General features: G+C 69.6%; 43 protein-coding genes and 2 tRNA genes. 29 read left to right on the top strand and 16 right to left on the bottom strand.

All coding sequences use genetic code 11. The features are described from left to right. The coding region (locus OKJ99_RS36360) for a serine hydrolase domain-containing protein (RefSeq protein WP_326022590.1) at positions 1-982 on the top strand (982 nt) is incomplete at its 5' end. Positions 983-991: 9 nt separating this feature from the next. Here OKJ99_RS36360 and OKJ99_RS36355 read toward each other — a convergent pair. Continuing rightward, positions 992-2041, bottom strand: coding sequence for a hypothetical protein (locus OKJ99_RS36355; protein ID WP_326022588.1), 1050 nt, complete (start codon positions 2039-2041; stop codon positions 992-994). Positions 2042-2293: 252 nt separating this feature from the next. Then, a complete protein-coding gene (gene pepN, locus OKJ99_RS36350; RefSeq protein WP_326022586.1) occupies positions 2294-4879 on the bottom strand; it encodes an aminopeptidase N in 2586 nt (861 codons plus the stop codon). Between the two features lie 143 nt (positions 4880-5022). Between pepN and OKJ99_RS36345 the strand changes: the two genes are divergently transcribed. Beyond that, positions 5023-5664, top strand: a complete 642-nt coding sequence (locus tag OKJ99_RS36345; RefSeq protein ID WP_326022585.1) for a mycothiol-dependent nitroreductase Rv2466c family protein — start codon at positions 5023-5025, stop codon at positions 5662-5664. On the opposite strand, the gene OKJ99_RS36340 is transcribed toward OKJ99_RS36345, so the two are convergent. The 4 genes from OKJ99_RS36340 to OKJ99_RS36325 form a co-directional block, all read right to left on the bottom strand. After that, positions 5661-5879: a hypothetical protein gene (locus OKJ99_RS36340; protein ID WP_326022584.1), complete on the bottom strand. Its 219-nt coding sequence runs from the start codon at positions 5877-5879 to the stop codon at positions 5661-5663. The two genes, OKJ99_RS36345 and OKJ99_RS36340, sit on opposite strands and share 4 nt — an antisense overlap. A 137-nt stretch (positions 5880-6016) precedes the next feature. Next, positions 6017-6658: a superoxide dismutase gene (locus tag OKJ99_RS36335; protein WP_326022583.1), complete on the bottom strand. Its 642-nt coding sequence runs from the start codon at positions 6656-6658 to the stop codon at positions 6017-6019. Positions 6659-6789: 131 nt separating this feature from the next. Continuing rightward, entirely contained in the window at positions 6790-8208 is a 1419-nt protein-coding gene (locus tag OKJ99_RS36330; RefSeq protein WP_326022582.1) for an amino acid permease, read from the bottom strand. Positions 8209-8375: 167 nt separating this feature from the next. Then, positions 8376-9731 carry an amino acid permease gene (locus tag OKJ99_RS36325; protein WP_326022581.1) on the bottom strand — a complete coding sequence of 452 codons (1356 nt, stop codon included), beginning with the start codon at positions 9729-9731 and terminating at the stop codon, positions 8376-8378. A 290-nt stretch (positions 9732-10021) separates the two neighbouring features. On the opposite strand from OKJ99_RS36325, the gene OKJ99_RS36320 reads away from it, so the two are divergent. Then, positions 10022-10621 carry a biotin transporter BioY gene (locus OKJ99_RS36320; protein WP_326022580.1) on the top strand — a complete coding sequence of 200 codons (600 nt, stop codon included), beginning with the start codon at positions 10022-10024 and terminating at the stop codon, positions 10619-10621. Between the two features lie 15 nt (positions 10622-10636). Here OKJ99_RS36320 and OKJ99_RS36315 read toward each other — a convergent pair whose 3' ends face one another. Continuing rightward, positions 10637-11401 carry an LPXTG cell wall anchor domain-containing protein gene (locus OKJ99_RS36315; protein WP_326022578.1) on the bottom strand — a complete coding sequence of 255 codons (765 nt, stop codon included), beginning with the start codon at positions 11399-11401 and terminating at the stop codon, positions 10637-10639. 184 nt (positions 11402-11585) lie between these two features. Between OKJ99_RS36315 and OKJ99_RS36310 the strand changes: the two genes are divergently transcribed. Then, positions 11586-13103: a serine/threonine-protein kinase gene (locus OKJ99_RS36310; RefSeq protein WP_326022576.1), complete on the top strand. Its 1518-nt coding sequence runs from the start codon at positions 11586-11588 to the stop codon at positions 13101-13103. A 54-nt stretch (positions 13104-13157) separates the two neighbouring features. On the opposite strand, the gene OKJ99_RS36305 is transcribed toward OKJ99_RS36310, so the two are convergent. Next, positions 13158-14579: an amino acid permease gene (locus tag OKJ99_RS36305; RefSeq protein ID WP_326022575.1), complete on the bottom strand. Its 1422-nt coding sequence runs from the start codon at positions 14577-14579 to the stop codon at positions 13158-13160. Positions 14580-14739: 160 nt separating this feature from the next. Here OKJ99_RS36305 and OKJ99_RS36300 point away from each other — a divergent pair, with 160 nt between their 5' ends. Together OKJ99_RS36300 and OKJ99_RS36295 are read left to right on the top strand one after the other, a co-directional pair. After that, complete coding sequence (locus OKJ99_RS36300) at positions 14740-15228, top strand: ribose-5-phosphate isomerase (protein WP_326022574.1); 489 nt, start codon at positions 14740-14742, stop codon at positions 15226-15228. A gap of 156 nt (positions 15229-15384) precedes the next feature. Further along, positions 15385-16197, top strand: coding sequence for an Fpg/Nei family DNA glycosylase (locus OKJ99_RS36295; protein ID WP_326022573.1), 813 nt, complete (start codon positions 15385-15387; stop codon positions 16195-16197). A gap of 171 nt (positions 16198-16368) precedes the next feature. Here OKJ99_RS36295 and OKJ99_RS36290 read toward each other — a convergent pair whose 3' ends face one another. Next, positions 16369-17601, bottom strand: a complete 1233-nt coding sequence (locus OKJ99_RS36290) for a GNAT family N-acetyltransferase (RefSeq protein ID WP_326022570.1) — start codon at positions 17599-17601, stop codon at positions 16369-16371. A gap of 139 nt (positions 17602-17740) precedes the next feature. Here OKJ99_RS36290 and OKJ99_RS36285 point away from each other — a divergent pair, with 139 nt between their 5' ends. Then, positions 17741-18913 carry a PP2C family protein-serine/threonine phosphatase gene (locus OKJ99_RS36285; protein ID WP_326022569.1) on the top strand — a complete coding sequence of 391 codons (1173 nt, stop codon included), beginning with the start codon at positions 17741-17743 and terminating at the stop codon, positions 18911-18913. A 6-nt stretch (positions 18914-18919) separates the two neighbouring features. Here the strand turns inward: OKJ99_RS36285 and OKJ99_RS36280 are convergent, their stop codons facing one another. Then, positions 18920-20101, bottom strand: coding sequence for a cation:proton antiporter (locus tag OKJ99_RS36280; RefSeq protein ID WP_326022568.1), 1182 nt, complete (start codon positions 20099-20101; stop codon positions 18920-18922). A 170-nt stretch (positions 20102-20271) separates the two neighbouring features. On the opposite strand from OKJ99_RS36280, the gene OKJ99_RS36275 reads away from it, so the two are divergent. Beyond that, positions 20272-20709, top strand: a complete 438-nt coding sequence (locus OKJ99_RS36275) for an HD domain-containing protein (RefSeq protein WP_326022566.1) — start codon at positions 20272-20274, stop codon at positions 20707-20709. A 34-nt stretch (positions 20710-20743) separates the two neighbouring features. Here OKJ99_RS36275 and OKJ99_RS36270 read toward each other — a convergent pair whose 3' ends face one another. Then, positions 20744-21538 carry an SDR family NAD(P)-dependent oxidoreductase gene (locus OKJ99_RS36270; protein WP_326022565.1) on the bottom strand — a complete coding sequence of 265 codons (795 nt, stop codon included), beginning with the start codon at positions 21536-21538 and terminating at the stop codon, positions 20744-20746. A 67-nt stretch (positions 21539-21605) separates the two neighbouring features. Beyond that, on the bottom strand, positions 21606-22760 hold the full coding sequence (locus OKJ99_RS36265) for an acyltransferase family protein (RefSeq protein ID WP_326022564.1): 1155 nt from the start codon (positions 22758-22760) through the stop codon (positions 21606-21608). A gap of 510 nt (positions 22761-23270) precedes the next feature. Between OKJ99_RS36265 and OKJ99_RS36260 the strand changes: the two genes are divergently transcribed. After that, entirely contained in the window at positions 23271-23465 is a 195-nt protein-coding gene (locus tag OKJ99_RS36260; protein WP_326022563.1) for a hypothetical protein, read from the top strand. Between the two features lie 89 nt (positions 23466-23554). Here OKJ99_RS36260 and OKJ99_RS36255 read toward each other — a convergent pair. Further along, a tRNA-Gly gene (locus OKJ99_RS36255) sits at positions 23555-23625 on the bottom strand. A gap of 139 nt (positions 23626-23764) precedes the next feature. On the opposite strand from OKJ99_RS36255, the gene OKJ99_RS36250 reads away from it, so the two are divergent. From OKJ99_RS36250 to clpX, 5 genes are all read left to right on the top strand, one after another. Continuing rightward, positions 23765-23841, top strand: a tRNA-Pro gene (locus OKJ99_RS36250). 161 nt (positions 23842-24002) lie between these two features. Beyond that, positions 24003-25388, top strand: a complete 1386-nt coding sequence (gene tig, locus OKJ99_RS36245) for a trigger factor (protein WP_326022562.1) — start codon at positions 24003-24005, stop codon at positions 25386-25388. Positions 25389-25678: 290 nt separating this feature from the next. Further along, positions 25679-26284 (top strand): ATP-dependent Clp protease proteolytic subunit, encoded by a 606-nt coding sequence (locus OKJ99_RS36240; protein ID WP_326022592.1) that lies wholly within the window; start codon positions 25679-25681, stop codon positions 26282-26284. Positions 26285-26344: 60 nt separating this feature from the next. After that, positions 26345-27004, top strand: a complete 660-nt coding sequence (locus OKJ99_RS36235; RefSeq protein WP_326022560.1) for an ATP-dependent Clp protease proteolytic subunit — start codon at positions 26345-26347, stop codon at positions 27002-27004. A 155-nt stretch (positions 27005-27159) separates the two neighbouring features. Further along, a complete protein-coding gene (clpX, locus tag OKJ99_RS36230; RefSeq protein ID WP_326022559.1) occupies positions 27160-28446 on the top strand; it encodes an ATP-dependent Clp protease ATP-binding subunit ClpX in 1287 nt (428 codons plus the stop codon). Between the two features lie 74 nt (positions 28447-28520). On the opposite strand, the gene OKJ99_RS36225 is transcribed toward clpX, so the two are convergent. Beyond that, positions 28521-29567 carry a hypothetical protein gene (locus OKJ99_RS36225; protein WP_326022557.1) on the bottom strand — a complete coding sequence of 349 codons (1047 nt, stop codon included), beginning with the start codon at positions 29565-29567 and terminating at the stop codon, positions 28521-28523. 115 nt (positions 29568-29682) lie between these two features. On the opposite strand from OKJ99_RS36225, the gene OKJ99_RS36220 reads away from it, so the two are divergent. After that, positions 29683-32307 carry a valine--tRNA ligase gene (locus OKJ99_RS36220; RefSeq protein ID WP_326022556.1) on the top strand — a complete coding sequence of 875 codons (2625 nt, stop codon included), beginning with the start codon at positions 29683-29685 and terminating at the stop codon, positions 32305-32307. Positions 32308-32428: 121 nt separating this feature from the next. After that, on the top strand, positions 32429-33625 hold the full coding sequence (locus tag OKJ99_RS36215; RefSeq protein ID WP_326022555.1) for a sensor histidine kinase: 1197 nt from the start codon (positions 32429-32431) through the stop codon (positions 33623-33625). Positions 33626-33700: 75 nt separating this feature from the next. Here the strand turns inward: OKJ99_RS36215 and OKJ99_RS36210 are convergent, their stop codons facing one another. Continuing rightward, entirely contained in the window at positions 33701-34720 is a 1020-nt protein-coding gene (locus tag OKJ99_RS36210) for a rod shape-determining protein (RefSeq protein ID WP_326022554.1), read from the bottom strand. Between the two features lie 133 nt (positions 34721-34853). On the opposite strand from OKJ99_RS36210, the gene folC reads away from it, so the two are divergent. From folC to OKJ99_RS36160, 10 genes are all read left to right on the top strand, one after another. Further along, positions 34854-36392 (top strand): bifunctional tetrahydrofolate synthase/dihydrofolate synthase, encoded by a 1539-nt coding sequence (gene folC, locus OKJ99_RS36205; RefSeq protein ID WP_326022553.1) that lies wholly within the window; start codon positions 34854-34856, stop codon positions 36390-36392. A 5-nt stretch (positions 36393-36397) separates the two neighbouring features. Then, positions 36398-36742 (top strand): DUF4233 domain-containing protein, encoded by a 345-nt coding sequence (locus tag OKJ99_RS36200; RefSeq protein ID WP_326022551.1) that lies wholly within the window; start codon positions 36398-36400, stop codon positions 36740-36742. 96 nt (positions 36743-36838) lie between these two features. Continuing rightward, complete coding sequence (ndk, locus tag OKJ99_RS36195; protein WP_326022550.1) at positions 36839-37252, top strand: nucleoside-diphosphate kinase; 414 nt, start codon at positions 36839-36841, stop codon at positions 37250-37252. 388 nt (positions 37253-37640) lie between these two features. Further along, complete coding sequence (locus OKJ99_RS36190; protein WP_266719674.1) at positions 37641-38660, top strand: rod shape-determining protein; 1020 nt, start codon at positions 37641-37643, stop codon at positions 38658-38660. 153 nt (positions 38661-38813) lie between these two features. Then, a complete protein-coding gene (gene mreC, locus OKJ99_RS36185; RefSeq protein ID WP_326022547.1) occupies positions 38814-39806 on the top strand; it encodes a rod shape-determining protein MreC in 993 nt (330 codons plus the stop codon). An 18-nt stretch (positions 39807-39824) separates the two neighbouring features. Continuing rightward, on the top strand, positions 39825-40505 hold the full coding sequence (gene mreD / locus OKJ99_RS36180; protein WP_326022546.1) for a rod shape-determining protein MreD: 681 nt from the start codon (positions 39825-39827) through the stop codon (positions 40503-40505). 104 nt (positions 40506-40609) lie between these two features. Continuing rightward, positions 40610-42796 (top strand): penicillin-binding protein 2, encoded by a 2187-nt coding sequence (mrdA, locus tag OKJ99_RS36175; RefSeq protein ID WP_326022544.1) that lies wholly within the window; start codon positions 40610-40612, stop codon positions 42794-42796. A 3-nt stretch (positions 42797-42799) separates the two neighbouring features. Beyond that, on the top strand, positions 42800-43996 hold the full coding sequence (gene rodA / locus OKJ99_RS36170) for a rod shape-determining protein RodA (RefSeq protein ID WP_326022542.1): 1197 nt from the start codon (positions 42800-42802) through the stop codon (positions 43994-43996). A 97-nt stretch (positions 43997-44093) separates the two neighbouring features. After that, positions 44094-45614: a CYTH and CHAD domain-containing protein gene (locus OKJ99_RS36165; protein ID WP_326022541.1), complete on the top strand. Its 1521-nt coding sequence runs from the start codon at positions 44094-44096 to the stop codon at positions 45612-45614. Between the two features lie 40 nt (positions 45615-45654). Then, positions 45655-47598, top strand: coding sequence for a TIGR03960 family B12-binding radical SAM protein (locus OKJ99_RS36160; RefSeq protein WP_326022540.1), 1944 nt, complete (start codon positions 45655-45657; stop codon positions 47596-47598). 63 nt (positions 47599-47661) lie between these two features. Here OKJ99_RS36160 and OKJ99_RS36155 read toward each other — a convergent pair whose 3' ends face one another. After that, positions 47662-48246: a TerD family protein gene (locus OKJ99_RS36155; protein ID WP_326022538.1), complete on the bottom strand. Its 585-nt coding sequence runs from the start codon at positions 48244-48246 to the stop codon at positions 47662-47664. Positions 48247-48369: 123 nt separating this feature from the next. Between OKJ99_RS36155 and OKJ99_RS36150 the strand changes: the two genes are divergently transcribed. The 3 genes from OKJ99_RS36150 to OKJ99_RS36140 all read left to right on the top strand — a co-directional run. Beyond that, the gene (locus tag OKJ99_RS36150; protein ID WP_326022536.1) at positions 48370-49182 is read left to right on the top strand and encodes a hypothetical protein; all 813 of its coding nucleotides are present in this window, start codon (positions 48370-48372) and stop codon (positions 49180-49182) included. A 46-nt stretch (positions 49183-49228) separates the two neighbouring features. Next, positions 49229-50032 carry a TIGR03936 family radical SAM-associated protein gene (locus tag OKJ99_RS36145; protein ID WP_326022535.1) on the top strand — a complete coding sequence of 268 codons (804 nt, stop codon included), beginning with the start codon at positions 49229-49231 and terminating at the stop codon, positions 50030-50032. A gap of 249 nt (positions 50033-50281) precedes the next feature. Continuing rightward, the coding region (locus OKJ99_RS36140; RefSeq protein ID WP_407700832.1) for a hypothetical protein at positions 50282-50519 on the top strand (238 nt) is incomplete at its 3' end.

The following is a 50519-nucleotide window of genomic DNA, read 5'->3' as shown; positions in this document are numbered from 1 at the left end:
CGGAGTCCCCGGCGCCACCGCGCGGGCCGTGGACGGCGGCCGGGCGTGGAACGGGACGGCGGGCCGCCGCGGCGCCCACGACCACTACCGCGCGGGCTCGCTCACCAAGACCTTCGTCGCCACGGTCCTGCTCCAGCTGGAGGCCGAGGGCAGACTCGGACTCGACGACACCGTGGACCACTGGCTGCCCGGCCTGGTCGAGGGCAACGGCAACGACGGCACGAAGATCACCCTCCGACAGCTCCTCAACCACACCAGCGGAATCTTCAACATCACGGCGGACAAGGACTTCCAGCGGAAGGTCTTCGCGAAGGACGGCTTCCTGAAGCACCGCTACGACACCTGGACCCCGACCGAGCTGGTCCGCGTCGCCACCCGCCACAAGCCCGACTTCGCCCCCGGCGCGAAGTGGGCCTACTCCAACACCAACTTCGTCCTGGCGGGCATGGTCGTCGAACGCGTCACGGGCCGCCCGTACGCCGAGGAGATCCGCGACCGCATCATCAACCCCCTCCATCTGAAGGCGACTTCACTGCCCGGCACCGACCCCGCGGTCCCGCGCCCCGCCTCTCGCGCGTACTCCAAGCTCACCGCGGACGGGAGCGGCACCCCGGTCGACGTCACCGAGCTCAACCCGTCGATCGCGGGCGCGGCAGGCGAGATCATCTCCGACTCGAAGGACCTGAACACCTTCTACACGGCGCTCCTGCGCGGCGAACTGCTCCCGGCGCGCCAGCTGAAGGAGATGAAGACGACGGTCCCCACGGACCCGGACTCTCCCGGCACGCGCTACGGCCTCGCCCTGATGCGGGAGGACCTGCCCTGCGGAAGGACGGTCTGGGGCCACAGCGGCGGCATCCACGGCTCCTCGACGCTGGCCCTGACCACGGCGGACGGCGAGCACGCACTCGCGTTCAACTTCAACGGCGACTGGACGGGCGACATGACGAAGGTGGCCCTGGCGGAGTTCTGCCCGAAGTAGTCCGACGGCTCACCGGGGCAGGACCACGACGTACGCCGCCGGGTCCCGGTCGCCGGAGGCCATCAGCGCGGTCCGCACGATGGCCGCCTGCTGCTCGATCGACTCGCGCAGCTTCTTCGGGGAGACGTGCACGACGGTGATCCCGAGCCGCTCCAGGTGCTCGCGCTTACGGGCGTACTCGCTCCACAGCGCGTCCTCGTCCTGGCGCGGCGCCCGGGTGTCCAGCTCAAGCGCGACGGCGTGGTCGGGCCAGAAGGCGTCGACGCCGCCGAGGTGCGGGCCGCCGGGCAGCCGCAGATCCACGTTCCATACGGGGTCGGGCAGCCCGTGCTCGCGCACCATCGCGTACAGCCGGTCCTCGGCGATGGTCCGCCCCTCGGCGAGCAGCGAGTCGACGGCGTCGATGACGTGCGGCCTGGTCAGCAGCCGGGCCTGCGACAACTCCCGTACGACGGCCGCCGGTTCACAGTGTCCGCCCCGGACGGCCTCGGTGAGCAGCCGTCGTACGGCGCCCGCGTCGGACAGCCGCCCCACCGCGTCGGCGAGGGCCCGCGGCACGGGAGTGACAGGAACTCCCTTCAGCTGTACGGGAGTCGGCAGGCCGGTGGTCCTGATCAGCCGGGCGAAGGCGGTGGAGCGCAGTCGCCTGGTGCGCGGGATCAGCACGTCGATGTGGTCGAGCGAGGACAGCGGGGGAGCGGCGGAGAAGCCGTGCAGCGCGAGGGCGGCGAGCCCGGTGACCATGGTGTCGGAGTACGGCGCGCGGCCGGGGGCGTGCTGCGTGGGCACGCCGTCCGGCCGGCCGCGCCGCTCGGGGGCCCGCCCCGAGTACAGCAGCACGGCGTGCAGCCGCTCCTCGTCACTGGGCGGGCCGGGGTGCAGCAGATACACACCTGGCAGCAACTGTTGCCAGGACCCACCGGCCCGGCACTGCTCCTGGACGGCGGCGGCGCCCACGCCGTGCGCCTTCAACTGCGCGGCGCTCATCAGCTGCCGCTGGTTCTGGCTGAGGTGGCGCAGGGGGCGGGGCGACAGGGGAGCGGGGGTGTTCTGGTTCATGACCCGCCCATTCCCGCCCGCAACACCCCCTCTAACCCCTGTTACACCCCCGTAGGAAACTCCGGACATCGTCGCCCTAAAGCCAACACACCAAACTGCCGAAAGACCCTGGCGAACGCCGGGTTACGGCCCCGAATGCCAGCATTCAGTAACACCGCCACGATTAAGCCCCTGCGGCGATTGAGCAGCGGGGTCCGGGGCAGAGCCCCGAAGCCCCGGTGCGGCGCGAGGTGACGGGCGGCCGAACCCCGGCTACCCGACCGCAACCCGGTCACAGGTCTGCCCCCGCAGGGCCCGCGCCAAATCATCCCTCGCCTCAAGAACAAGCCGCCGCAACGCAGGCGCGGCCTGCCCATGCTCGGAGAGCCACGCATCCGTCGCGTCCAGCGTCGCCCGCGAGTCCTGCAGCCCGGGGAACAGCCCCCGCACCACATCCATCCCGATCTGGATCGACCGCTCTCCCCACACCCGCTCGATCACCGCGAAGTACTTCTCCGCGTACCCCGCGGTGAGCGCCCGCTGCGACGGCTGCTGGAACCCCGAAATCGTGGCCTCCACCAGCGCGTTGCTCAACGCGTCCGACTCCACGACCTGCGCCCAGGCCTGCGCCTTCACGGCCTCGGAAGGACGCGCCGCGAGGCACCGCACCTGGTGCCGCTTGCCGGAGGCGGTGTCGTCCCGCGCCAGCTCCGCCGCCAGCACGTTCTCGTCCGCGGCCCCGTACGTCGCGAGCGTCTCCAGGAACGCCCACCGCAGCTCCTGGTCGATGTCGAGCCCGTCGATCTTCGCGCCGCCGGAAACCTCCAACAGCCCCTGAAGCAACTGAAGATCGGCCTCGCTGGAGGCGACCGCGCCGAAGAACCGCGCCCACGTCAACTGGTGCTGGCTCCCCGGCTCCGCGATCCGGAGCTCCTTGAGCGCCCCCTCGGCGAGCAGCCGCCCGCCGGTCTCGCGCCACTCGGGCGCCGCGTAGTGCGTGAGCGCGGAACGCGCCCACGCGTGCAGCATCTGGAGCACCCCGATGTCGGACTCGCGCCCCGCGAACCGCAGTACGAGGTCGATGAAGTCCCGCGCGGGCATCAACGCGTCCCGCGTCGCGTTCCACAGCGCCGACCAGCACAGGGCCCGCGCCAGGGGGTCGGAGATGTCACCAAGGCGCTCCCGCAGCGTCGCCAGCGAGCCCTCGTCGAAGCGGATCTTGCAGTACGTGAGGTCGTCGTCGTTGACCAGTACCAGCTCGGGAGCCTCGGCCCCGGCCAGCTCGCCCACGACCGTCCGCGGCCCGTCCACGTCCACCTCGGCGCGCGCGTACCGCTCGACCGCGCCGCCGGCCGTACGCCGGTAAAGGCCCACGGCCACCCGGTGCGGCCGCAGCTCCGGGTGCGATGCGACGGCCTCCTGCACCACCGCGAGCTCGGTGATCCGTCCCTCGGCGTTCAACGTGACCTGTGGCGTAAGGGAGTTGACGCCCGCCGTCTGCAACCAGGACCGCGACCAGGAGGCCAGGTCGCGCCCGCTCGTCTCCTCAAGCGCGGAGAGCAGGTCACCCAGTTCGGTGTTCCCGTACGCGTGCCGCTTGAAGTACCGCCGCGCGCCTTCGAGGAACGCGTCCCGCCCGACGTACGCGACGAGTTGCTTCAGTACGGAGGCGCCCTTCGCGTACGTGATCCCGTCGAAGTTGAGCTTCGCGTCCTCCAGGTCCCGGATGTCGGCCGTGATCGGATGCGTGCTCGGCAGCTGGTCCGCCCGGTACGCCCACGACTTCCGGTTGTTGGCGAAGGTGATCCAGCCGTCCGTGAACCGCGTCGCCTCCACCATCGAGAACGCGCCCATGAAGTCGGCGAAGGACTCCTTCAGCCACAGGTCGTCCCACCAGCGCATGGTGACGAGGTCGCCGAACCACATGTGGGCCATCTCGTGCAGGATCACGTTCGCGCGCCGCTCGTAGGACGCCTGCGTGACCTTCCCGCGGAAGATGAACTCCTCGCGGAAGGTCACCATCCCCGGGTTCTCCATGGCGCCGAGGTTGTACTCGGGCACGAAGGCCTGGTCGTACTTCCCGAAGGGGTACGGGTAGTCGAAGTGGTCGTGGAAGAAGTCGAGGCCCTGCTTGGTCACCGTGAAGACGTCGTCGGCGTCGAAGTACGGAGCGAGTCCCTTGCGGCACATCGCGCCGAGCGGGACGACGAGCTTCGAGCCGTCGTCGAAGGTCCGCTCGTAGAGTTCCGTCACGTAGTGGTACGGCCCGGCGACGACCGCCGTGATGTACGTCGAGATCGGCTTGGTCTCCGCGAACTGCCAGGCGCCGTCGACGAGTTCGCCCACGCCGTTCGACCACGCGGTCCACCCCTCGGGGGTCTGCACGCTGAACCGGTAGGGCGCCTTCAGGTCGGGCTGCTCGAAGTTCGCGAACACACGGCGCGCGTCGGCCGGCTCGTACTGCGTGTAGAGGTAGACCTCGCCGTCCTCGGGGTCGACGAAGCGGTGCATGCCCTCGCCGGTGCGCGAGTAGGCGCACTGGGCGTCGACGACCAGCTCGTTCTCCTCGGCCAGGCTCTCCAGCTGGATACGGCTGCCGTCGAACACGGCCGCCGGGTCGAGGTCCTCGCCGTTCAGCGACACGGACGTCACGGACGGCGCGATCAGGTCGACGAAGGTGCCCGCCCCCGCGTCGTTCGACCGAAACCGGATCGTGGTCACGGAACGGAAGGTGCGCGGCCCCTCGCCGGCGAAGTCGCCGACCGCGGAGCGCAGGTCGAGCGCCACCTCGTACCCGTCGACGGACAGCAGTCCCGCCCGCTCGCGGGCCTCGTCGCGGGACAGATTCTCACCGGGCACGGCGGCACTCCTTCGTGACGTTCTCGACTGGTCGAACGTCTACGATCCTCGCACGCGGCTCCGACACCGGACATCGGGGAATGGACCGGGCACGGGCCGCGTTGCCGCAGCCGAGACCACCCGGTGACTTCTTGAGGAGAGCCATGTCAGCAACGGACGAGAAGACCCCCGTCGACTTCTGGTTCGACCCCCTGTGCCCCTGGGCCTGGATGACCTCGCGCTGGGTCCTGGAGGTCGAGAAGGTCCGCGACATCAAGGTCCGCTGGCACCTGATGAGCCTCGCGGTGCTGAACGAGGACAAGCTCGACGACCTCCCCGAGGAGTACCGCGAGCTTCTGGAGACCAAGGCCTGGGGCCCGGTCCGCGTCGTCATCGCCGCGGAGCAGGAGCACGGCGCGGAGGTCCTCGGTGACCTCTACACGGCGCTCGGCACCCGTATCCACAACCGCGGCGAGGGTCCCACGAAGGAGGCCGTCGCCGCCGCGCTCGACGAGGTCGGCCTGCCCGCCTCGCTCCTCGACCACTGGGACGGCACGAAGTACGAGCCGGAGCTGCGGGCCTCGCACAAGGAGGGCATCGACAAGGTCGGCCAGGACGTCGGCACGCCGGTCATCGCGGTGCCCGGCGCCAACGGCGAGCAGATCGCCTTCTTCGGCCCGGTCGTCACCCCGGCCCCCAAGGGCGAGGAGGCCGCCAAGCTCTGGGACGGCACACTCCTCGTCGCCTCGGTCCCCGGCTTCTACGAAATCAAGCGCACCCGCACGGTGGGCCCGATCTTCGACTAGCCGTCGATGTCGTCGGGGAGGCTGCCGTGCCACGGCGACAGGTGGCGCCGTAGCGACAGGCATCCGGGGGTGGCGCAGCGCCAGGTCTTGTTGATGTCGGCCGAGCTGTCGCCCTTCGAGGCCAGGTGTGCCGCCTCGTGGGGCTTGAGCTGACGGAAGCCCCGCATCCCGTGGCAGGTGGGGCAGTCCCAGTCGTGGTGCTCTGCTTTCAGCATGCAGCTACATTCCACCGGAACCCGCAATACCGACAGGCCCCCGCGAGTCACATCCTCGCGGGGGCCTGTCGTTTTCAGCCGCCCGCCCCGGCGAAAGTTGAGAAGACGATCACGAGGCGGGACGCATCACGTGCCGGCTACGGCACCAGCAGCAGGTTGTACGCCCGCTCCTTCGCGGCCGCGTACCGCTTGGCCACGTCCTGCCAGTTGACGACCCGCCACATCGCCTCGATGAAGTCGACCTTCTGGTTCTTGTACTGCAGGTAGAACGCGTGCTCCCAGGCGTCGAAGACGAGGATCGGGGTCGAGCCCTGGCCGACGTTGCCCTGGTGGTCGTAGATCTGCTCGACGATGAGCCGCCCGCTCACCGGCTCGTACGCGAGGACGCCCCAGCCGGAGCCCTGCGTGGTGGCCGCGGCCTTCGTCAGCTGCGCCTTGAAGCCGGCGAAGGAGCCGAAGGACTCCGCCAGCGCGTCCGCCAACTCGCCCACGCCGTCCGCCACCAGCGGCTCGCCGCCACCGTCACCGGTCATGTTGTGCCAGTAGATGCTGTGCAGGATGTGGCCGGAGAGGTGGAAGGCCAGGTTCTTCTCCAGGCCGTTGATGGAGCCCCACTGTTCCTTGTCGCGGGCCTCGGCCAGCTGCTCCAGGGTGTCGTTCGCGCCCTTCACGTACGCCGCGTGGTGCTTGTCGTGGTGCAGCTCGATGATCTGCGGGTTGATGACCGGCTCAAGCGCCGCGTAGTCGTACGGAAGCTCAGGAAGCGTGTACGTGGCCATGTCTCTCCGTGCCCTCCGACTGCTTATTGCAACTCTATTGCAAGTGCAGGCTAACAGCAGGAGTGGCAGGCGCAACGAAAGGGCCCCCGGACCAAGTGGTCCGGGGGCCCTCTGCGTTGAACGCGGTGCGGCTACTTCTTCTCGGCCTTCTTCTGCCGGGCGTACCCGACCGCCGCGAGGATGATCGCCAGGCCGCCCGAGAAGTACAGCTGGATCCGCGTGTCGTGCTCGCGGGCCATCAGGGCGAAGACGGCGATCATGCCGACGAGCGCGAGGATCGTGAGGTAGGGGTACGCCCACATCTTCACGACCAGCTTCTCCGGCGCCTCACGCTCCAGCTTGCGGCGCAGCACCAGCTGCGAGACGGCGATGAAGAACCAGACGACGAGGATGATCGCGCCGATGGTGTTGAGCAGCCAGGCGAAGATGTCGTCGGGCCGCCAGTAGCTGAGCAGCACGCAGACGAAGCCGAAGACCGCCGACATCAGGACGGCGGCGCGCGGCACGCCGTTGGTGATCCTGCCGATGACCTTCGGACCCATGCCGCGGGCGACCAGCGAACTGGCCATGCGGGAGGCGCCGTAGATGTTGGCGTTCATGGCGGAGAGCAGCGCGACGAGGATGACCACGTTCATGATCTGGCCGGCCCCGGGGACACCCAGGTAGTCGAGCGTGGCGACGTAGGGACCCTTGGTCGGGATCTCCTTCGCGGTCCAGGGCAGGAGGACCACGACGACCGCCATCGAGCCGACGTAGAACAGCGCGATGCGCCACATCGCGGTGCGGACGGCCTTCGCGACGCCCTGGACCGGGTGCTCCGACTCGGCGGCGGCGATCGTCACCGTCTCCAGACCGCCGTACGCGAAGACGGACGCGAGGAGGCCGACGATCAACCCCTCCGTACCGTTCGGCATGAAGCCGCCGTGGCCGGTGAGGTTGGACATTCCGGGGGCGTCGACGTCGGGCAGCACGCCGAGGATGGCCAGGATGCCGATGACGAGGAAGAGCACGATCGCGCCGACCTTGAGCGCGGCGAACCAGAACTCGAACTCGCCGAAGTTCTTCACGGCCGACAGGTTCGTGACCGTGAACAGCAGCATGAACAGGGCCACCCAGGCCCACTCCGGGACCCCCGGCACCCAGCCGTGCACGATGCCGGCGGCGCCGATGCCCTCCAGGCCGACGGCCACGCAGAGCAGGAACCAGAACGACCAGCCGGCGGTGAATCCGGCCCACGGCCCGATGCCCCGCTCGGCGTGCACGGAGAAGGAGCCGGACGCCGGGTACGCGGCCGCCATCTCGCCCAGCATGCGCATCACGAGCATGACAAGTGCGCCGGAGATCGCGTAGGCGAGGATGATCGAAGGGCCCGCGGCGGCGATCGCGGTGCCGGAGCCCACGAAGAGGCCCGCACCGATCACGCCGCCCAGCGCGATCATGGAAAGATGGCGCTGCTTGAGGCCGTGCGACAGCGACGGCTCGGCCGGCGCCTGCTCGACCGGCCGCGCGTCCGTCCCCTCCGCAGGGGACTGCGCTGAGTTCCGAGACATGGGTGTGCCCTGTTCAGTAGCTGTGACGGTCCTGGCGTAAACGGAACGTAAAACTGCCACAGTCTGGGCGGGCGGCCCGCTCATAGGGAATAGGTTTCCGGTATACGGACACGACGCTCACACGCCGCAATGATCATGTCGACGTTCGGTGAACACGTGGCCACCACTCAGTCACGCCGTGCGCGCAACTCCCGTACCCCCGCGACCGCGAGGACGAGCAGCGTCGCCCCGGTCGACCACATCAGCTGCGGCCGCGCCGCCTCGTCGGTCAGCATCAGCCCGAAGACCGCGGCCATCGCGGCGATCGCCACCCACGTCAGCCAGGGGAACGCCCACATCTTCAACACGAGGCGCTCAGGGGCCTCCTGCTCGATGCGCCGCCGCAGACGCAGCTGCGACACGGCGATCAGCGCCCACACGAACAGCAGCACGGCGCCGACCGAGTTGAGCATGTAGAGGAAGATCGTGTCCGGCCACTCCAGGTTGAGCAGGACCGAGATGAACCCGAAGGCCACCGAGGCCAGCACCGCGCGGCGCGGCACCCCGCCACCGCTCACCTTCAGGAGCGCCTTCGGCGCCTCGTCGCGCTCGGCGAGCGAGAAGATCATGCGCGACGATCCGTAGAGGTTGGCGTTCAGCGCGGAGAGCAGCGCCACGAACACCACGATGTTCATGATCTGCGCCGCCGACGGGACGCCGATCGAGTCGAGCACGGTGACGTACGGGCTGATCCCCGCCTTCTGCGCCGTCCAGGGCAGCACGGTCACGATGACCAGCATCGACCCGACGTAGAAGAACAGGATCCGGAACACCGCGCTGCGCACCGCGCGCGCCACCGAGCGGGCCGGGTCCTCGGACTCGGCGGCCGCGATCGTGACGACCTCCAGGCCGCCGAACGCGAAGACGACCGCGAGCACCCCGGAGACGACGCCCTCCCAGCCGTGCGGCAGGAACCCGCCCCGGCCGGTGAGGTTGGTGAGGCCGACCGGATCCGTGTCGGGGAGCAGGCCGAAGATCGCGAGGGCGCCGAGCACCAGGAACGCGACGATCGCGAAGACCTTGAGGGCCGCGAACCAGAACTCGAACTCGCCGAAGTTCTTCACCGCCGTCAGGTTGGCGACGGTGAACACGACCATGAACAGCAGCACCCACGCCCACTGCGGGACGCCCGGCACCCACCCGTTCGCGATCTGCGCCGCGCCCGTCGCCTCGACGGCGAGCACCACCACGAGCATGAACCAGTAGAGCCAGCCGGCGCTGAACCCGGCCCACCGGCCGAGCGCCCGCTCCGCGTGCACCGAGAAGGAACCGGACGCGGGCATCGCGGCGGACATCTCGCCGAGCATCCGCATCACCAGCATCGCGAGCGTGCCCGCGATCAGGTACGAGACGACGATGCCGGGCCCCGCGACCGCGATACCGGCGCCCGAGCCGACGAAAAGCCCCGCGCCGATGACCCCGCCGAGGCCGAGCATCGTGAGGTGGCGCTGCTTCAGCCCGGCGGAGAGTGGTTCGTCTTGCATGGGGCTTCAGCCGTTCTCGGATGTGCGGGTCGCGCGGGCGTGCGCGGTTTGGCGGGAACCTACAGTCTCCCGTTCGAGCGCCTCCGCGCGCAAAACGGACTCTCCCAGTGACGAGCATCACCTTGTACGGGGTGTACGCGGCGTTGTTTGTTCAGAGCCCACCAACACGGCGTGGGCGCCTTTGTCGACCGGCGACCGTGATCGGCCCAACTCCCCTGGGATAGCGTCACGAAGTCCCTCCCTGCCCGACCGCAAGGTCCTCTGGACCTTCGACAGACACCGGAGTCCCCATGAGCACCGCCGCTGTCACGACCGCCCGTCCGGGCAAGGTCCTGGCCGACCTCCTGCCCGCCTCCCGCACCAAGTCCGCCGTTGCCCTGAAGAGCACGGCCCTGGTCCTCGGCGGCGCCGCCCTCACCGGAATCGCCGCGCAGATCGCGCTCCCGGTCCCGGGTTCCCCGGTGCCGGTGACCGGGCAGACCTTCGCCGCGCTGCTCGTCGGCACCGCGCTCGGTGCCCGCCGCGGCTTCCTCGCGCTCGCCGTCTACGCGCTCGCGGGCATGGCCGGCATGCCGTGGTTCGCCGAGGGCGGCTCGGGCATGTCGATGCCCTCGTTCGGTTACGTCATCGGTCTGATGCTGGCCTCGGCCGCGGTCGGCGCGCTCGCCCGGCGCGGCGCGGACCGCTCGATGCTGCGCACCGCGGGAACGTTCCTGCTCGGCGAGGCCATCGTCTACGCGGTCGGCGTCCCGTACCTGGCCCTGTCCACCGGGATGGGCCTCACGGCCGCGATCGCCGCGGGCCTCACCCCGTTCCTGATCGGCGACGTCCTGAAGGCGGCCCTGGCGATGGGCGCGCTGCCCACCGCCTGGAAGCTCGCCGACAAGTAGTCCGCCAGTGCGCGACTAGAGCGCTTCGGAGCTGTCGCGGCGGGTCCACCACAGGCCCGCCCCGCCGGCCGCGATCAGCGCCGCGCCGACCGCGCCCAGCGGCAGCGCGGCATCGCCGACACCGGTCGACGGCAGGTTCCCCTGATCGTTGCCGCCGCCCCCGCCCTTGTCGCCCTTGTCGCCCGCGGGGGCAGCCGGCTTGTTCTCCGTGCCGAGCAGCAGCGGTGTGACGGGCGCGTTCGGTGAGGGGCTCGTCGTGCCGAACGGCACCGGGCCCTGCTGCCAGAACGTCTTCTTCGTGTCCCCGCTCTGCACCGGCAGACAGATCTTCCCGGTCTTTTTCAGATCGAATGTCGCGGCGACCTTGTACGACTGAGTCTTTCCCGCCCTGAGGTTGTCTATGGGGCAGGAGAATCCGCTGTTGGAGCCCTTCGGCAGCTTGTTCTCCGGTATCGCGGTGCAGTTCGGAACATCCTTCACCACGAGCCCGTCGAACCCCACCACGGCCAGGAATATCCGGCCGCTTCCCTTGCTGCCCTGATTGCTGACGCTCGCGATCAGATTCTCTGTCTGTCCGGTCGAGTTGTCGGCCGAGATCTTCTTCGGCAGCGCCGTGGTCAGCTTCACGCCCGAGGGCGCCGCGTCCACCGGCTTTCCGCCCTCGCCGCTGCCCGGACCAGGCCCGTCGTCCGCGAGCGCGGCGCCCGGCAGCACCATGAACGCCGTCACGGCGGCCGCGCACAGCGACCCGGCGATTTTGATCTGACGTCGTGAACTCATGCTCGTCGTCCCCCTAGGTCTTTCCGCTTCCCCCAACCGCGGCCGAATTCGCGGCACTTGAAGAGGTACCACAAGATTTCTCCGCACTATGCTGGGGCGGCGGGAAGTGTCGACTTTGTGTTTCTCTGTGCTTCGGGGGTGCAGTCGATTGCCTGGGAATACGAGCGGAGGCGTCCAGGGGTTATTGGTGGCGTCCCGCTACCGCCTGGACGAATCGATAGGCCAGGGCGGAATGGGGCGCGTGTGGCGCGCGGTGGACGAAATGCTCGACCGCCGGGTCGCCGTCAAGGAAATGCGCATCGACGGCCTCGACCCCGAGGACGCCCGCACCCGCCGCGAGCGCACCCTGCGCGAGGCCCGTGCCACCGCCCGCATCGACCACCCGGGCGTGGTGCGCGTCTACGACGTCGTCGACCAGGGCGAACGCCTGTGGATCGTCATGGAACTGGTCGACGGCCGCTCCCTGGAGCAGATCCTCGTCGAGGACGGGCCGCTGCCGGTGGACGAGGTCGCGCGGATCGGACTGAGCCTGGCCGGGGCGCTGCGCCAGGTGCACGCGGGCGGTGTGCTGCACCGGGACATCAAGCCCGGCAACGTACTCATCGAGCGCGTGGGACAGCGCCGCGTCATGCTCACGGACTTCGGCATCGCCGCGATCCAGGACGCCAAGGCGCTCACCATGGTCGGCATGCTGGTCGGCTCGCCCGACTACATGGCGCCGGAGCGGATCTCGGGCCGACCGCAGGGCCCGCCGTCCGACCTCTGGTCCCTCGGGGCGACGCTCTGCGCGGCGCTCGGCGGCAGCTCGCCGTTCTCCCGGGACACGACCCTCGCGACCCTGCACGCCGTCCTCTACGAGGAGCCGCACCTGCCGCCCGATGCGGGCCGGCTCGGTCCGCTCCTCGCGGGTCTGCTGGCGAAGGAGCCGCAGGACCGCCCCGACGTCGACACGGTGACCGGGGCGCTGGCCCCCGCCGAGCCCCCGCCCAAGCACCCCGAGGCACCGCAGCCCGGAACCCGCACCCTCGACATCGGCCTGCGCCGCCCGGCGCCCGCCCCCGCCCCCGCGCGGCCCCGGCCGGCGAACCGACGCAGGACGGCCCTCATCGCGGCCGGGGGAGCGCTGGCCGTGGGCCTCGCGGTGGCCCTCGCCCTCACGCTGCCGGACGGCGACCCGCAGGCGGGCGGCTCGACACCCACGACATCCCGCCCGCCCACCGTCGAGGGCACGTCCCGGCCGCCCACCGAGAGCCTTCCGGCGGGTGCGCGGCGGGAGGCGGGGTACGCGTGGGTGCCGCCGAAGGGCTGGGAGCGGGTGGTGAAGACGGCGTCCGAGGTGCACTACACCTCACCGGACGGCACCCAGGAGCTCGTCGCCCAGTCGGCCCTCGCCAAGGACGACCTCCTGGCCACGTGGCAGAAGTCCGAACGCGCCGCCCACCAGGGCCAGGACTACAAAAAGCTCCGCCTGACCCGCACCACGTTCCGCGGCCGCCCCGCGGTGGTCTGGGAGTACCTCTTCACCCTGAAGGGCGCCCGCTGGCACGCGGAACTCCTCGGCTTCGACCGCGGAAGCCGCTCCTTCCAGGTGGGCACGTGGTACCGCCCGGAGGTGGAGGAACGGGCGAGGGCAACGTACGAGCGGGTGAAGGAGACATTCACGATCACTAGCGCGCCCCAATCAAGCCCCGCCGGCGATTGAGGCGCGGGGTCCGGGGCAGAGCCCCGAGACGTCAACCCCGGACCCCCGCAACACTCACCCGCGCCGCTGCACGCGCTCACGCACAAGCGAGAACCCAACAACGAACGCCGCAACGAGCAGCGAAAGCAGAACCTGCTCCCGCCCCGCGTCATCCGTCAACATGTACACAAGCACGAACGAGATCATCGCGATCGTCGCCCACGTCAGATACGGGAACAGCCACATCTTGACGACAAGCTTCTCCGGCTGGTCCCGCAGGATCATCCCGCGCATCTTCAACTGCGTGAAACAGATGACCAGCCACACGAACAGCGCGACGGCTCCGGAGGAGTTCAGCAGGAAGTTGAAGACGGTGTCCGGCCACTGGTAGTTGAACCAGACCGCGAGGAACCCGAAGACGACGGACCCGAGGATCGCGACCCGCGGCACACCACGCGACGTGGTCTTCGCGAACGCCTTCGGCGCGTCACCGCGCTGCCCGAGCGAGAAGGCCATACGGGAGGCGGTGTAGAGCCCGGAGTTGAGGCACGACAGCACGGCCGTCAGCACGATGACGTCCATGACCTGCCCGGCGTGCGGGATGCCGATGACGTTCAGAGCGGCCACGTAGGACCCCTCGTCGACGATCGACGGATCGTTCCACGGCAGCAGCGTCAGCACGACGAAGATCGAGCCCAGGTAGAAGATGCCGATGCGCCAGATCACGGAGTTCGTGGCCCTGGTGACGGCCTTCTGCGGGTTCTCGGACTCACCGGCGGCGAGCGTGACGATCTCGGAGCCCATGAAGGAGAAGACGACCATCAGTACACCGGTGAGGATCGCTCCCGGCCCCTTGGGGAAGAAGCCTCCGGAATCGGTGAGGTGCGCGAGCCCGGACCCCGGGTTGTCGGAGCCCGGCAGCAGCCCGAACACGGCGAGCAGGCCCACGATCACGAACGCCGCGATCGCGACGACCTTGATCCCGGCGAACCAGAACTCGAACTCTCCGTACGAGCCGACGGCCGCCAGGTTCACGACGGTGAGCACGACCATCACGATCAGCGCCCACCCCCACTGCGGGACGCCCGGTATCCAGCCGTTGAGGATCTTCGCCCCGGCCGTCGCCTCCACGGCGAGCACCACGACCCAGAAGAACCAGTACAGCCAGCCGATGGAGAAACCGGCCCAGCGGCCCAGGGCCTGGTCGGCGTAGGCGGAGAAGGAGCCGGAGGAGGGCCGTGCGGCGGCCATCTCGCCCAGCATCCGCATCACGAAGACGACCATCGCGCCGACGAGGGCGTACGAGATGAGGATGGCGGGTCCTGCGGCCGCGATGCCGGAGCTGGATCCGACGAAGAGACCGGCTCCGATGACACCGCCGATGGCGATCATGGACAGGTGCCGGTTCTTCAGCCCTGCCTTGAGTCCGTCACCGTCGCCGCCGGTGGGCGGCGTACCGGATGAGGCCCCGGTGGTGGGGGGCGACTGCGTGGTCATGCACGGATCCTTACGTTGGGCGTAAACGTGCGTCCGCATTCAACGCACCGGGGGGCCCGATCGGAAGCTTTGAGTCCGGATTGTTGTCAAGGCCACGACGGGCGGCCCGCCGGGCACCCGGAGGCGGCTACCCGGCGGGCGTCGTGCCACACTCGGACCCATGCGCGTGTACCTCGGCTCGGATCATGCCGGCTACGAATTCAAGAACCACCTGGTCGAATGGCTCAAGGCCCACGGCCACGAGCCCGTCGACTGCGGGCCCCACATCTACGACGCCCAGGACGACTACCCGCCGTTCTGCCTCCGCGCCGCGGAGCGGACGGCGGCGGACCCCGACGCCCTCGGCATCGTGATCGGCGGCTCCGGCAACGGTGAGCAGATCGCCGCGAACAAGGTGAAGGGCGTCCGTGCGGCCCTCGCCTGGAGCGAGCAGACCGCTGCGCTCGGCCGTGAGCACAACAACGCGAACGTGATCTCCATCGGTGGGCGGATGCACACGGAGGAGGAGGCGACGAAGTTCGTCGAGATCTTCCTGGCGACGCCGTACTCCCACGAGGAGCGCCACCAGCGCCGCATCGACATGCTGTCGGCCTACGAGGCGTCGGGCGCCCTCCCCCCGATCCCCGCCCACCACCCGCAGCAGGACTGAACCCCTCCGGGCTTGTCCTCAATCGCCGGACGGGCTTGATTCATCAAGCCCCGCCGGCGATTGAGGCGCGGCATTTCAAGCCCCTGCGGCGATTGAGCAGCGGGGTCCGGGGCAGAGCCCCGAGACGTCAACCACGGTCGGCCGAAAGGAAGAGGCGTGCCCGAAGGCCACACAATCCATCGGCTCGCCCAGGACCACGCCGAGAAATTCGCCGACCGCAAGGTCACGGCCACCAGCCCCCAGGGCAAGTTCTCCGACGCCGCCGCCCTCCTCACCGGCCAGCAACTCACCCGCACCGAGGCCCACGGCAAGCACCTCTTCCTCCTGTTCGGCGCGGAGCACTGGGTCCACATCCACCTCGGCCTCTTCGGCAAGTACACCTTCGGCGGTCCCCCCGCCCCGCCCCCCACGGACACCGTCCGCCTGCGCCTGGCGAACGACGCCCACTACGCGGACCTCCGCGGCCCCACCACCTGCGCGCTCATCACGGACGCCGAGAAGCAGGCGATACACGACCGCCTCGGCCCGGACCCGCTGCGCCAGGGCGAGGACCCCGCCAGGGCGTACGAGCGGATCTCCCGCAGCCGCACCACCATCGCCGCGCTCCTCATGGACCAGAAGGTGATCGCGGGCGTCGGCAACGTCTACCGCGCCGAGGTCCTCTTCCGGCACGGCATCGACCCGTACACCCCCGGCAAGAACCTCACCCGCCCCCAACTCGCCGTGATCTGGGACGACTTGGTGGCGCTGATGCACGACGGCGTCCGCGCCAACCGCATCGACACCGTCCGCCCCGAGCACACCCCCGAGGCGATGAACCGGGCCCCGCGCGTCGACGACCACGGCGGCGAGGTCTACGTCTACCGGCGCGCGCACCGGCCCTGCCACCTGTGCGGCACCGAGATCCGCACGGCGGAACTCGCGGCCCGCAACCTCTTCTGGTGCCCCACCTGCCAACCGGCCCGCTAGGCCGTGTCCGCAAAGTCCCTCCTGCCCCGCGACGCCTGGCAAGCGCTCTCGCCGCACCGGGCGTAAGGCCGAGTACATCCAGTACGAGGCCTTGCCCCCGGCACGCCGAGAGCACTCACCAGACGCCGCGGGGCCGCCCTTCGGGCGACGAAGGGACTTTGCGGACACGACCTAGAACCCGTGCGGCAGCCACGGCGCGACGGCCGAGCCGAACGCCACCGACGCCTCCGCGAGCGCCCCCGGCCGCAGCTCCCGCACCCGCCCGGCCCCGGCCAGTTCGAGCAGTGACGCGTCACCGAGGTAGGCCGCGCCCAACTCCCGTACGGACAGGGCGAGATCGGCCGGCTCCTCGGTCCGCTTGCAGGACGCGCCACCCTTCGCGTCGCCCGCGAGCCGCCAACGCCCCTCGTTCCAGGGGCAGAAGGCGTCCGCCACCTCGAACACGACGTCCACGGGCGTGAGATACGTACGCGCTTCGAGCGCCTGACCCACATCCACCAGTCGTACGTGCATCGAGTCACGCACCCGTACGTCGCACCGCCGGATGTCGGAGACCAGCGAGAACAGCGGGTCGTCCACCGGAAGGTTGCCGCACTCCACGATCTCCGTCAGGTCGATGCCGCACAGGAACCGCCACAGCGCCGCGTACGCCGCGGGCTCGACCGCGGTCACCTCGCGCACCAGGACGGTGCTGCAATCCACCCCGTGCGCGGACTCCGGCTTCACGTGGAATCGCGCGAACCCGACGGTCTCCCCGCCCAGTTCGGCGACCACGCACTGCAACGGCGACGCCCCGCCCCGGTCCCGCTCCGGGTCGAGCAGCGGCAGCCGCTCCCAGCCGGGCAGCCGGGCGAGCATCCCGGGCCGCGTCCCCACGGTCCGCAGATACACCGACTCGCACCGCTCGGCGGCCTCCGCCACCTCCACGTACCGCAGCCGCACCCGGTCCGCCTCGGCGGGCGCCTCGACGCGTACCCGCTGGGACTCGATGCGCACCGTGGCCTTGCGGGTCCCGATGCCGTAGCCGAACCGCCCGTAGATCGCGGGTTCGGACGCCGTGAGCACCGCCAGGGGCTCGCCCCACCCTCGTACGTCGTCGAGTTGACGGCGCATCATCCCGGTCAGGATGCCGCGCCTGCGGTGCGTCGCGGCGACGCTGACCATGGTCACGCCCGCCGCGGCCACGAAGGCCCCGCCGGGCACCGAGACGCGGAACGGGAAGGCGCCCGCCGTGCCCACGCACTCGGCCCCGTCCCAGACCCCGAGCGAGCGGTCGAGGGCGGTCAGCTCCCGGTAGAGCCCACGCTCCTCGGGTGCCTCGGCCACTCCGCCGAAGGCCCGCTCCAGCTTCCCGTACCAGTTGTCCCACTCGCTGTCCCGCAACGTGCGCAGATCGGTCGCCATACGCCATCCCTACCAGGGCGGGCAGCGGCGGGCGAGGGAATTTACCCGCTGTACCGGGGCTGACCGGCGTGCCCGGAAAGGGGGACAAGTGGGACCTCCCGTGCACAGATCCTGACCCGGTGGATAGGGTCCACGAACAATGGCGGTACGACGAGAGCGGCGCGGGCGCGAACAGCGCGCGGAGGCCGATACGTTCCCGGCCCGGTTGAGAATGCGCGTACACCGGGTCCGCACAGCCGTGCGCAAATCCGGAGTGGACTACTTCCGCGGGGACGGTTCGGACTGGATCGCGCTCGTCGGGCTGCTCATCACCATCCCGGTGATCGCCTTCGCCACCATCCTCAATCCGGTGTGGTGCGCGCCCGCCATCCTCGTCCTGCCGATCGTCGCGGGCGGCCTGCTGCTGCGCCCCGCCAGCCTGCTCGGTCTGTACGCGGCGGCGGCCGCGGCGCTGATCGTGGAGTCGTTCCAGCTCGGCCCCTACACACAGCGCGCGGCCGGAGTCACGCCCGGCACCGTGCTCACGGTCGCGGCCTGCGGGTTCTTCGGCCTGCTCATCGCCCAGTTCCGCAGCCGGGTCGGCGTGCCCTGGCGGCGCGGCGGAACGATGCTCTTCGACCTGCGCGAGCGGATCCGTACGCAGAGTCGGCTGCCCAAGCTGCCGCCCGGCTGGCACCGCGAGATGGCGCTGCGCCCGGCGGGTGGCCAGTCGTTCTCCGGTGACTTCGTGGTGGCGGCCCGTACGAACAACGGCCGCACGCTTGAGGTCGTCCTCACGGACGTGTCGGGCAAGGGCATGGACGCGGCCTCGCGGGCGCTGCTGCTCGCCGGCGCCTTCAGCGGACTGCTCGGCTCGCTGCCGCCGCACGCCTTCCTGCCCGCGGCCAACGGCTATCTGCTCCGCCAGGACTGGGACGAGGGCTTCGCGACCTCGATCCACCTCGTCCTCGACCTGGAGTCCGGCGACTTCGAGCTGTACTCCGCGGGCCATCCGCCGGGTCTCCAGCTCAGCGCGGGCACCGGGCGCTGGGAGGAGAAGGCGGCCGAGGGGCCGCTCCTCGGCGTCTACGACGGGGCCGAGTTCGACGCCACGAAGGGGAAGCTGCGCCCCGGTGACGTGCTGATGCTGTTCACGGACGGCCTCGTCGAGACCTCCGAGCGGGACATCAGCGAGGGCATCGACCGCCTCACCGGGGAAGCCGACCGGTATGTGACCGGCGGCTTCCACGGTGCGGCCTGGCACCTCATCGAGGCGGTGGCCAAGGACGTCAACGACGACCGGGCGCTCCTGCTGATCTGCCGGGACGCGTGAGGGGCCCTACACCCCGGCGCCGACCCGTGGCTCATCGAGCACCGGCGCCCGCTCCTTGATCGGCAGGATCCTGGCCAGCCACTCGGACCGGCCCGCGGCCATCGGCCCGAGGACCGCGAGCAGCAGCACGTATCCCGCGATGAACGGCGAGAGGCGTTCGTCGAGCCCCGCGCCCGCGGCCATCGTGGCGAGGATCAGCGCGAACTCGCCGCGCGCCAGCAAGGTGGTCGAGATGTTCGCCGCGGGCCCGGCCCCGAACCCGTAGATCTTCGCCCCGCCGATCCCCGCGAGGACGTTCATGACGAGCGTCAACGCGACCGCGGCGAGCACGGGCCACACCACGCTCGGCAGGTCACCGGGGTCGATGGAGAGCCCGAACCCGAAGAAGAAGATCGCCCCGAAGGCGTCCCGCAGCGGGTGCACCAGCGTGCGGATCCGCTCACCGGAGGCGGTCGAGCCGAGCATCAGGCCGACCATGAACGCCCCGATGGCGTCGGCGACCCCGAACCACTCGGAGACCCCGGCCACGAACACCGCGGCACCGAGGAAGGAGATGACGAGGAGTTCGTCGTCCTTGGTGTTGAAGAGCATGCCGACGATCCGCGTGCCGAAGCGCGCCGCGAGGGCGAGCAGCAGCAGGAACCCGAAGGCCTTGCCGCCGTCGAGCACGGCGGCCGACAGCGAGTCGGCGCCGGACAGGATCGGTTGCAGGGCGGCCAGATACAGGGCGAGGAAGATGTCCTCGACCACGATGATCCCGAGGATCGGCTTGGTCTCGGGGTTCCCGAGCCGGCCGGTGTCGACAAGGACCTTCGTGACGATCGCGGACGACGAGATGCCGAGCACCCCGGCGAGGACCAGAGCTTCGGATGTGCCCCAGCCGAGGGCGAATCCGAAACCGAGGCCGGCGCCGACGTTCAGAGCGAGGTACGTCCCTCCGGCGACGGCCATCTTGCGGCCGCCCGTCTTCAGGTCGTCCATGTGGAACTCGAGGCCGAGATAGAAGAGCAGAAGTACGAGGCCGAGCGCGGAGAGCATCTCCAGGTCGTGCGGGTCGGAGAGCAGCACGACGCCCGGCGTGTGGGGGCCGAGCAGGATCCCGGCCAGGATGAACAGGGGAATGGTGGGGAGGCCTATCCGCCCTCCCAGGCGGGCGAGGACGGCTGCCGCGAGAAAGGCGCCGCCCATGGCGATCAAGGTGTCCGCGTGTCCGATGGGCCCGTTCCTCCTTGGTCTTGAAGCCCGGTCGTCAGGACTGACTAGAGGCTTTGGTCAAGAGAGCGTCAAGAAAACGTCAATACTTAGCTTACCAAAGGACCTGGAGGCCGAGTCCGGAGCTCCGTGAGAAGGTCGGCGGCATGCTCACGCTGACGGAAGTCGAGGCCCTCGCGCGCCAGGCCCACCAAGGCCAGAAGGACAAGGCGGGCCGCCCGTACGCGGAGCATCTGGCGGCCGTGGCCGAAGGCACCCGCGCCAGGGGAGGCGACGACGCCCAGATCGCCGCGGCCTGGCTGCACGACGCGATCGAGGACGACGCGCTCACACAGGAGTGGCTGGACGCGGCCCCGCTCCCGGCGAGGACGAAGGCGGTCGTCGGCGCCCTGACCAAGCGCCGGGGCGAGCCCCCGGAGGCGTACGCACGACGCATCCTCGCGACCCCCGGCGCCCGCCTGGTCAAGGAGGCGGATATGGACCACAACGCGGACCCGGGCCGCCTCGCCGTTCTCGACGGGCCGACCCGGGATCGACTGACCCGGAAGTACGCGACGATGCGCGCGCTGCTGGGGATCGGCTGAGCTTTTTACGGCCGTAAAGGCCCTACTAAAGGCCCTACGGCAGGATCGAGTCCACGTAGCCGCCGTCCACCCGCAGGGCGCCGCCTGTCGTGGCGCTCGACAGGTCGGAGGCCAGGTAGACCACCATGTTCGCGATCTCCTCGGGCTCGATGAGCCGTTGCAGCAGGGACTGCGGGCGGTGCTCGCGCATAAAGGCCCTTTGCGCCTCGTCCCAGGGCAGGTCGCGGTCGACCAGTTCGTAGACGAAGTCCTCCACACCACCCGTGTGGGTGGGACCCGCGATCACGGAGTTGACGGTCACGCCGCTGCCGGCGGCCTGTTTCGCGAAGCCGCGGGTCACCGCGAGCAGTGCCGTCTTGGACATCCCGTAGTGGATCATCTCGGCGGGGATCACCACGGCCGAGTCGCTGGCGATGTTCTGGATCCGCCCCCAGCCGCGCTCGGTCATGCCGGGCAGATAGTGGCGGATGAGCCGGACCGCGGCCAGCACGTTGACCTCGAAGTAGCGGCGCCACTCCGCGTCGGTGATCTCCAGCGGGTCGGCGGAGCCGAAGATTCCCAGGTTGTTGACCAGGATGTCGATGTGGGGGAGCGCCTCGGCGGCGTCCCGCAGGCCGTCCTCCGTGGTGACGTCGGCCGCGACCGGCACCAGGTCCGCGCCGGGTGCGTCGGCGCGGATGCGGGACACGGCCTCGTCGACGCGCTCCCGTGTCCGGCCGTTGACGCCGACGCGGGCCCCGGAGCGGGCCAGGCCCGTCGCGATGGCGGCGCCGATGCCCTGGGTGGATCCGGTGACCAGGGCGGTGCGTCCCGCCAGATCGATCTGCATGAGGCCGGGCTCCTCGTGGTTCGGGTAAGGGCGGGTGGGTGCCCGCTCCCACCCTCACCCGAACCGGTCAGGCGCGCTGCCTGGCCCGCGCCGTCTCGGTGGCGTCCTTCTTGAACGCCCACGGCATCTTCGGCTCCATGGCGAAGCGGAAGGCCCGTTGCACCGGTGGCGTACACAGGGCGGTGACGACCGCGCCCGCGATGATCGTGACGATGACCTGGCCGTACGGGGTGTGGATCCAGTCCGCGTCGAACCAGCCCCAGAACCGGGAACCCTTCGCCAGGAACCCGTGCAGCAGATAGCCGTACAGCGTCCCAGCGCCGAGCACCGTGAACCACGTCCTGCGACCCGGCACCCACGCGAAGAAGCACGCGGTGAGCACGATCGAGCAGCCGAACAGGGCGAGGGTCATGACGACGCCGACCCACCACGGGACGCCCAGCTCCTGCGCGCTGTCGCGGTGGTAGAACCACACCGACGTCATGCGCGGAGCCGCCCAGTAGGCGAGCAGGAAGGCGCACGCCGCGATCGGCACGGACAGGATCCGCACCTCGCGCCGCCGCACGAGCTGGAAGTGCTCGGGCTTCAGGAACAGGCCGAGTACGAAGAACGGCAGGAACTGCAGGACGCGCTGCAGGTCCAGGTCGTCGCCGATGTCGGGGGAGACCGACGCGAGCACGGCGATCGCGATGGAGAGCGGGATCGGCCAGCGGACGATCTTCCACAGCGGCGTGGTCAGCCGCCAGATGAACAGCGCGACGAGGAACCAGGTCAGAAACCATGGGTCGAGCAGGCTGATCGGATGCGTGGGGTCGTTGTCCGCGTACTTCTTGAAGATGCTGTACGCGACTTCGAAGATCACGTATGGCACGGCGACGCCGGTGATGAGGCGCCGCAGCCGGTCGGGCCGCATGTCGAAGCTGCGCGAGAAATAGCCGGAGATGATGATGAACGCCGGCATGTGGAACGTGTAGACGATCTCGTACAGCGCTTCGGCGGTACGGCTGCCGTCCGTCAGGGGTTCCCAGGAGTGGCCCATCGCGACAAAGACGATGGCCAGGTATTTGGCGTTGTCGAAGAACGCGTCGCGCTGCTTGGGCTTGGGGCTGGTGTCGGCCGGAGCGGGGGCCGGTTTCTGCTGGGGGGCGACGTCCGCCGGGGGCCGAGCGGTCGGTGGCAGCGGGGTGCGGTGCGAGCCCTGCGGGTACAGCGAGTTGGTCACGGGCCCTCCCGCCAGGAACTCGGGGAGATCGTGGGGGGCCGCACTGCGCCAGTGGGGATGATGGCAGCGTGGAACATCTGAGGCACCTTAGTGGGGCCCCTGTGATTTCGTAAAACCCTCAACTCGATTCCTCCTTGGCGTTTACAGGTACCCCGTTTGCGCAGAACTCGACATGGAGTTTGTGCGGTTGTGCCCCGCCGATTTGCCTGCCCTTGGTGAAATGACCGATTCGTCCCATACGGCTTGGTCAGTAATTGGACATCGCATTTCCTTGATTTTCCTGTGTGCGAACCAAGGGGAAACTGAGAGAAAGCCTGCAGGCCGCGCAGGCGGTGGGCGCGCGGGGCGGCCGGGACGATAGAAACGATCAAGCCGAAACCCGCCGGTACGTGGCCGACGATGCGTCACGGGCCGCATAGAGGCGCCGGGTTGGTGGCACGATGGTTCTGGCGGGGGGTGGGGCTGCACCCCTCGGGCCGGGAGAGCGGACCGACCTAGGGTGTGATCAGTGTGGCCATTTCGCTGTCAGTGGTGCTGTTGTTGGCGATCGTCCTTGTCGTCCTCATGCGCGGCGGCTCGATCAAGGCGGGACCCGCCATAGTCGCGGTGCTCTTCGGCTTCTTCCTCGCATCGACCGGAATGGCGCCTGCGATCAACAACTTCCTCAACTCGGTCGCGGACAGCGTCAGCGCGATCCATTTCTGAAGCAGCGGCCAGGACGCCCGGCTGAGGCCCGCGAAAAAGCCTCCGGCCCGATCCACGAGGAGTGGACCGGGCCGGAGGCTTTTCACAAGAGCGGGCGACGGGAATCGAACCCGCGTAGCTAGTTTGGAAGACTAGGGCTCTACCATTGAGCTACGCCCGCACGGCTGCACCGCAGGTCGCTGACCGCGGTACGCAGGCATCGTAGCGGGTCGGGGGCGCCGAGTGCACACCCTCTTTCCGGTGGCCCGCAGCGCGGGAGCCGCACTGCCTGCGGGCATGTACCCTACGTGTCGCACCGACGGGGTGTGGCGCAGCTTGGTAGCGCGTCCGCTTTGGGAGCGGAAGGCCGTGGGTTCAAATCCCGCCACCCCGACCAGCGTTCGGAGAGTGGCCGTCAAGGAACAGGGCGGGCCGCCCCGGGTTCTCCAAGATCGCATTGTGGGTCCGCAGCGGCGTGCCGTTACTATGCAAGCTGCATGCCCGTGTGTCTCTTAAGCCGGGCACGATCCCAGAAGTCAGCCCCCAAGGAGACCCACCGTGAAGAGCGCCGTCGAGACCCTGAACCCGACCCGGGTTCGGCTCAGCATTGAGGTGCCCTTCGAGGAGCTCAAGGACAGCCTCGACGCGGCGTACAAGAAGATCAACCAGCAGGTCACGGTGAAGGGCTTCCGCAAGGGCAAGATCCCGGCCCGCGTCATCGACCAGCGCTTCGGCCGCGGTGCGGTTCTCGAAGAGGCTGTCAACGACGCGCTCCCGAAGTTCTACACCGAGGCCGTCAATGAAGCGGAGCTGAACGTCCTCGGCCAGCCCGAGGTCGACATCACGGACCTGAAGGACGGCGAGACGCTGAACTTCACCGCTGAGGTTGATGTACGCCCGACGATCGAGATCCCGGACTACTCCGGCATCGAGGTCGAGGTCGACGCCACTGAGGTCACCGAAGAGGACATCGACAAGGCCGTCGAGCAGCTGCGCGACCGCTTCGCCTCCACCGCGCCGGTCGAGCGCGCCGCCGAGGACGGCGACGTCGTGACCATCGACCTGGAGGCCAAGGTCGAGGGCGAGATCCTCGAGGACGGCGTCGCCTCCGGTGTCTCGTACACCATCGGCTCGGGCGAGCTCCTCGACGGCATCGACGACGCCGTCACGGGCCTGGAGGCCGGTGGCGAGGCCACCTTCACCTCCGAGCTCAAGGGCGGCTCCGCCGAGGGCAAGGACGCCGAGGTCACCGTCAAGGTGAGCCAGGTCGCCAAGCGTGAACTGCCGGAGCTGGACGACGAGTTCGCGCAGCTCGCCTCCGAGTTCGACACCCTCGACGAGCTGAAGGCCGACAGCCGCAAGCGCCTCGAGAACCAGAAGCTGAACGACCAGGCCACGCAGGCGCAGGAGCGCGTCCTGGAGAAGCTGCTCGAGCTGGTCGAGGTCCCCGTCCCGGAGAAGCTGCTCGAGGACGAGGTCCAGACCCGCAAGCACAACCTCGAGAACCACCAGCTCGCCCAGATGGGCCTGAACCTCGAGAAGTTCCTCGAGATCCAGGGCAAGACGGTCGAGGAGTTCGACGCCGAGACGAGCGAGCAGGCCGTCAAGGGCATCAAGACGCAGTTCGTCCTCGACGAGCTCGTCAACAAGGAGAAGCTGAACGTCAGCCAGGAGGAGCTCACCGAGCACCTCATGCGCCGCGCCGCCTCCTCCGGCATGTCCCCCGACCAGTTCGCCCAGGCCGTCGTCGAGGGTGGCCAGGTCCCGATGCTGGTCGGCGAGGTCGCCCGCGGAAAGGCCCTTGCCGTGGTCGTCGAGTCCGCCACCGTCAAGGACACCAACGGCGAGATCGTCGACCTTGAGGACGACGAGGAGGAGACGGAGGAGGCCCCCGAGGCCGCCGCCGAGTCCACCGACTCCGCCGAGGAGCAGGACAAGGCGTAACCGCTCCGCTCAGGAACGTGTGACTGAGGCCCCCGGAACCGCCATGGTTCCGGGGGCCTCAGTGCCCCGTAAGGGGTGCGGGGACGGCGCAGTTCCCCGCACCCCTTACGGGGCCCCGTACCTGCGCTCACAGCGAACAGTTCCTTCCGCGGGATTCCCCGGAGGGGGCCGCGCGTTAGGGTCCATGAAGAGGAGGGCAGGGGAGTCCGAGCACGGCCCCCGGCCCCAGCTAAAGACGCAAGACGGCGCGTAGCCGTCAGAGACGAGCAGGTGGATCCGTGACGAATCTGATGCCTTCCGCCGCAGGCGAGCCGTCCATCGGTGGTGGCCTCGGCGACCATGTCTACAACCGGCTGCTCGGCGAGCGCATCGTCTTCCTCGGCCAGCAGGTCGACGACGACATCGCGAACAAGATCACCGCGCAGATGCTGCTCCTTGCCGCCGACCCGGACAAGGACATCTTCCTGTACATCAACAGCCCCGGCGGCTCGGTGACGGCCGGCATGGCGATCTACGACACCATGCAGTACATCCCGAACGACGTCGTCACGATCGGCATGGGCATGGCCGCCTCCATGGGCCAGTTCCTGCTGACCGGCGGCGCGGCGGGCAAGCGCTTCGCGCTGCCGCACACCGACATCCTGATGCACCAGGGCTCCGCCGGCATCGGTGGTACCGCGTCGGACGTGAAGATCCAGGCCGAGTACCTGCTGCGCACGAAGAAGCGCATGGCCGAGATCACCGCGCGCCACTCGGGCCAGAGCGTCGAGACGATCATCCGTGACGGTGACCGCGACCGCTGGTTCACCACCGACGAGGCCAAGGAGTACGGCCTCATCGACGAGATCATCACTGCCGCTACGGGCGTTCCGGGCGGCGGCGGCACCGGCGCCTGATCCTCGCGATCACGCCGGAACAGCCACCCCAGCCCCCCTCACCAGGACGGAACACCGACGATGAACAACTTCCCCGGCAGCGGCCTGTACACGGGTCCGCAGGTCGACAACCGCTACGTGGTGCCGCGCTTCGTCGAGCGCACCTCGCAGGGTGTGCGTGAGTACGACCCCTACGCGAAGCTCTTCGAGGAGCGCATCATCTTCCTCGGCGTGCAGATCGACGACGCGTCGGCCAACGACGTCATGGCGCAGCTGCTGTGCCTGGAGTCGATGGACCCGGACCGCGACATCTCCATCTACATCAACAGCCCCGGTGGCTCGTTCACGGCCCTCACGGCCATCTACGACACGATGCAGTTCGTGAAGCCGGACATCCAGACGGTCTGCATGGGCCAGGCCGCCTCCGCGGCCGCCGTCCTGCTGGCCGCCGGCACCCCGGGCAAGCGCATGGCGCTGACCAACGCGCGCGTGCTGATCCACCAGCCCTCCGGCGGCACCGGCCGTGAGCAGCTCTCCGACCTGGAGATCGCGGCCAACGAGATCATGCGCATGCGTGCACAGCTGGAAGACATGCTGGCCAAGCACTCGACGACGCCGATCGAGAAGATCCGCGACGACATCGAGCGCGACAAGATCCTCACGGCCGAGGACGCGCTCGCGTACGGTCTGGTCGACCAGGTCGTCTCGACGCGCAAGATGAACAACGAGGCGATCGCGTAGTCAGCGCTGTATCGTCTGCCGTCCCCTCGGCACGGTTCACGTCAAAGTGAACCGTGCCAAGGGGGGCCCGAACGGGGGGCCCGGCAAGGTACCGTCGGATACAGGCACCAGGAGCCGCTTACGCGAGCGTCTCCCAGGCGAAGGGGAAGCACCTCGTGGCACGCATCGGTGACGGCGGCGATCTGCTCAAGTGCTCGTTCTGCGGAAAGAGCCAGAAGCAGGTCAAGAAGCTCATCGCAGGCCCCGGTGTATACATCTGCGACGAGTGCATCGACCTCTGCAACGAGATCATCGAGGAAGAGCTCGCTGAGACGAGCGAAGTGCGCTGGGAGGAACTGCCCAAGCCGCGCGAGATCTACGAGTTCCTCGAGAGCTACGTCGTAGGACAGGAAGCCGCCAAGAAGGCCCTGTCCGTCGCGGTGTACAACCACTACAAGCGCGTCCAGGCCGGCGAGAACGGCGGGGCGAACGGGCGGGACGACGCGATCGAACTCGCGAAGTCCAACATCCTTCTCCTCGGCCCGACCGGTTCCGGGAAGACGCTCCTCGCACAGACACTGGCGCGCATGCTCAACGTCCCGTTCGCCATCGCCGACGCGACGGCGCTGACGGAGGCGGGGTACGTCGGCGAGGACGTCGAGAACATTCTGCTGAAGCTGATCCAGGCGGCCGACTACGACGTCAAGAAGGCCGAGACCGGGATCATCTACATCGACGAGATCGACAAGGTCGCCCGCAAGTCGGAGAACCCGTCGATCACGCGCGATGTGAGCGGTGAGGGCGTACAGCAGGCGCTCCTCAAGATCCTTGAGGGCACCAGCGCCTCGGTTCCGCCGCAGGGCGGCCGCAAGCACCCGCACCAGGAGTTCATCCAGATCGACACGACGAACGTGCTGTTCATCGTGGGCGGCGCGTTCGCCGGTCTGGAGAAGATCATCGAGTCGCGGGCGGGCGCCAAGGGCATCGGCTTCGGCGCGACCCTGCACTCCAAGCGCGAGCTGGAGGAGAAGGACCAGTTCCAGGAGGTCATGCCGGAGGACCTGGTGAAGTTCGGGATGATCCCGGAGTTCATCGGCAGGCTCCCGGTCATCACCGCGGTCCAGAACCTCGACCGTGAGGCGCTGCTCCAGATCCTCGTCGAGCCGAAGAACGCTCTGGTCAAGCAGTACGAGCGGCTCTTCGAACTCGACGGTGTGGAGCTGGACTTCGAGCGCGAGGCGCTTGAGGCCATCGCCGACCAGGCGATCCTGCGCCGCACCGGCGCGCGAGGACTGCGCGCCATCATGGAGGAGGTCCTCCAGTCGGTGATGTACGAGGTCCCGTCCCGCAAGGACGTGGCCCGCGTCGTCATCACCGCGGAAGCCGTTCACTCGAACGTGAACCCGACGCTGATCCCGCGGGACGCCCGCGGCGGTGGCAGCGGCGAGCAGAAGTCGGCGTAGCGGAACGCCAGTCGGCATGAGAAGGGCCCCGGTCGGATCTCCGACCGGGGCCCTTCTCATGAAGCTGCTGACCGTCAGGACTTGACGCGCACCTCTTCGCGCAGCTTCGCCGTCGTGTCGGCCGCCTCGCTCAGCGGCTGCTCCTTCTTCGAGATGATGGCGCCGCTGTCGGAGAACACGATGTACGTGACCGTGCTGTGGTCACCCCAGATGCACATCGGCATCTTGAAGCTCGACGGCACGCCCGCGGTGGACGAACTGCCGCCGGGCATCGCGTACTTGGCGTTCTGGCACTTGATGACGCCGTTCTTGAAGCCGGCCGGCTCGAACTTCTGGGGCGAGCCCTCGAAGGAGACCTTGGCGCCGCTCGCGCCGCCCGCCTCCTCCTCCGACTTCTTCTGCATCTCGGTGAACATCGAGTCGACGACCTTCTCCGGGTCCTCGATCTTGCCGTAGACACCACCGAAGTTGATCGCCTTGACCGAGGTGCCGGAGCCCGCCTTGTAGCTGGCGTTCACCGCCTTGGGGTCGGTCACGCCCCACTTCTCGGCTTCTTGCACGTCGTTCTCGGTGAAGGTGCCGCTGCTGGAGGTGTTCGAGCTGCTCTTCTGGTACTCGCCGAGGACCGTGGCCGGCGTCGTCAGCTTGTGCGCGCCGTCGTCCGCCACGGACGAGCCGCCGCTGCCACTGCCGCCGCCACCGAAGATGAAGTAGCCCCCCACCGCGAGCGCCGCCACCACGGCGACCGCGCCGATGACGATGCCCAGCATCTTCTTGTTGCCGCCCCCGCCGGTGGGCGGCTGCGGCGGGTACTGGCCGTACGGAGCCTGCTGCGGCTGACCGTACGGGCCCGGCTGCTGGGGCTGGCCGTAACCGCCGGGCGCCTGCTGCGGCGGCTGTCCGTACGGACCCGGCGGCTGCTGGGGCGGAACGCCCTGGGGCGCCTGCTGAGGCGGCTGCTGCGGGTAACCGTAACCGGGCTGGGGCGCCTGCGGCGGCTGGCCGTACGGACCCGGCTGCTGCGGCTGGCCGTAGGGGCCCGGCTGCCGGGGCTGCTGTCCGTACGGGCCCGGCTGCTGGGGCGGCTGGTTCCCGTACGGTCCCGGCTGGTTGTGGCTCATTACTGGCATTCCCTCCCGTTGCTTATGTGCTGCCGACATCCTGGCGTACGTGGGTGCGATCCGTTCCACCGGATTCGGTTTCAGTACGAGCTTGTAACCCCTCTAAACTGGCCCGGTGACCGAGAACTCTCAGCAGCAGACGCCAGCGCCCACCTCCGAACTGCCGACCCAGTACGCGCCGGCCGAAGTAGAGGGGCCGCTGTACGAGCGCTGGGTAGAGCGCGGTTACTTCGATGTCGATCCCAAGAGCGAGAAGCCTCCGTACACGATCGTCATCCCGCCGCCGAACGTCACGGGCTCCCTGCACCTGGGGCACGCCTTCGAGCACACGCTGATCGACGCCCTCACCCGCCGTAAGCGCATGCAGGGTTACGAGACGCTGTGGCAGCCGGGCATGGACCACGCCGGCATCGCCACGCAGAACGTGGTGGAGCGCGAGCTCGCCAAGGAGGGCCTGTCCCGGCACGACCTGGGCCGTGAGGCGTTCGTCGAGCGGGTCTGGCAGTGGAAGGACGAGTCCGGCGGCCAGATCGCCGGTCAGATGCGCCGCCTGGGCAACGGTGTGGCCTGGAGCCGCGACCGCTTCACGATGGACGAAGGGCTGTCCCGCGCGGTCCAGACCGTCTTCAAGAAGATGTTCGACGACGGCCTGATCTACCGCGCCGAGCGCATCAGCAACTGGTGCCCGCGCTGCCTGACGGCCATCTCGGACATCGAGGTGGACTACCAGGACGACGACGGCGAGCTCGTCTCCATGAAGTACGGCGAGGGCGAGGACACCATCGTCGTCGCGACCACCCGCGCCGAGACGATGCTGGGCGACACCGCGGTCGCCGTCCACCCGGACGACGAGCGGTACGCGCACCTGATCGGCAAGCGGATCAAGCTGCCGCTGACCGGGCGCACGATCCCCGTCGTCGCGGACACGCACGTCGACCCGGAGTTCGGCACCGGCGCCGTCAAGGTCACCCCCGCGCACGACCCGAACGACTTCGCGATCGGCCAGCGCCACGACCTCGAGGCGATCGAGGTCCTGGACGAGCGCGGCATCATCACCGCCCACGGCCCCTTCGAGGGTCTCGACCGTTTCGAGGCGCGCTCCGCGATCGTCGCCGCGCTGCGCGCCGAGGGCCGGATCGTCGCCGAGAAGCGGCCGTACGTGCACTCGGTCGGGCACTGCTCGCGGTGCAAGACGACGCTGGAGCCGCGGCTCTCGCTGCAGTGGTGGGTGAAGGTCGAGACGCTCGCCAAGGCCGCGGGCGACGCGGTCCGCGACGGCCGGGTGAACATCCACCCCGCCGACCTGTCGCAGCGCTACTTCGACTGGGTCGACAACCTCAACGACTGGTGCATCTCGCGCCAGCTGTGGTGGGGCCACCGCATCCCCGTCTGGCACGGCCCGGACGGCGAGATCGTGTGCGTCGGCCCCGACGAGCAGCCGCCGAGCGGCGAGGGCTGGCACCAGGACACCGACGTCCTGGACACCTGGTTCTCGTCCGGCCTGTGGCCCTTCTCGACGCTGGGCTGGCCCGAGCAGACCGAGGACCTCGCCAAGTTCTATCCGAACTCGGCCCTGGTCACCGGCTACGACCTGATGTTCTTCTGGGTCGCCCGGATGATGATGTTCGGCCTGTACGCGATGGACGGCGAGGTCCCCTTCAAGACCATCGCGTTCCACGGCATGGTCCGTGACGAGCACGGCAAGAAGATGTCGAAGTCGTTCGGCAACGCGGTCAACCCGCTGGACTGGATGGACACCTACGGCTCCGACGCGCTGCGGTTCACGCTCGCCCGCGGCGCCAACCCCGGCATCGACGTCCCGATCGGCGAGGACTGGGTCCAGGCGTCCCGCAACTTCGCCAACAAGATCTGGAACGCGACGCGCTTCGCGCTCATGAACGGCGCGACCGTCGAGGGCCCGCTGCCGGAGCCGTCCGAGATGACGGCGACGGACCGCTGGATCCTGTCGCGGCTGAACAAGACGGTGGCCGAGGTCGACGCGTTCTACGACGACTACCAGTTCGCGAAGCTCTCCGACGCGCTCTACCACTTCGCGTGGGACGAGGTCTTCGACTGGTACGTCGAGCTGTCGAAGACGACGTTCATGGCGGGCGGCGAGCCGGCCAAGGTGTCGGGACGGGTCCTCGGCGAGGTCCTTGACGTCATGCTGCGGCTGCTCCACCCGGTCGTCCCGTTCGTCACCGAGACGCTGTGGACGACGCTCACGGGCGGCGAGTCCGTCGTCATCGCCGACTGGCCCACGGACAGCGGCTTCCGCGACGATGCCGCCGAGCAGGAGATCGCGACGCTCCAGCAGGTCGTCACCGAGGTCCGCCGCTTCAAGGGCGACCAGGGACTCAAGGCGGGCCAGCGCGTCCCGGCCCGCCTCACCCTGGACGGCACCGCGCTCGCCGCGCACGAGCCGGCGATCCGCCAGCTGCTCAAGCTGCAGCCGGAGGGCGAGGGCTTCACGGCCACCGCCACGCTGCCGGTCGCGGGCGCCGAGGTGGCGCTCGACCTGTCCGGCGCGATCGACGTGGCCGCCGAGCGCAAGCGCCTCGCCAAGGACCTCGCCGCCGCCGAGAAGGACAAGGCACAGTCCGAGGGCAAGCTGGGCAACGAGGCGTTCCTCGCCAAGGCCCCGGACCACGTGGTCGACAAGATCAAGGGGCGGCTCGCCAAGGCGGACGAGGACATCGCCCGGATCCAGGCCCAGTTGGACCGGCTGCCGCAGGCCTGACCAGCGGTCCACGAAGGCCCCGGAACCCGTGCTCGGGTCCGGGGCCTTCGTGCTGCCCGGCGCGCCGGATCAAGGTAAGAAAGGGAACGTACCGGGCGCAGACGCGGGGAGAAGGGGCTCCATGCACGACGAGGCCGACGGGCTGGCGACGAGCGGGGCGGCGACGGCCGTCGCGGGCCGCCGCCTCGGTCGCCTCTGGTCGCGCCTGGAGCGCTGGCGCGGTACCCCGCACGCCGTCGACCTCGTCACGGCCGCCGGCTGCTTCGCCCTGATGGGCCTGGACATCCCCGGCCTGGCCAGGGCGGACAACGCGCTCAACGGGACGTCCGCCACGCTCGTGCTCGCCCTCGGCGCCGCGACGCTGCTGCTGCGCAGGCGCGAGCCGTGGGGGCCCTGGCTGTCGTTCGTCGTCGGGATGGTCTTCCTCGGCTGGCTGCACGATGTGACGCTGATCCAGTTCGCCCTGTACTCCGTGGCCCGCTACCGGGGCCGGAACTCCGGCATCCTCGCCTGTTGCGGCTACCTCGTCTGGGCCTGTGCCGCGTTCGCGCTCTTCGAATGGCCCGCGTACCGGGGCGGCGAGAGCGTGAGCCAGTTCCTCGCCCTCGCCGTGCCCATAGGGGTGCTCGCCACCGGCGTCGGCATCGCCGCGCGCCGTATCGACCTCGTCCGTGCCCTGGAGGCCAAGGGCGCCGAGACCGCGCTGCTCCAGGCCGTGCAGCAGGAGCGCTCCGACGTCGCGGGCGACGTGCACGACTTCGTGGGGCGCGAGCTGACGATGCTGTCGGTGCGGGCGGAGGTGCTGTCGCGGCGGGCCCGCGGCGAGCGCTGGGAGACGGACTTCGACGAGCTGTCCGAGACGGCGCGGCGGGCGCACCTGCTACTCAACGAGATCGTCGTGCGCCGCGGCAGCGGAGGCGGCGCCCCCACCCCCGGCCTCGACGCGCTGCCCCGGCTCGCCGAGGAGAGCGCGGCGGCCGGCAACGAGGTCGCCGTCGAAGTGGACGCCGCCGCCCTCGCCCAGTCCCCGCTGCGCCAGGCCGCGGTCTACCGCGTCGTCCAGGAGTGCCTCACGAACGCCGCGAAGCACGCACCGGGCCGACCGGTGACGGTAACGGTGACCGTGGCAGCCAACCGCCTCCACGTCACCGTGACCAACCCCCTCCCGACGACCGCCCCCGACGTCCCCCCGGTCTCGGCGGGCACCGGCACGGCGGGCATGGCGGAGCGAGTCCTGTCCTTGGGCGGCACGTTCAGCGCGGGCCGCACAGGCTCAGCCACCTACGAGGTCGAGGCAACCTTCCCGGCAAGGACGTAGTGCCCAGGGGCGCGGGGAACTGCGCAAACCACAGCGGAACAGAACCCGCCGAACGAACCAGGCCCCAAGGACGGCTTACGCCGCCATCATGCGCTGCAACCCGTCGAAGTCCTCCACACACTTCCCGCACCCCAGCGCCACGCTGTCCAGCGGGTCGTCCGCGACGAACACCGGGATCCCCGTGCCGGAGGCGATCCTCAGATCAAGACCCGGCAGCAGCGCGCCCCCGCCCGTCAGCACGATCCCGTGCTCCATCACGTCCCCCGACAGCTCCGGCGGACACTCCTCCAGCGTCGCCTTCACCGCGGCGATGACCGACTCCACCGGCTCGTCCAGCGCGGCCCGCACCTCGCGCACCGTCAGCTCGACCGTCTTCGGCAGGCCCACCACCTTCTCCCGCCCCCGCACCGTGAACGCCCGCATCTCGAACGCGTCCTCGCCCGGCACCGGCCACGCCGAACCGATCGCGACCTTGATGTCCTCGGCCGTGCGCTCGCCGATCAGCAGCCCGTGCTGCTTGCGCACGTAGTCCGTGATCGCCTCGTCGAACCGGTCGCCGCCGACCCGCAGCGACTGCGAAGTGACCACGCCGCCCAGCGAGATGACAGCGACCTCGCTCGTGCCGCCGCCGATGTCCACCACCATCGACCCGCGCGGGTCCGCGACCGGGAGCCCCGCCCCGATCGCCGCCGCCATCGGCTCCTCGATCAGGTGCACGGCCTTCGCCCCGGCCCGCTCCGCCGCGTGCACGATGGCCCGCCGCTCCACGGGCGTGACCCCGCTCGGCACGCACACCACCATGCGCGTACGGGGGCGCCGCCCGGGCACCGCCTTGCGGACGAAGTGCCGGATCATCGCCTCGGCCGCCTCGTAGTCGCTGATCACGCCGTCCCGCAGCGGCCGGATCGCGGTGATCGACCCCGGCGTGCGCCCGATGGTCTCCTTCGCCTCGCTGCCCACGGCGAGTACGTCGCCGTGCCCGCCCGACTTGCCGCCCGCCTTCACGGCGACGACCGAGGGTTCGTTCAGCACGATGCCCTGACCGCGCACGTAGAGAAGGGTGTTGGCGGTGCCGAGATCGATGCCTATGTCCATGATCAGCAAGTTTGCCGGGCGGAAGGTCGTTCCGGAGGGACCAAGGTCCCGAAACGGACAGGCCGAAGGTCCCGAACCGGGACGTCGGGTGGCGTCGGGCGCGCTGTCGGTGGACCTCCGTAGACTGGCGTGCGTGAGTGACCTCCCCCCGCGCGACAGCAGCGACCACGGCTCCCCCGACAACCCCGACGACGCCGACCAGTTCGAAGAGATCGTCGGTGCAGAGACCACCCGCGACCCCGACCTCGCGGTGATCGAGGCGGGCAGTCGCACCCTGCGCACCCAGTCGGCCCCGCCGCAGGGTGACGGCATCCCGGCCCGCCCGCAGGATCCCGAGGTGGAGAAGGCGCTGCGGGTGGTGGAGGCGGAGCTCGCCACGCGCTGGGGCGAGACGAAGCTGGAGCCCTCGGTCGACCGCATCGCCGCGCTGATGGACGTGCTCGGCGAGCCGCAGAAGGCGTACCCCTCGATCCACATCACGGGCACGAACGGCAAGACGTCCACGGCCCGCATGATCGAGGCCCTGCTCACGGCCTTCGACCTGCGCACCGGCCGGTACACCTCGCCGCACGTCCAGTCGATCACCGAGCGGATCAGCCTGGACGGCGCCCCGATCGACCACGAGCGCTTCATCGAGACGTATGACGACATCAAGCCGTACATCGAGATGGTCGACGCCCAGCAGGAGTACCGGCTCTCGTTCTTCGAGGTGCTGACGGGCATGGCCTACGCGGCCTTCGCCGACGCCCCGGTGGACGTGGCGGTCGTCGAGGTCGGCATGGGCGGCAGCTGGGACGCGACGAACGTGATCGACGGATCGGTCGCGGTCATCACGCCCATCGACCTCGACCACACCGACCGGCTCGGTGAGACGCCCGGCGAGATCGCCGGCGAGAAGTCCGGGATCATCAAGCAGGACGCCTCCGTGATCATGGCGCAGCAGCCGGTGGACGCGGCGCAGGTGATCCTCAAGAAGGCCGTGGAGACGGACGCGACGGTGGCCCGCGAGGGCCTGGAGTTCGGCGTCGTCCGGCGCGAGGTCGCGGTCGGCGGCCAGTTGATGACGCTGCGCGGGCTCGGCGGCGAGTACGAGGACATCTTCCTGCCGCTGCACGGCGCGCACCAGGCGCACAACGCGGCGGTGGCGCTCACCGCCGTCGAGGCGTTCTTCGGGATCGGCTCGCAGCACGCGCGCCTGCTCGACATCGACACCATCCGCACCGCGTTCGCCGCGGCCACCTCGCCGGGCCGCCTGGAGATCGTGCGCCGCTCGCCGACGGTCGTGCTCGACGCCGCGCACAACCCGGCGGGCGCCCGCGTCACCGCCGAGGCGATCGGCGAGGTCTTCGACTTCAGCCGCCTCATCGGTGTCGTCGGCGCCAGTGGTGACAAGAACGTACGGGGGCTCCTCGAGGCCTTCGAGCCGATCTTCGCGGAGGTCGTCGTCACGCAGAATTCCAGCCACCGGGCCATGGACGCCGACGAATTGGCGGGCATCGCGGTGGAGGTCTTCGGCGACGAGCGCGTCCAGGTCGAGCCGCGCCTCGACGACGCGATCGAGGCCGCGATCACGCTCGCCGAGGAAGAGGGCGAGTACGCGGGCGGGGGAGTGCTCGTCACAGGTTCCGTGATCACGGTCGGGGAAGCCCGGCTGCTCCTGGGGAAGGGCTGACCGCCGTGCGTATTCTCTGTTCCTCGACCCTGCTCGCCGAGTTCTTCGTCATCGGCTTCGCCGGGCTCGTCGCCATGAAGGACCCCGATCTGTCGGCCGGTCTGGTGTGGACGGTGAGCGGTGTCGCGATGCTGCTCAGCGTGCTGCTGTGCGGCATGGTGACGCGGCCGGGCGGCGTGCAGCTCGGCTGGGCGCTGCAGATCGCCCTGATCATCAGCGGCTTCTTCGTCCCGGTCATGTTCTTCCTCGGCGCCTGCTTCGCGGGCCTGTGGTGGGCCTCGGTCCACTTCGGCCGCAAGGTCGACGAGGCGAAGGCCCGCTGGGCGGCGCAGGCGCAGGCGCAGTCCTGAGGCGTGGGCCCCGGTACCGCCCGCCTGCCGGGGCGGTGGTCACGCCCTGTAACCTCGGGCGTCACCGCACATCCAGGCCCACAAGGAGTCCCGCGAATGACCCAGCGCACGCTCGTCCTGCTCAAGCCCGACACCGTTCGCCGCGGCCTGATCGGCGAGGTCATCGGCCGCATCGAGCGCAAGGCCGGCTGGACGATCAGCGCGCTCGAACTGCGCAGCCTGAGCCAGGAGACGCTGGAGGCGCACTACGGCGAGCACAAGGGCAAGCCGTTCTACGAGCCGCTGGTCGACTTCATGTCCTCGGGACCGGTGGTCGCCCTGGTCGTCGAGGGTGAGCGCGTGATCGAGGGCGTACGCCAGCTGGCCGGTCCGACGGACCCGATCGCCGCCGCCCCCGGTTCGATCCGCGGCGATTTCGGCAGCATCGTCCGTGAGAACCTGATCCACGCCTCCGACTCCGAGGAGTCCGCGGCGCGCGAGCTGAAGCTTTTCTTCCCCGATTTCGCCTAACGGGGCGAACGGGTCCGCTATCCGGTCTTCTCGTATTCCGGACTCCGGCTCACTCGCGTGAGACACCCGGTGTCCGCTCCATGAGACCGGCGAGTTCGTTTTCTGATGCAGCGTCAGTCACGGAGCGCCACTGACCAGGAGCGGTCCGAGAATTCGGGCCGCTCTTTTGCATATGCGGCCCGATTGGGGGAACGCACTCCTCCGTCGGGACGTCCCCATTAGCGGGGCGGGGACTCCCATGCTGACAATGGCGAAGACCCTCGCGCCGTGATCGTGCAGGCGAGACTACGATGGAGCCTCCACGCCACACGCGTCCACCTCTCGCCTACCTGACAAGCCATCAAACGCTCCACTTGGGAAGGCCAGACGAATCCTGATGGGGAACTCAATGTCGTTCATCGGCCGTGACATGGCTGTCGACCTCGGGACCGCCAACACGCTGGTGTACGTCAGGGGTCGAGGGATCGTGCTCAATGAGCCGTCCGTGGTCGCGATCAACACCAATACCGGCGGCATCCTCGCGGTCGGTGCCGAAGCCAAGAAGATGATCGGGCGCACGCCGGGCAACATCGTGGCGGTCCGCCCGCTGAAGGACGGCGTGATCGCCGACTTCGAGATCACCGAGCGAATGCTCCGCTACTTCATCCTGAAGGTGCACAAGCGGCGCTACCTCGCCCGGCCTCGCGTCGTCGTCTGCGTGCCGTCCGGCATCACCGGCGTCGAGCGCCGCGCGGTCATCGAGGCCTCCTCGCAGGCCGGTGCCCGCCAGGTGCACATCATCGAGGAGCCCATGGCCGCGGCCATCGGTTCCGGGCTCCCGGTCCACGAGGCCACGGGCAACATGGTGGTCGACATCGGCGGCGGCACCACCGAGGTCGCGGTGATCTCGCTCGGCGGAATCGTCACGGCGCAGTCCATCCGCGTCGCGGGCGACGAACTGGACAACGCGATCATCCAGCACATCAAGAAGGAGTACTCGCTCCTCCTCGGTGAGCGCACCGCCGAACAGATCAAGATCACGATCGGCTCCGCGTACGACCTCGACTCCGACGAACACACCGAGATCCGCGGCCGTGACCTCGTGTCGGGGCTGCCGAAGACCGTCGTCATCTCGGCGGCGGAAGTCCGCAAGGCGATCGAGGAACCGGTCAACGCGATCGTCGACGCCGTGAAGACCACCCTCGACAAGTGCCCGCCCGAACTGTCCGGTGACGTAATGGACCGCGGCATCGTTCTCACCGGTGGCGGCGCCCTGCTGCGCGGCCTCGACGAGCGGCTGCGCCGCGAGACCGGCATGCCGATCCACATCGCCGAGGACCCGCTCGACAGCGTGGCGCTCGGTTCCGGCAAGTGCGTCGAGGAGTTCGAGGCGCTCCAGCAGGTTCTGGACGCCTCGCCGCGCAGATGACGTGAAGCGAAAACGTCCGCCGTACGAGTGCCTGCCACCTCGTGCGGCGGATCGTTGATATATAGGCAAGGCATAAGAAATCCTCCCCAGCATCGCTCGGCACGGCCGAGCACCGCTCGACGCAACCGACAGAGGAAGGCACGGCCGCCGCACGTGAGGGACACACGAGAGAGCCGGCTGCTCCTGGTGCTGCTGATCGCCATCGCGTTCGCACTGATCACGGTGGACATCCGCGGCGGCGAGGACTCGCCTGTCGACGGTGCCCGGCACGCCGCCGCCACGGTCTTCGGCCCGGTGGAGAACGGGGTCTCGGGCGCGGTAGACCCGATCGGCAACGCCATAAGCGCGGTCCGCGACTCCGACAAGCGGCACAACCGCATCGGTCAACTGGAGCACGAGAACGCCGCGTTGAAGGCCAAGCTCGGCAGCGGCGACCGCAACCGCAGCAAGGTCCGCCAGCTCGACGCCATGATGAAGACGGCGGGCGCGGGCCAGTACGGCATCAAGGGCGCCCAGGTCATCGCCATCGGCTCGGCGCAGGGCTTCTCCTGGACCGTGACCATCGACGCCGGCGCCAACGACGGCCTCCAGCGCGACATGACCGTACTGAACGGACAGGGCCTCGTCGGCCGCGTGACGACCGTAGGACCCAACACGGCGACCGTGCTGCTCGCCAACGACCCCGACTTCACCGTCGGCACCCGCATGGAGAAGTCCGACGAGCTCGGCTTCGCGTCCGGGCAGGGCGACCGCCCGCTGCGCGTCCAGCTGCTCAACGGCAAGGCCAAGGTGAAGAAGGGCGAACGGCTCGTCACCTTCGGCTCGCAGGCCGACAAGCCGTTCGTGCCCGGCGTCCCGGTCGGCCGCGTCGTCCGCGTCGACCCCTCCGGCGGCGACCTGACCCGCACCGTCTACGTGAAGCCGTACGTCGGCTTCACCAAGCTCGACATCGTCGGTGTGGTCGTCCAGGCGCCGCGCACCGACCCGAGGGACACGGTGCTGCCGAAGAAACCCGCCAAGCCCAAGCCGACGCCCACCGTCACCGTGACGGCCACCCCGGGCGCGGACGCCAACGGCAACGGCGAGGGCGGCGACGCCGGCAACGGCGAGAACGCCGCAGACAACAACGCAGACCAGCAGCAGTAGCAGGAGGAGCAAGGAATCATGCGCTTCAACCGAATGCTGCTCTCCACGGTCCTTGTCGTCGTGGCCCTCGTCCTCCAGGTCTGTGTCCTGGCCCGGCTGCAACTGCCCGGCGCCGTCCCCGACCTGATGCTCCTGACCGTCCTCGGCCTGGCCCTCGTGTACGGGCACGTGGGCGGCGCCTTCGTCGGCTTCGGCGCGGGACTGCTCGCCGACCTCGCCCCGCCCGCCGACCACGCCGCGGGCCGCTACGCCCTCGTGCTCTGCGTCATCGGCTATCTGGCGGGCCTCGCCAAGCCCGAGAGCGGCCAGCTGCGTTCGGCCGCAGGACCCATGCTCGTCGTGGTCGGCGCCGCCGTCGGCACGACCCTGCTGTACGCGGGCGTGGGCGCGCTCGTCGGCGACACCGCCGCCCGCGACGTCGGCCTCGGCAGCCTCATCTTCACCGCCGCGCTCTACGACCTGCTGCTCGCCCCGTTCGTCGTACCCGGAGTGATGGCGCTCGCCAGACGCGCGGAGAACGATCCGCTGGGCGAGTCCTCCGGCGGCTCCGCCAAGGCCGCCGACGTCTCCTCCGGATGGCTCTCCGGCGGCGGCACGGGCCTGAGCATCGGCGGCGGCCAGCGCGGCGGTCTGCGCATGAAGTCGGTCAAGGCGCGCGCCTCCCGCGCGGGCCGCATCAAGGGGGTCAAGCGCCTGTGAGCGCACGGCAGTTGACCGACGACACCGCAGGCACGCACAGCTTCGGCGTGTACACCTACTCGTACTCGTACACGTCCTCGTACTGAGAGGGGGAGCACGCCACCGTGACCAACATCCCCGAGACGGGCCGCACGCCACGCGTCCAGATCCGCCTCATCATCCTCCAGATCCTCGTCCTCTCCCTCCTGCTCACCCTCGGCGGCCGCCTCTGGTACCTCCAGATCCGCAACGGCGACGAGTACGCCAAGGAAGCCTCCGGGAACCACGTCCAGCAGGTCGTCACGCCCGCCACCCGCGGCTCCATCCTCGACGCCCGCGGCATCCCGCTCGCCGACAACGAGACGCGGCTCGTCGTCTCCGCCTCCCGCACCGACCTGATGAAGATGGACGACGAGGGCAAGGCCGTCCTCACCAAGCTCGCCAAGGTCCTCGGGATGCAGCCCAAGACCATCCAGGAGAAGGTCAGGCTCTGCGACGCGAAGACGCCGCAGCCCTGCTGGAACGGCTCGCCTTACCAGCCGATCCCGATCACCGACGAGGCCACGCCCAAGCAGGCCCTGCAGATCCGCGAGCGCAGCGAGGACTTCCCCGGCATCACCGCCGAGCCCACCGCCGTGCGCCGCTACGCGGGCCCCGGCGGCTCCAACACCGCGCAGGTCCTCGGCTATCTCTCCCCGGTCACCGACGCGGAGATCGAGAAGGCCAAGAACTCCGACTCGCCGTACCTGCGCTCCGACCAGGTCGGCCGCAGCGGCCTGGAGCGCACGTACGACAAGGACCTGCGCGGCAAGGCCGGCGTCACCCGCTACGAGGTCGACAACCTCGGCCGCGTCATCGGCCGCGCCGAGAGCGACAAGGCCGAGCCCGGTGCGAACGTCGTCACGTCGATAGACGCCCGCGTGCAGTCCGTCGCCGAGAAGGAGCTGGACGCGGCGATGAAGGCCGCCCGGCACGAGTTCGACAAGAACACCGGCGAAAACTACAAGGCCGACTCCGGCTCCGTCGTGGTGATGGAGGCCAAGACGGGCCGCGTCGTCAGCATGGCGTCCAGCCCGACGTACGACCCGAACGCCTGGGTCGGCGGCATCTCCGGCAAGGACTACTCCAGGCTCACCGGCAAGAAGTCCAACTACCCGCTGCTCAACCGGGCGATCCAGGGTCAGTCGGCGCCCGGCTCGATCTTCAAGGTCATCTCCAGCACCGCCGCGGTCAACGCCGGCTACCCGTTCAACGGCCGCTACCCCTGCACCAGCTCGTACTCGATCGGCAGCCAGGTCTTCAAGAACTTCGAGTCGGAGAACTTCGGCCCGATCAGCCTCGGCCGCGCCCTCGAGGTCTCCTGCGACACCGTCTTCTACGGCCTCGCCCACAGGGAGTGGCAGAAGCTCGGCGGCATCCACCCCAAGGGCGGCGTCAACACCGACGACTCCTTCTACAAGACGGCCCACCAGTTCGGTCTCGGCAAGGAGACCGGCGTCGACCTGCCCAACGAGGTCAACGGCCGGGTCCCCGACCGGAAGTGGAAGCAGCAGTACTGGAAGGCCAACAAGGACGCCTGGTGCAAGGGCGGCAAGCGGGACGGCTCCTACGTCGAGCGGCTCAACTGGGAGAACTGCCGCCAGGGCAACGTGATGCGCGCCGGTGACGAGGTCAACTACTCCATCGGCCAGGGCGACACGCTCGTCACCCCGATCCAGATGGCCAGGATCTACGGCGCCATCTCCAACGGCGGCACCCTCTACCAGCCCGCCGTCGGCAAGGCCGTGATCAGCCCCGACGGCAAGCAGGTCAGCGAGATCGCGCCGAAGTCGCAGGGCAAGCTGCCCATGACGAAGCAGACCCAGCGCCACATCGACCAGGCCCTCGCGGGCGTGGCGACCCGGGGCACCGCCGCCTGGCGCTTCGGCGGCTGGCCGCAGAACAAGATCCCGATGCACGCCAAGACCGGCACCGCCGAGGTCTACGGCAAGCAGACGACGTCGTGGTTCGCGACGTACACGAAGGACTACTCGGTCGTCATGACGATCTCCCAGGGTGGTACGGGTTCCGGCGCCTCGGGCCCCGCCGTCCGCAAGATCTACGACGCGCTCTACGGCGTCGACAACAAGGGCGGCATCAACAAGAAGAAGGCCCTGCTGCCCACTCCGGAGAAGGACCTGCCGAAGATCCAGAAGGACGGTTCGATCGACGCCCCGGAGATCAAGCCGTATCCGCCGAACAAGGAGGCGCCGCCCACCCAGCAGGACCTGGCGGCGGCCCTGTCCACCTCCCCGTACACCAGGAGGGACTGACCGGTGACAGGCAACGGCTTCTCCGTCTCCGGCTACGGGCCGCAGCGCTCCACCATGACGCGGCTCATGGCCCGCGACTCCGTGCTGCGCAGGCTCGACTGGCCGATGCTGCTCTCGGCGATCGCGCTGTCGTTCATCGGAGCCGCGCTCGTCTTCTCGGCGACCCGCAACAGGACCGAGCTCAACCAGGGCGACCCCTACTACTTCCTGTTCCGGCACCTGATGAACACCGGCATCGGCGTCGCGCTGATGGCGGGCACGGTCTGGCTCGGGCACCGGACGCTGCGCACGGCGGTGCCGATCCTGTACGGGATCTCCGTCTTCCTCGTGCTCCTCGTGCTCACCCCGCTCGGCGCCACCGTGAACGGGGCGCACGCCTGGATCGTCGTCGGCGGCGGATTCTCGCTCCAGCCCTCCGAGTTCGTGAAGATCACGATCATCCTGGGCATGGCGATGCTGCTCGCGACCCGCGTCGACGCGGGCGACCGCGAACACCCCGACCACCGCACGGTGCTCCAGGCCCTCGGCCTCGCCGCCGTCCCGATGCTGATCGTCATGCTGATGCCGGACCTCGGGTCCGTCATGGTGATGGTGATGATCGTGCTCGGCGTGCTGCTCGCGTCGGGCGCCTCGAACCGGTGGGTGCTCGGACTCATCGGAGTCGGCGCGGCGGGCGCGGTGGCGATCTGGAAGCTGGGCGTCCTGGACGACTACCAGATCGCCCGCTTCGCGGCCTTCGCCAACCCCGCGCTCGACCCGGCGGGCGTCGGCTACAACACCAACCAGGCGCGCATCGCGATCGGTTCGGGCGGGCTCTCGGGCGCGGGCCTCTTCCACGGCTCGCAGACCACCGGCCAGTTCGTGCCGGAGCAGCAGACGGACTTCGTGTTCACGGTGGCCGGCGAGGAGCTCGGCTTCCTGGGCGCGGGCCTGATCCTGCTGCTGCTCGGCGTGGTGCTGTGGCGGGCGTGCAAGATCGCGCGCGGCACGAGCGAGCTGTACGGCACGATCGTGGCGGCCGGCATCATCGCCTGGTTCGCGTTCCAGGCGTTCGAGAACGTCGGTATGACCCTGGGCATCATGCCGGTGGCGGGCCTCCCGCTCCCGTTCGTCTCCTACGGCGGCTCGTCGATGTTCGCGGTGTGGGTGGCGGTGGGACTGCTCCAATCGATCAAGGTCCAGAGACCGATGTCGGCATGAGTCGGGCATAACAAGCCCCGCCGGCGATTGAGGCGCGGGGTCCGGGGCAGCGCCCCGAGACCTTGGCCCCATCGCCGCTGACGTCTAAATTCGGGTTATGGCGGAGACCAAGCGCGAGATCGAGCGAAAGTACGACGCCCCGACCGACCACTTCCGGCTGCCCGACCTGCGCAAGGTCCCAGGCGTATCGGCCGTCATCGACAAGGGCGTCGTCGAACTCGACGCCGTCTACTACGACACCGAGGACCAGCGCCTCGCCACCGACCGGATCACCCTGCGCCGCCGCAGCGGCGGGGACGACGCGGGCTGGCACCTCAAACTGCCGGTCGCGCTGAGCGAGGGCGTCCGCGACGAGGTGCAGGCCCCGCCCTCGGAGAACCTGCCGCGCGCCCTCGCGGGCCTCGTACGCTCCCGGGTCCGCGGCGACGAGCTCATTCCGGTCGTCCGGCTCCACTCGTCGCGGGACGTGTCCCATCTGACCGGGGCCGACGGCTCACTGCTCGCCGAGGTGTGCGTCGACGCCGTGCGCGCCGTGCGGGCCGACGGGGAGCGGGCCACCGCCTGGACCGAGATCGAGGTCGAACTGGCGGACGGCGCCGACCCGGCCTTCCTCGGCAAGGTCGAGAAGCGGCTGCGCAAGGCCGGCGTCGAGCGGTCCGCCGCCGCGTCGAAGCTGGCCCGCGCCCTGGAGGAGACCGGCGCCGCGCGGCCTCCGCAGGGGAGGACATCCGCCGGAGGGGACACCGCCGGCGACCACGTCCTCGCCCACCTGCGCGCCCAGCGCGACGCCCTCGTCGAGCTCGACCCCGCCGTGCGCCGCGATCTGCCGGACTCGGTGCACCAGATGCGTGTGGCCACCCGCCGGATGCGCAGCGCATTCAAGACGTACAAGAAGGTGCTCGACCCCGCCGTCACCGAGCCCGTCGGCGAGGAACTGAAGTGGCTGGCCGCCGAGTTGGGCATCGACCGGGACCGCGAGGTGCTCACCGAGCGGCTCACCGGGAGGATCGACGCGGTGCCGCGCACCCTGCTGCTCGGCCCCGTCCGGGCCCGGCTGCGGATCTGGGCGGTGGCCCGCCGCCAGGGCTCGCGCCGGCACACCGTCGCCGTGCTCGACGGCAAGCGATACCTGGCACTCCTCAGCGGCCTCGACACACTGCTCGCCGAGCCGCCGCTGCGACGGCCGGCCGCCGAGCGCCCCGCGGCCGACGGCTTCGTCAAGGCCGCCCTCAAGGACCACACCCGCCTCGCGGCCCGCATCGAGCACGCGCTCTCCCTCGCACCGGGCACCGAGCGCGACATCGCCCTGCACGAAGCGCGCAAGGCCGCGAAGCGCGCGAGGTACGCGGGGGAGGCCGCGGTACCCGCGCTCGGCAAACAGGCCAAGCGGTTCGCCAAGCGCATGAAGGCCGTGCAGAGCGTGCTGGGCGATCACCAGGACTCCGTCGTCGCGCGGGAGGCACTGCGGAACCTGGCGATCCAGGCGCACGCGGCGGGGGAGTCCGCCTTCACCTGGGGCCTTCTGTACGGCCAGGAGCAGGCGTCCGCGGCGGACCGGGAGCGGGAGCTGCCGGGGGTCTGGGAGAGGGCGGCGGAACCGAAGCTGTCGGCGGGTTAGGCTTGAGGGTCACCCCTGTCAGCTCACGAAGGTCAACGGTATGTCTGCCGAAGCCGCCGCCTCGACGGTGGAGTCTGTCTTTCCGCAGCTCGAAGCCCTGCTGCCGCATGTGCAGAAGCCGATCCAGTACGTCGGCGGTGAGCTGAACTCCACGGTCAAACCGTGGGAGGAGTGCGACGTCCGCTGGGCGCTCATGTACCCGGACGCGTACGAGGTCGGTCTGCCCAACCAGGGCGTCATGATCCTGTACGAGGTCCTCAACGAACGCGCGGGCGTCCTCGCCGAGCGCACCTACAGCGTGTGGCCGGACCTCGAAGAACTCATGCGCAAGCACGAGGTTCCGCAGTTCACGGTCGACTCGCACCGCCCGGTGAAGGCCTTCGACGTCTTCGGGCTCAGCTTCTCCACCGAGCTCGGCTACACGAACATGCTGACCGCGCTCGACCTGGCCGGCATCCCGCTGGAGTCCAAGGACCGCACGGTGGAGGACCCGATCGTCCTCGCCGGCGGCCACGCGGCCTTCAACCCCGAGCCGATCGCGGACTTCATCGACGCCGCGATCATCGGCGACGGCGAGCAGGCCGTGCTCGACATGACCGACATCATCCGCCAGTGGAAGGCCGAAGGCCGTCCCGGCGGCCGCGAGGAGGTCCTGCTCCGCCTCGCGAAGACGGGCAGCGTCTACATCCCGGGGTTCTACGACGTCGAGTACCTGCCGGACGGCCGCATCGGCCGCGTCGTCCCGAACCGGTCGGGCGTCCCGTGGCGGGTGTCCAAGCACACCGTCATGGACCTCGACGAGTGGCCGTACCCGAAGCAGCCCCTCGTGCCGCTCGCGGAGACCGTCCACGAGCGGATGTCCGTCGAGATCTTCCGCGGCTGCACCCGCGGCTGCCGTTTCTGCCAGGCCGGCATGATCACGCGCCCCGTGCGGGAGCGAAGCATCACCGGCATCGGCGAGATGGTCGACAAGGGTCTCAAGGCGACCGGCTTCGAGGAGGTCGGCCTGCTCTCGCTGTCCTCGGCGGACCACTCCGAGATCGGTGAGGTCGCCAAGGGCCTGGCGGACCGGTACACCGAGGACAAGATCGGCCTGTCCCTCCCCTCGACCCGTGTGGACGCCTTCAACATCGACCTCGCCAACGAGCTGACGCGCAACGGCCGCCGCTCCGGACTCACCTTCGCCCCCGAGGGCGGCAGTGAGCGCATGCGCAAGGTCATCAACAAGATGGTCTCCGAAGAGGACCTGATCCGTACGGTCGCGACCGCGTACGGCAACGGCTGGCGCCAGGTGAAGCTGTACTTCATGCTCGGCCTGCCCACCGAGACCGACGAGGACGTCCTGCAGATCGCCGACATGGCGGCGAACGTGATCGCCAAGGGCCGCGAGGTCGCGGGCAACGACATCCGCTGCACGGTGTCGATCGGCGGGTTCGTCCCGAAGCCGCACACCCCGTTCCAGTGGGCGCCGCAGCTCAGCTCCACGGAGACGGACGAGCGGCTCGCCAAGCTCCGCGACAAGATCCGCGGCGACAAGAAGTACGGCCGCTCCATCGGCTTCCGCTACCACGACGGCAAGCCCGGCATCGTCGAGGGACTGCTCTCGCGCGGCGACCGCCGCATCGGCTCCGTCATCCGCGCCGTCTACGAGGACGGCGGCCGCTTCGACGGCTGGCGCGAGTACTTCAGCTACGACCGCTGGATGGCCTGCGCCGCCAAGACGCTGCCCGCGTACGGCGTGGACGTCGACTGGTACACGACGCGCGAGCGCACCTACGAGGAGGTCCTGCCCTGGGACCACCTGGACTCCGGTCTCGACAAGGACTGGCTCTGGGAGGACTGGCAGGACTCCCTCGACGAGACCGAGGTCGAGGACTGCCGCTGGACGCCGTGCTTCGACTGCGGCGTCTGCCCGGCGATGGACACGAACATCCAGATCGGCCCGACGGGCAAGCAGCTGCTGCCGCTGACGGTCGTCAAGTAGCCGCGTACATACGGAAGAAGGGGCGGCCGGTGCCCAACCGGCCGCCTCTTCTTGGTACTTGGGCTACTTGCTGGCGGCGAACCGCATCAGGGCGCGCTCGTCACCCTGCTTGACCTTGCCCGGCGTGTTGATGACCTCCAGCTTCCAGGAGCCGCCCACGCGCAGGGCCTTGGCGACCGCGCAGCCGTTGTCGTTGGTCATCAGGCTCGGCCAGATGTCGGCGACCTGCTGCGTGCTGCCGCCCGTCGCGTCGTACACCTTGAAGCTGATGTTGCGGGCCTTCTGGAACGAGCTGCCCTTCTTGTACGCGGCGGCCACGAACACGATCGCCGTGATCTGCTGCGGGAGGCGCGAGAACTCGACCGTGACCGTCTCGTCGTCACCGTCGCCCTTGCCGGTCTGGTTGTCGCCGCTGTGGATGAGCGAGCCGTTGCCCATCGGGTCCAGCGAGTCGAGGCCGGCCAGGCGCACCGGATCCCCGCCCTGCATCGCGATGGCGATCAGGTCGAGGTCCGTTCCCTGCTTGCGGCGCAGCGCGCCGAGGACGCCCCCGCTGGCGCCGGCGGTGGGGTCCCAGGACACCCCGATGGACAGATGGGTCACCCCGTCCAGGTCAGCGGGACCGTCTTCCTTCGTAAGCGTGATCATGTGTGATTCCTCCCCCTACAGGTCGAACTGCGATTTTGCAGACTTCCCCGAACATACGACGTGCGAGTTGGGCGGGCCATGCCGGGCCGCATCCGCGGAGGCGTCACCAGCGTCTGGAGAGACATGGACTTGGAGAAGCGCCCCGAACCCGCCCCTGAGGGCTGCCTTGTCGCCGCGATCCGGCTGCCGCTGCGGATCGTGATGGTCGTCCTCGTGGTGCCCGTGCGCCTCGTGTGGGACGCGCTCGTGGCGGTCGGCCGCTTCGTGGGCAGGTGGCTGCTGCTGCCGCTCGCGCGGGCGATCGGCTGGGTGCTTTACGGGCTGCTGGTGTGGCCGTGCCTGATGCTGTGGCGCTACGTGCTCGCGCCCGTCGGGCGTGGACTGCGGTGGCTCGGGCGGGTGTTGCTGGTCATCCCCGCGGTGTGGCTGTACGTCCATGTCCTCGCGCCCGTCGGAAGGGCGCTGCGGGACTACGTGTTGGCGCCCCTCGGCCGTGGACTCGCCTGGCTCGTACGGGTGTTGGTCGTGGTGCCGCTGCTCGCGGTGTGGAAGTACGTGCTGGTGCCGGTCGGGCGGGTGCTCGGCGTCGTGGCACGCGAGATCTGGGACGCGCTGCGGGTTGCCTGGCGGGTGGCCGGGTACGTGTCCCGTGCCGTCGGCCGGGCGCTGCGGTGGCTGGTCGTGGATCCGCTGCGCTGGGTGTACCGCACCGTGCTCACGCCGGTCGGGCACGTCGTGCGCGACTACGTACTGCGGCCCGTCGGGCGCGTGGCCGCGAGCGTGCGCGCCGCGGCCCGGCAGGCGCGGGCCGACGTGCGACGGTTGCTGTTCGGCCCGGCGCCGCGGCCTGAACCGCAGGTCAGCGACCGGAGGGAACCGGGCGGCCCGCAGGGACGTAGTCTTGACAGTAGTACGACCGCACTCACGAAGGATTAGGACACTGGGCAAGCGACAGCCCGTAGGCCCGCCGCCCGCACCCGCGGTGCAGCGCATCCGACTGCGCTACACCAAGCGCGGCCGCCTCCGGTTCACCAGCCACCGAGACTTCCAGCGCGCTTTCGAGCGTGCGCTGCGCCGCGCCGAGGTGCCCATGGCGTACTCGGCGGGGTTCACGCCGCATCCGAAGGTGTCGTACGCCAATGCCGCACCCACCGGCACGGGCAGTGAGGCCGAATACCTGGAGATCGCGCTCACCGCGCCGCGCGACCCCGAGAAGCTCAGGGAACTCCTCGACGAGTCGATGCCCACGGGCCTCGACATCGTGGACGCCGTGGAGGCCCGCACCTCGGGCCTCGCCGACCGGCTCACCGCATCCGTGTGGGAGCTGCGGCTCGACGGCGTGAGCCTTGATGAGGCCGCGCGCGCCGCGGAGGCGTTCCGCGCCGCGGAGACCGTCGAGGTACAGAGGAAGACAAAGAGCGGGATCCGGACGTTCGACGCCCGTGAGGCCGTCGTCAGCCTGGACGCGCTGGAGGTCTCCGACGTTTCGGCTGGTCCGGCTGATAGGCCCAGCGACACGGCCTGTGCGATACTGCGGCTGGTTGTTCGGCACGTGACGCCTGCCGTACGACCCGACGACGTCCTGTCCGGTCTCCGCGCCGTGGCCGACCTGGCGCCGCCGGTCCCCGCAGCGGTGACCAGGCTGGCGCAGGGGCTTTTCGACGCAGAGACAGGCACGGTGACCGACCCGCTCGCGCTTGACCGCGAGGCAGACCGGACCGCCCCACAAAAGGCGGCCGCAGGAACTGCCAACGCGACGGCGCACGCCGTGGAAGGTCCCGCGTAAGGCGGTCGTCGTAGCGCCGCCCTTGTACTCGGGAGCCATCTGGGTCGGGCAGCGCACCCACCCCAAGGACTTTCGCGAGGCCGTACGTACATCGCGTACCGGAACCGGCGAGAACAGACAGAGAGCCTCCGTGCGGCGCCCGCGCCCCGGACCGGCGGCACCGCGCTCGACACGATGCGCGTGAGCCGCAGACGTCACCGGTCACGGATCAGGCGCGGCGCCCGGAGGCCCGACGGGAGATCCACCCGCATGCCCGAGACCGAACCCACCAACTCTGAGCTGGACAGCCCCAGCGACACCCTGCCCCCGCGCCGTCGGCGCCGGGCCGCGTCGCGCCCCGCGGGCCCGCCGGTCGCTCCGACCGCGGACGCCGCAGAGGACGCCGCTGTGGCCATACCGGCCACTGCCACCCCGACTCCGGCCGCCGACGAGGCGCCCGTCGAGCCCCCCGAGACTTCCCCGGCCGCCGAGGCCCCGGCGCCCGCGG

Source organism: Streptomyces endophyticus (assembly GCF_035798155.1).
Lineage (GTDB): Bacteria > Actinomycetota > Actinomycetes > Streptomycetales > Streptomycetaceae > Streptomyces > Streptomyces endophyticus.
This window is presented reverse-complemented; position numbering and strand designations above follow the sequence as displayed.

What these genes read in the sequence shown, in the direction of transcription:
- OKJ99_RS36165 (WP_326022541.1), top strand. Translation starts at nt 44,094, where the DNA reads ATGGCGGAGACCAAGCGCGAGATCGAGCGAAAGTACGACGCCCCGACC.
- OKJ99_RS36150 (WP_326022536.1), top strand. Translation starts at nt 48,370, where the DNA reads ATGGACTTGGAGAAGCGCCCCGAACCCGCCCCTGAGGGCTGCCTTGTC.
- OKJ99_RS36355 (WP_326022588.1), bottom strand. Translation starts at nt 2,041, where the DNA reads ATGAACCAGAACACCCCCGCTCCCCTGTCGCCCCGCCCCCTGCGCCAC.
- OKJ99_RS36190 (WP_266719674.1), top strand. Translation starts at nt 37,641, where the DNA reads ATGTCGTTCATCGGCCGTGACATGGCTGTCGACCTCGGGACCGCCAAC.
- mreD (WP_326022546.1), top strand. Translation starts at nt 39,825, where the DNA reads ATGCGCTTCAACCGAATGCTGCTCTCCACGGTCCTTGTCGTCGTGGCC.
- OKJ99_RS36280 (WP_326022568.1), bottom strand. Translation starts at nt 20,101, where the DNA reads ATGGGCGGCGCCTTTCTCGCGGCAGCCGTCCTCGCCCGCCTGGGAGGG.
- OKJ99_RS36345 (WP_326022585.1), top strand. Translation starts at nt 5,023, where the DNA reads ATGTCAGCAACGGACGAGAAGACCCCCGTCGACTTCTGGTTCGACCCC.
- OKJ99_RS36305 (WP_326022575.1), bottom strand. Translation starts at nt 14,579, where the DNA reads ATGACCACGCAGTCGCCCCCCACCACCGGGGCCTCATCCGGTACGCCG.
- OKJ99_RS36160 (WP_326022540.1), top strand. Translation starts at nt 45,655, where the DNA reads ATGTCTGCCGAAGCCGCCGCCTCGACGGTGGAGTCTGTCTTTCCGCAG.
- OKJ99_RS36275 (WP_326022566.1), top strand. Translation starts at nt 20,272, where the DNA reads ATGCTCACGCTGACGGAAGTCGAGGCCCTCGCGCGCCAGGCCCACCAA.
- OKJ99_RS36290 (WP_326022570.1), bottom strand. Translation starts at nt 17,601, where the DNA reads ATGGCGACCGATCTGCGCACGTTGCGGGACAGCGAGTGGGACAACTGG.
- OKJ99_RS36320 (WP_326022580.1), top strand. Translation starts at nt 10,022, where the DNA reads ATGAGCACCGCCGCTGTCACGACCGCCCGTCCGGGCAAGGTCCTGGCC.
- OKJ99_RS36210 (WP_326022554.1), bottom strand. Translation starts at nt 34,720, where the DNA reads ATGGACATAGGCATCGATCTCGGCACCGCCAACACCCTTCTCTACGTG.
- OKJ99_RS36335 (WP_326022583.1), bottom strand. Translation starts at nt 6,658, where the DNA reads ATGGCCACGTACACGCTTCCTGAGCTTCCGTACGACTACGCGGCGCTT.
- OKJ99_RS36235 (WP_326022560.1), top strand. Translation starts at nt 26,345, where the DNA reads ATGAACAACTTCCCCGGCAGCGGCCTGTACACGGGTCCGCAGGTCGAC.
- OKJ99_RS36330 (WP_326022582.1), bottom strand. Translation starts at nt 8,208, where the DNA reads ATGTCTCGGAACTCAGCGCAGTCCCCTGCGGAGGGGACGGACGCGCGG.
- ndk (WP_326022550.1), top strand. Translation starts at nt 36,839, where the DNA reads ATGACCCAGCGCACGCTCGTCCTGCTCAAGCCCGACACCGTTCGCCGC.
- OKJ99_RS36315 (WP_326022578.1), bottom strand. Translation starts at nt 11,401, where the DNA reads ATGAGTTCACGACGTCAGATCAAAATCGCCGGGTCGCTGTGCGCGGCC.
- OKJ99_RS36340 (WP_326022584.1), bottom strand. Translation starts at nt 5,879, where the DNA reads ATGCTGAAAGCAGAGCACCACGACTGGGACTGCCCCACCTGCCACGGG.
- OKJ99_RS36270 (WP_326022565.1), bottom strand. Translation starts at nt 21,538, where the DNA reads ATGCAGATCGATCTGGCGGGACGCACCGCCCTGGTCACCGGATCCACC.
- OKJ99_RS36225 (WP_326022557.1), bottom strand. Translation starts at nt 29,567, where the DNA reads ATGAGCCACAACCAGCCGGGACCGTACGGGAACCAGCCGCCCCAGCAG.
- OKJ99_RS36155 (WP_326022538.1), bottom strand. Translation starts at nt 48,246, where the DNA reads ATGATCACGCTTACGAAGGAAGACGGTCCCGCTGACCTGGACGGGGTG.
- OKJ99_RS36240 (WP_326022592.1), top strand. Translation starts at nt 25,679, where the DNA reads ATGCCTTCCGCCGCAGGCGAGCCGTCCATCGGTGGTGGCCTCGGCGAC.
- OKJ99_RS36285 (WP_326022569.1), top strand. Translation starts at nt 17,741, where the DNA reads ATGGCGGTACGACGAGAGCGGCGCGGGCGCGAACAGCGCGCGGAGGCC.
- OKJ99_RS36300 (WP_326022574.1), top strand. Translation starts at nt 14,740, where the DNA reads ATGCGCGTGTACCTCGGCTCGGATCATGCCGGCTACGAATTCAAGAAC.
- OKJ99_RS36215 (WP_326022555.1), top strand. Translation starts at nt 32,429, where the DNA reads ATGCACGACGAGGCCGACGGGCTGGCGACGAGCGGGGCGGCGACGGCC.
- OKJ99_RS36325 (WP_326022581.1), bottom strand. Translation starts at nt 9,731, where the DNA reads ATGCAAGACGAACCACTCTCCGCCGGGCTGAAGCAGCGCCACCTCACG.